This is a genomic window from Novosphingobium sp. 17-62-19 (assembly GCF_002256775.1).
Lineage (GTDB): Bacteria > Pseudomonadota > Alphaproteobacteria > Sphingomonadales > Sphingomonadaceae > Novosphingobium.
Map to the genome: position 1 here is coordinate 1 of NZ_NCII01000021.1, position 46,069 is coordinate 46,069.

At 61.8% G+C, this 46,069-nt stretch carries 56 protein-coding genes and 1 pseudogene; 41 read left to right on the forward strand and 16 right to left on the reverse strand.

What is annotated here, in order from left to right:
- A partial coding sequence (locus tag B7X90_RS05760) for a DUF2332 domain-containing protein (RefSeq protein WP_366409667.1) occupies positions 1 to 1,147 on the forward strand: 1,147 nt, incomplete at its 5' end.
- Positions 1,148 to 1,178: 31 nt separating this feature from the next.
- Complete coding sequence (locus B7X90_RS05765) at positions 1,179 to 1,913, forward strand: extensin family protein (RefSeq protein ID WP_292622535.1); 735 nt, start codon at positions 1,179 to 1,181, stop codon at positions 1,911 to 1,913.
- A gap of 3 nt (positions 1,914 to 1,916) precedes the next feature.
- On the opposite strand, the gene B7X90_RS05770 is transcribed toward B7X90_RS05765, so the two are convergent.
- Positions 1,917 to 2,804 (reverse strand): alpha/beta hydrolase, encoded by an 888-nt coding sequence (locus tag B7X90_RS05770; protein WP_292622536.1) that lies wholly within the window; start codon positions 2,802 to 2,804, stop codon positions 1,917 to 1,919.
- A 76-nt stretch (positions 2,805 to 2,880) separates the two neighbouring features.
- Between B7X90_RS05770 and B7X90_RS05775 the strand changes: the two genes are divergently transcribed.
- The 3 genes from B7X90_RS05775 to B7X90_RS05785 all read left to right on the forward strand — a co-directional run bounded on the left by B7X90_RS05775 (position 2,881) and on the right by B7X90_RS05785 (position 4,187).
- On the forward strand, positions 2,881 to 3,222 hold the full coding sequence (locus B7X90_RS05775; protein ID WP_292622537.1) for a DUF1778 domain-containing protein: 342 nt from the start codon (positions 2,881 to 2,883) through the stop codon (positions 3,220 to 3,222).
- Between the two features lie 11 nt (positions 3,223 to 3,233).
- Positions 3,234 to 3,734, forward strand: coding sequence for a GNAT family N-acetyltransferase (locus B7X90_RS05780; protein ID WP_292622540.1), 501 nt, complete (start codon positions 3,234 to 3,236; stop codon positions 3,732 to 3,734).
- 147 nt (positions 3,735 to 3,881) lie between these two features.
- Entirely contained in the window at positions 3,882 to 4,187 is a 306-nt protein-coding gene (locus B7X90_RS05785; protein ID WP_292622541.1) for a hypothetical protein, read from the forward strand.
- On the opposite strand, the gene B7X90_RS05790 is transcribed toward B7X90_RS05785, so the two are convergent.
- The 4 genes from B7X90_RS05790 to B7X90_RS05805 all read right to left on the reverse strand — a co-directional run bounded on the left by B7X90_RS05790 (position 4,184) and on the right by B7X90_RS05805 (position 6,659).
- Positions 4,184 to 4,777, reverse strand: coding sequence for a hypothetical protein (locus tag B7X90_RS05790; RefSeq protein WP_292622543.1), 594 nt, complete (start codon positions 4,775 to 4,777; stop codon positions 4,184 to 4,186). The genes B7X90_RS05785 and B7X90_RS05790 overlap by 4 nt on opposite strands.
- A gap of 92 nt (positions 4,778 to 4,869) precedes the next feature.
- Complete coding sequence (locus B7X90_RS05795; RefSeq protein WP_292622544.1) at positions 4,870 to 5,760, reverse strand: pirin family protein; 891 nt, start codon at positions 5,758 to 5,760, stop codon at positions 4,870 to 4,872.
- A complete protein-coding gene (locus B7X90_RS05800; RefSeq protein ID WP_366409668.1) occupies positions 5,760 to 6,257 on the reverse strand; it encodes an NUDIX domain-containing protein in 498 nt (165 codons plus the stop codon). Before B7X90_RS05800 ends, B7X90_RS05795 begins: the two co-directional genes overlap by 1 nt.
- 129 nt (positions 6,258 to 6,386) lie before the next feature.
- Positions 6,387 to 6,659, reverse strand: a complete 273-nt coding sequence (locus B7X90_RS05805) for a BolA family protein (protein WP_292622546.1) — start codon at positions 6,657 to 6,659, stop codon at positions 6,387 to 6,389.
- Between the two features lie 40 nt (positions 6,660 to 6,699).
- Here B7X90_RS05805 and B7X90_RS05810 point away from each other — a divergent pair, with 40 nt between their 5' ends.
- On the forward strand, positions 6,700 to 7,290 hold the full coding sequence (locus tag B7X90_RS05810) for a J domain-containing protein (protein ID WP_292622547.1): 591 nt from the start codon (positions 6,700 to 6,702) through the stop codon (positions 7,288 to 7,290).
- A gap of 167 nt (positions 7,291 to 7,457) precedes the next feature.
- Positions 7,458 to 8,423, forward strand: a complete 966-nt coding sequence (locus tag B7X90_RS05815) for an adenylate/guanylate cyclase domain-containing protein (protein ID WP_292622549.1) — start codon at positions 7,458 to 7,460, stop codon at positions 8,421 to 8,423.
- A gap of 92 nt (positions 8,424 to 8,515) precedes the next feature.
- Here B7X90_RS05815 and B7X90_RS05820 read toward each other — a convergent pair whose 3' ends face one another.
- A complete protein-coding gene (locus tag B7X90_RS05820; RefSeq protein ID WP_292622551.1) occupies positions 8,516 to 10,120 on the reverse strand; it encodes a phosphoenolpyruvate carboxykinase in 1,605 nt (534 codons plus the stop codon).
- A 242-nt stretch (positions 10,121 to 10,362) separates the two neighbouring features.
- Between B7X90_RS05820 and B7X90_RS05825 the strand changes: the two genes are divergently transcribed.
- The 8 genes from B7X90_RS05825 (at position 10,363) to B7X90_RS05860 (ending at position 16,264) form a co-directional block, all read left to right on the forward strand.
- Complete coding sequence (locus tag B7X90_RS05825) at positions 10,363 to 11,121, forward strand: response regulator transcription factor (protein WP_292622552.1); 759 nt, start codon at positions 10,363 to 10,365, stop codon at positions 11,119 to 11,121.
- 10 nt (positions 11,122 to 11,131) lie between these two features.
- The gene (locus tag B7X90_RS05830; RefSeq protein ID WP_292622631.1) at positions 11,132 to 12,685 is read left to right on the forward strand and encodes an ATP-binding protein; all 1,554 of its coding nucleotides are present in this window, start codon (positions 11,132 to 11,134) and stop codon (positions 12,683 to 12,685) included.
- Positions 12,682 to 13,107, forward strand: a complete 426-nt coding sequence (locus B7X90_RS05835) for an HPr kinase/phosphatase C-terminal domain-containing protein (RefSeq protein WP_292622554.1) — start codon at positions 12,682 to 12,684, stop codon at positions 13,105 to 13,107. The genes B7X90_RS05830 and B7X90_RS05835 overlap by 4 nt, the downstream gene beginning before the upstream one ends.
- A gap of 63 nt (positions 13,108 to 13,170) precedes the next feature.
- Positions 13,171 to 14,088 (forward strand): RNase adapter RapZ, encoded by a 918-nt coding sequence (gene rapZ / locus B7X90_RS05840; RefSeq protein ID WP_292622556.1) that lies wholly within the window; start codon positions 13,171 to 13,173, stop codon positions 14,086 to 14,088.
- 166 nt (positions 14,089 to 14,254) lie between these two features.
- Complete coding sequence (locus tag B7X90_RS05845) at positions 14,255 to 14,659, forward strand: PTS sugar transporter subunit IIA (RefSeq protein ID WP_292622560.1); 405 nt, start codon at positions 14,255 to 14,257, stop codon at positions 14,657 to 14,659.
- Position 14,660: 1 nt separating this feature from the next.
- A complete protein-coding gene (locus B7X90_RS05850) occupies positions 14,661 to 14,957 on the forward strand; it encodes an HPr family phosphocarrier protein (protein WP_292622562.1) in 297 nt (98 codons plus the stop codon).
- A gap of 40 nt (positions 14,958 to 14,997) precedes the next feature.
- Positions 14,998 to 15,801: an RNA methyltransferase gene (locus B7X90_RS05855; RefSeq protein WP_292622565.1), complete on the forward strand. Its 804-nt coding sequence runs from the start codon at positions 14,998 to 15,000 to the stop codon at positions 15,799 to 15,801.
- 58 nt (positions 15,802 to 15,859) lie between these two features.
- Positions 15,860 to 16,264, forward strand: coding sequence for an META domain-containing protein (locus B7X90_RS05860; protein ID WP_292622633.1), 405 nt, complete (start codon positions 15,860 to 15,862; stop codon positions 16,262 to 16,264).
- Here B7X90_RS05860 and B7X90_RS05865 read toward each other — a convergent pair whose 3' ends face one another.
- The 4 genes from B7X90_RS05865 to recR all read right to left on the reverse strand — a co-directional run bounded on the left by B7X90_RS05865 (position 16,265) and on the right by recR (position 19,871).
- Complete coding sequence (locus B7X90_RS05865; protein WP_292622567.1) at positions 16,265 to 17,035, reverse strand: hypothetical protein; 771 nt, start codon at positions 17,033 to 17,035, stop codon at positions 16,265 to 16,267. It abuts the gene before it with no gap.
- Positions 17,032 to 18,552 carry a DNA recombination protein RmuC gene (gene rmuC / locus B7X90_RS05870; protein WP_292622569.1) on the reverse strand — a complete coding sequence of 507 codons (1,521 nt, stop codon included), beginning with the start codon at positions 18,550 to 18,552 and terminating at the stop codon, positions 17,032 to 17,034. Before rmuC ends, B7X90_RS05865 begins: the two co-directional genes overlap by 4 nt.
- Positions 18,553 to 18,629: 77 nt before the next feature.
- Positions 18,630 to 19,196, reverse strand: a complete 567-nt coding sequence (locus B7X90_RS05875) for a peptide deformylase (protein ID WP_292622571.1) — start codon at positions 19,194 to 19,196, stop codon at positions 18,630 to 18,632.
- A gap of 78 nt (positions 19,197 to 19,274) precedes the next feature.
- The gene (gene recR, locus B7X90_RS05880; protein ID WP_292622572.1) at positions 19,275 to 19,871 is read right to left on the reverse strand and encodes a recombination mediator RecR; all 597 of its coding nucleotides are present in this window, start codon (positions 19,869 to 19,871) and stop codon (positions 19,275 to 19,277) included.
- Positions 19,872 to 19,922: 51 nt separating this feature from the next.
- Here recR and fmt point away from each other — a divergent pair, with 51 nt between their 5' ends.
- From fmt to B7X90_RS05895, 3 genes are read left to right on the forward strand one after another with little or no spacing between them, the layout of a single operon-like run.
- On the forward strand, positions 19,923 to 20,828 hold the full coding sequence (gene fmt, locus B7X90_RS05885; protein WP_292622573.1) for a methionyl-tRNA formyltransferase: 906 nt from the start codon (positions 19,923 to 19,925) through the stop codon (positions 20,826 to 20,828).
- Positions 20,825 to 21,577 carry a tRNA pseudouridine(38-40) synthase TruA gene (gene truA, locus B7X90_RS05890; RefSeq protein ID WP_292622635.1) on the forward strand — a complete coding sequence of 251 codons (753 nt, stop codon included), beginning with the start codon at positions 20,825 to 20,827 and terminating at the stop codon, positions 21,575 to 21,577. The genes fmt and truA overlap by 4 nt, the downstream gene beginning before the upstream one ends.
- Positions 21,578 to 21,580: 3 nt before the next feature.
- Positions 21,581 to 22,696 carry a zinc-binding dehydrogenase gene (locus B7X90_RS05895; protein WP_292622575.1) on the forward strand — a complete coding sequence of 372 codons (1,116 nt, stop codon included), beginning with the start codon at positions 21,581 to 21,583 and terminating at the stop codon, positions 22,694 to 22,696.
- Between the two features lie 59 nt (positions 22,697 to 22,755).
- Here the strand turns inward: B7X90_RS05895 and cobS are convergent, their stop codons facing one another.
- Positions 22,756 to 23,736 (reverse strand): cobaltochelatase subunit CobS, encoded by a 981-nt coding sequence (gene cobS / locus B7X90_RS05900; protein WP_292622576.1) that lies wholly within the window; start codon positions 23,734 to 23,736, stop codon positions 22,756 to 22,758.
- Between the two features lie 79 nt (positions 23,737 to 23,815).
- Between cobS and B7X90_RS05905 the strand changes: the two genes are divergently transcribed.
- The 7 genes from B7X90_RS05905 to B7X90_RS05935 all read left to right on the forward strand — a co-directional run bounded on the left by B7X90_RS05905 (position 23,816) and on the right by B7X90_RS05935 (position 27,147).
- Positions 23,816 to 24,463 carry a glutathione S-transferase family protein gene (locus B7X90_RS05905; RefSeq protein WP_292622578.1) on the forward strand — a complete coding sequence of 216 codons (648 nt, stop codon included), beginning with the start codon at positions 23,816 to 23,818 and terminating at the stop codon, positions 24,461 to 24,463.
- Between the two features lie 123 nt (positions 24,464 to 24,586).
- The gene (locus B7X90_RS05910) at positions 24,587 to 25,192 is read left to right on the forward strand and encodes a TetR/AcrR family transcriptional regulator (RefSeq protein WP_292622581.1); all 606 of its coding nucleotides are present in this window, start codon (positions 24,587 to 24,589) and stop codon (positions 25,190 to 25,192) included.
- 5 nt (positions 25,193 to 25,197) lie between these two features.
- Positions 25,198 to 25,563 carry a DUF1428 domain-containing protein gene (locus tag B7X90_RS05915; RefSeq protein WP_292622583.1) on the forward strand — a complete coding sequence of 122 codons (366 nt, stop codon included), beginning with the start codon at positions 25,198 to 25,200 and terminating at the stop codon, positions 25,561 to 25,563.
- A complete protein-coding gene (locus B7X90_RS05920) occupies positions 25,560 to 26,045 on the forward strand; it encodes a VOC family protein (RefSeq protein WP_292622584.1) in 486 nt (161 codons plus the stop codon). Before B7X90_RS05915 ends, B7X90_RS05920 begins: the two co-directional genes overlap by 4 nt.
- A gap of 1 nt (position 26,046) precedes the next feature.
- Entirely contained in the window at positions 26,047 to 26,484 is a 438-nt protein-coding gene (locus B7X90_RS05925; RefSeq protein WP_292622585.1) for an SRPBCC family protein, read from the forward strand.
- A gap of 84 nt (positions 26,485 to 26,568) precedes the next feature.
- Complete coding sequence (locus tag B7X90_RS05930) at positions 26,569 to 26,928, forward strand: hypothetical protein (RefSeq protein WP_292622587.1); 360 nt, start codon at positions 26,569 to 26,571, stop codon at positions 26,926 to 26,928.
- Positions 26,929 to 26,937: 9 nt separating this feature from the next.
- Positions 26,938 to 27,147 carry a hypothetical protein gene (locus B7X90_RS05935; protein ID WP_292622589.1) on the forward strand — a complete coding sequence of 70 codons (210 nt, stop codon included), beginning with the start codon at positions 26,938 to 26,940 and terminating at the stop codon, positions 27,145 to 27,147.
- On the opposite strand, the gene B7X90_RS05940 is transcribed toward B7X90_RS05935, so the two are convergent.
- The 3 genes from B7X90_RS05940 to B7X90_RS05950 are packed head-to-tail and all read right to left on the reverse strand — an operon-like array spanning position 27,148 to position 28,751.
- The gene (locus tag B7X90_RS05940; RefSeq protein ID WP_292622591.1) at positions 27,148 to 27,888 is read right to left on the reverse strand and encodes an SDR family oxidoreductase; all 741 of its coding nucleotides are present in this window, start codon (positions 27,886 to 27,888) and stop codon (positions 27,148 to 27,150) included.
- 7 nt (positions 27,889 to 27,895) lie between these two features.
- The gene (locus B7X90_RS05945) at positions 27,896 to 28,348 is read right to left on the reverse strand and encodes a nuclear transport factor 2 family protein (protein ID WP_292622593.1); all 453 of its coding nucleotides are present in this window, start codon (positions 28,346 to 28,348) and stop codon (positions 27,896 to 27,898) included.
- A 13-nt stretch (positions 28,349 to 28,361) separates the two neighbouring features.
- Positions 28,362 to 28,751: a nuclear transport factor 2 family protein gene (locus B7X90_RS05950; protein ID WP_292622595.1), complete on the reverse strand. Its 390-nt coding sequence runs from the start codon at positions 28,749 to 28,751 to the stop codon at positions 28,362 to 28,364.
- A gap of 91 nt (positions 28,752 to 28,842) precedes the next feature.
- On the opposite strand from B7X90_RS05950, the gene B7X90_RS05955 reads away from it, so the two are divergent.
- From B7X90_RS05955 to B7X90_RS06025, 15 genes are all read left to right on the forward strand, one after another.
- Positions 28,843 to 29,700 (forward strand): hypothetical protein, encoded by an 858-nt coding sequence (locus B7X90_RS05955; RefSeq protein WP_292622597.1) that lies wholly within the window; start codon positions 28,843 to 28,845, stop codon positions 29,698 to 29,700.
- Positions 29,700 to 31,889, forward strand: a complete 2,190-nt coding sequence (locus B7X90_RS05960; protein ID WP_292622598.1) for a PQQ-dependent dehydrogenase, methanol/ethanol family — start codon at positions 29,700 to 29,702, stop codon at positions 31,887 to 31,889. The genes B7X90_RS05955 and B7X90_RS05960 overlap by 1 nt, the downstream gene beginning before the upstream one ends.
- A gap of 147 nt (positions 31,890 to 32,036) precedes the next feature.
- A complete protein-coding gene (locus tag B7X90_RS05965) occupies positions 32,037 to 32,534 on the forward strand; it encodes a DUF3237 domain-containing protein (protein WP_292622599.1) in 498 nt (165 codons plus the stop codon).
- A gap of 184 nt (positions 32,535 to 32,718) precedes the next feature.
- Entirely contained in the window at positions 32,719 to 34,305 is a 1,587-nt protein-coding gene (locus B7X90_RS05970; protein WP_292622601.1) for an FAD-dependent oxidoreductase, read from the forward strand.
- 1 nt (position 34,306) lies between these two features.
- Positions 34,307 to 34,708 (forward strand): cytochrome c, encoded by a 402-nt coding sequence (locus tag B7X90_RS05975; protein WP_292622604.1) that lies wholly within the window; start codon positions 34,307 to 34,309, stop codon positions 34,706 to 34,708.
- Positions 34,708 to 35,076, forward strand: a complete 369-nt coding sequence (locus tag B7X90_RS05980) for a hypothetical protein (RefSeq protein WP_292622605.1) — start codon at positions 34,708 to 34,710, stop codon at positions 35,074 to 35,076. Before B7X90_RS05975 ends, B7X90_RS05980 begins: the two co-directional genes overlap by 1 nt.
- 312 nt (positions 35,077 to 35,388) lie before the next feature.
- Complete coding sequence (locus tag B7X90_RS05985; RefSeq protein ID WP_292622608.1) at positions 35,389 to 36,954, forward strand: AMP-binding protein; 1,566 nt, start codon at positions 35,389 to 35,391, stop codon at positions 36,952 to 36,954.
- A gap of 67 nt (positions 36,955 to 37,021) precedes the next feature.
- Entirely contained in the window at positions 37,022 to 39,151 is a 2,130-nt protein-coding gene (locus B7X90_RS05990) for a PQQ-dependent dehydrogenase, methanol/ethanol family (RefSeq protein WP_292622610.1), read from the forward strand.
- Between the two features lie 45 nt (positions 39,152 to 39,196).
- On the forward strand, positions 39,197 to 40,621 hold the full coding sequence (locus B7X90_RS05995; protein ID WP_292622612.1) for an aldehyde dehydrogenase family protein: 1,425 nt from the start codon (positions 39,197 to 39,199) through the stop codon (positions 40,619 to 40,621).
- A gap of 72 nt (positions 40,622 to 40,693) precedes the next feature.
- Positions 40,694 to 41,566 carry an amidohydrolase family protein gene (locus B7X90_RS06000; RefSeq protein ID WP_292622614.1) on the forward strand — a complete coding sequence of 291 codons (873 nt, stop codon included), beginning with the start codon at positions 40,694 to 40,696 and terminating at the stop codon, positions 41,564 to 41,566.
- Between the two features lie 11 nt (positions 41,567 to 41,577).
- Positions 41,578 to 42,039 carry a sulfur transferase domain-containing protein gene (locus tag B7X90_RS06005; protein WP_292622616.1) on the forward strand — a complete coding sequence of 154 codons (462 nt, stop codon included), beginning with the start codon at positions 41,578 to 41,580 and terminating at the stop codon, positions 42,037 to 42,039.
- Positions 42,036 to 42,785, forward strand: coding sequence for an SDR family NAD(P)-dependent oxidoreductase (locus tag B7X90_RS06010; RefSeq protein ID WP_292622617.1), 750 nt, complete (start codon positions 42,036 to 42,038; stop codon positions 42,783 to 42,785). Before B7X90_RS06005 ends, B7X90_RS06010 begins: the two co-directional genes overlap by 4 nt.
- 4 nt (positions 42,786 to 42,789) lie before the next feature.
- Entirely contained in the window at positions 42,790 to 42,924 is a 135-nt protein-coding gene (locus B7X90_RS06015; protein ID WP_292622619.1) for a hypothetical protein, read from the forward strand.
- The gene (locus tag B7X90_RS06020) at positions 42,911 to 43,522 is read left to right on the forward strand and encodes a glutathione S-transferase family protein (RefSeq protein ID WP_292622621.1); all 612 of its coding nucleotides are present in this window, start codon (positions 42,911 to 42,913) and stop codon (positions 43,520 to 43,522) included. Before B7X90_RS06015 ends, B7X90_RS06020 begins: the two co-directional genes overlap by 14 nt.
- Positions 43,522 to 44,259, forward strand: a complete 738-nt coding sequence (locus B7X90_RS06025; RefSeq protein WP_292622623.1) for an alpha/beta fold hydrolase — start codon at positions 43,522 to 43,524, stop codon at positions 44,257 to 44,259. Before B7X90_RS06020 ends, B7X90_RS06025 begins: the two co-directional genes overlap by 1 nt.
- Here the strand turns inward: B7X90_RS06025 and B7X90_RS06030 are convergent.
- Positions 44,256 to 44,657 (reverse strand): VOC family protein, encoded by a 402-nt coding sequence (locus tag B7X90_RS06030; protein WP_292622625.1) that lies wholly within the window; start codon positions 44,655 to 44,657, stop codon positions 44,256 to 44,258. The two genes, B7X90_RS06025 and B7X90_RS06030, sit on opposite strands and share 4 nt — an antisense overlap.
- Before the next feature lie 79 nt (positions 44,658 to 44,736).
- Entirely contained in the window at positions 44,737 to 45,591 is an 855-nt protein-coding gene (gene purU, locus B7X90_RS06035; RefSeq protein WP_292622627.1) for a formyltetrahydrofolate deformylase, read from the reverse strand.
- 136 nt (positions 45,592 to 45,727) lie between these two features.
- Here purU and B7X90_RS06040 point away from each other — a divergent pair.
- Positions 45,728 to 46,069, forward strand: a pseudogene (locus B7X90_RS06040) (aminomethyl transferase family protein); the annotation flags it as partial.

A 46,069-nucleotide genomic window follows, 5' to 3' on the forward strand; every position in this document is an offset into this window, starting at 1 on the left:
GCAGGGCGAAGACGAGCGGTGCGGCGGTGGTCATAACCCGCCGCCCTTATGGCACAGCAGCGCAAAGGGCAACCGAATGAACCCGATCATGGAGATCGAAGAGGTCGCAAAAGCCATAGAATGGCAGGCAGATCATGCCACGAACAACGGCGCACCCTGCACGGGGCGGGTGGTGCGGGGGCAATTGCGGCTGCTGGACGGGGCGACTGAGGTTAGCAGGCGAATCGCTGCGTGGCCGGGCAAGCCGCTGGAGGACGCGTTGCCGCTGCGGCTGGCGGGCGGATTTCACCATCTGGTGCTGACGGGCGCGGATGTGCGGCTGGGGGCGGTCTATCGCGGGGAGGTGACCGATCAGGCCGAGGTTGATGCCTTGGTGCTGGCGGTGACACAGACCCATGACGCGGCGCTGTTGCCTTGGCTTGACGGGCCGCCGCAGACCAATGAGGCGGGGCGGTCTGCCTCGATCATGGCGGCATTGTTGTGGCTGGCGCAGCGGGTGGGGCCTCGATTCGAGCTGAACGAACTGGGTTCGAGCGCGGGTGTGAACACGATGATGGAGCGGTTCTGGTTCGACCTTGGTGGGACCAGAGTGGGGCCGGAGGGATCGCCCATGCGGATCGTGCCGGAATGGCGCGGGCCACCTCCGCCGGAGGGGGCGGTGGAGATTGTTGGCATCCGGGGGTGTGATCGTGCGCCGGTGAATCTGGCCGACCCTGAACAGGCGTTGCGGCTGAAATCCTATGTCTGGGCTGAGGTCACCGAGCGGATCGGGCGGATCGATGCGGCGATTGCGCTGGCTGGGCAGAAGACACCCGACGTGGTGCGGATGGACGCGGCGGACTTTGTGGACGCGCGGCTGGCGGCACCGCAGGACGACGACTCGACGCGCGTGGTGTTCCATTCCATCGTCTGGCAATATCTGCCGCCTGAAACGCGCGCGCGGATCGAGGCGGCTATGGCGCAGGCGGGGGCGAAGGCCGATGCGCGGCGGCGGCTGGCTTGGGTGATGCTGGAGACCAATCGCGAGACGTTCCGGCATGAATTGACGGTGCGGTACTGGCCGGGCAAAGGGCACGCAGGCGGGGAGGAGCCGGTGATGCTGGGCGCTGCCCACGCGCATGGGGCTTGGGTGGAGTGGTTCGGCTGAAACGAATTGCGGGCTGCCGGATTACCCCTTGATGCGTCGATCGATCATCCGCTCCATCGTGGGCTTGCTATGTGCGGCTTCGGTGGGGGCGGCGGGGTATGTGTGGCTGAAGGACCACCCGGAGCATGATCCGTGGGCGCCGCTGGTGCTCGGCGATCCTCCGGGTTGGGCGAGCGGGATGAAGTTGCAAGCGCTGCGCGGAGATCGGGCGGAATGCCGCGCTTTTCTGGATCGCAGCCTGATTGTGGCACAGGCCTTGCCGCCTGCGGGTGAAGGCCAGTGTTTGCGTGATGACCGGCAAGTGCTGGCGAGCGCTGCGCAGGCCGATGTGGCGCTGGCACCGCATGGCGCGCAGGCGACCTGTGCGGTGGATGCGGGGTTGGCGCTGTGGCTGCGGCATGGGGTGCAGCCGGCGGCACGGCGGATTCTTGGGAGTCAGGTGGCGCGGATCGAGCATTTTGGCACGAACAATTGTCGGCGGATCGGGGGCGGCTCAGCGGGCACCTGGAGCGAACATGCTACGGGCAATGCCATCGATATAGCTGCGTTCGTGCTGGAAGACGGGCGGCGGATTGGCGTGCTGAAGGATTGGGGCGAAGGGGGCGGCGCCGATGGTGGTGACCGGTCTGCGTTCCTGCGCGCCACGCGCGATGCGGCGTGCGATAGCTTCTCCACAGTGCTTTCACCCGAATACAACGCCGCCCATGCCGATCACCTGCATCTGGATCAGGCGCAGCGGGCCGGGGGATGGGCGGCGTGTCGGTGAGGGTCAGGCCAGAAAGCGGTCCAGGGCGGCGTTGACCTTGTCCGGGGCCTCCCACGGGACGAAGTGGCCGCAATCGTGGACCGGCTCTATGGTCAGGTTGGTCACCAGCTTGTCCATGCCATCGAGGTTGCAGGGGGGCAGGGCCATGTCGTCCATCGCCCAGATCACCAGCGTGGGGATTTGCAGCGGCGGGACGGGGGCGTCCTGATAGCCTGCGGGCAGTTCGAACGGCGCGTCCATCGGCGGCACGGTCATCGGGCTGGCGCGATACCAGTTGAGCATGGCGATGGCGGCATCGGGGTTCGACCAGTCCTGCATCAGCGCGTCACGCTCTGCATCCTCCAGCGTGGGCGAGCGTTCCCAGTTGAGCGCCTTCATCAGCAGCGCGCCAAGACCGTGTTCGCGCACCAACGCATCATTGGCGGTATCGCGGAAGGCGCGCATGTATTGGCTGGCGGCGCGTTGCTGCGGATCGGTCCAGAGCAGGCGGGGGAAAATGACGGGGTGCGGGGCATTGGCGATGACCGCGCGGGTGACGCGGGTGCCTTGGCCCAGCAGCGCAACGCCCCATGCCAGCGCGCCGCCCCAGTCATGGCCAAGGATCGTGAACTGCCCCACGCCCAGCGCATCGGCGAGCTGGAAGATGTCGCCGATCAGCTTGTCGGGCGTGTAGTTCTCCACGCCTTCGGGCTTGGACGAGCCGCGATAGCCGCGCTGGTCGGGCGCGATGCAGCGGAAGCGGGTGGAAAGATGCGCGATCTGGTGCCGCCAGGTGCGGTGGCTTTCGGGAAAGCCGTGGAGGAAAATGAGGACGGGGGCGTCTTTTGGCCCGGTGTCCAGCACATCGAGTTCGATGCCGCTGGCGAGTTTTACGCGTTGCAGGTCGGTCATTGGGTCGCTCTCCCTTTATTACCTCTTAATTGCGCCATTAAGGTGTGGGAAGAGGAAATGGTTCTGTATTGACATTGTGGATACGCCATCGCACATTCACCGCATGGGCCATGTCAGCAATATCACGCCGGGTGATCCTGTCCGCGCTTCGGGTGAGGCCAAGGGCAGCATCAATCTGCGCATCGATTCAGGCGTGCGGCAGTTGATTGACGAAGCGGCGGCGGTGCTGGGCAAGACCCGCACCGAGTTTATGGTGGAGTCTGCGCGGCGCGAGGCGATTGACGTGCTGCTGGACCAGCGGCTGTTTGCGCTGGACCCTGAACGGTTCGATGCCTTCATGAACGCGCTCGACAATCCGCCCGCGCCGGGGCTAAAACTGCGCGCACTGATGCAGCGGGTGCCTGCGTGGGAGAAATAGAGGCGGAAGGAGTGAACCTTTCTCCGCCCGTTCCCCTCAATGCCATCCACGATCTTTCCGCCTTCGATTGCGGCGAACCGGCCCTGAACGACTGGCTGCGCCATCGCGCGCTGAAGAACGAAAGCCGGTTTTCGCGGACCTATGTGGTGTGCCGGGGCGATCGCGTGGTCGCCTACTACTGCGTCGCAGCGGGCGCGGTGGAGCGCATGGCCGCGCCGGGCAAACTGCGCTGTAATGCGCCCAACAGCATTCCGGTTTCGGTGATCGGACGGCTGGCGGTGGACCGCACTTGTGCGGGGCAGGGCCTTGGCGCGGACATTCTGGCCGATGCTCTGCGGCGGATAGCTTTGGCTGCGCAAAGTATCGGCATTGCGGCGGTGCTGGTGCAGGCGAAGGACGAGGCAGCGAAGCGGTTCTATCTGCGTTGCGCGGAGTTTGTGGAGTTTCCGGGGGAGAGCAGGACTTTGTTCTTGCCGATTGGGGTGTTGCTACAAACGGAAATTACCGCATAATCACATTGAATTGAGGCGACCTAAAAAAGATGATGCGCAGGTCTTGAAGTTTAATGATGTCTTTACCATGTGTCCAATGCTGTCGGGCAATGTCCTTTAGCTAACCCAAAATAAACGCGAAACTTAATTATCAAAGAGGTGATTTTTATGCCTGTAAACGAAGAAGAAATGGCAAAGCTGGCTATGACGATTGCTGTGAATCAGCCTAACGGTGTTGTAACTTACGATGACTTGCGTCGTGAAGTTCCCAAGATGGTAGTCCTCGATGCTGCAGATTTGGCACTTTCACAAGTACGAAATGGTGAGCCCATGTGGCATCAGATTTTTCGTAACATAAAATGTCATTCTGAAGTACAGGGCAATGCGATTTACGATGGGCGGTTAACGCATGTACGTGATACGGGATATGCAATAACCGCCCATGGCCGTGCATGGATTGCTGCGAACCCTTAACTATACTTAGCTCTGTAACCGGGAGTGAGCCACTTGAGTTCAGTGCTCCCGGTTGCATCTTTGTCCCAGACAAACCAAGCGTAAGCGGTTGTGCCAGTTCCCTTTTGAACTGCTCCATCTGGGTAAAAAGTTATTCTTTCGCTAAAGACCCAAACGCGCGAAGGCGGCGCGTTTGTGAAAATAGTACGCTGACGATTGGCACCTTCAAGAAAGGCGAGCCTAAGTAGCAAGGCAAACTTATGTTCTGCGCACTTTAGGCCTGCCCGCACGAACCCTTCAGCAGCATTGTACGGCGGATTGGTCACGACGTTAGCGACCCTGCGTTCGGCAGTCAGAAAGTCAATACCAGGGTCGCCATATCCTCGATCGTAAAGGTCTGAGCTGATTACGTTCTGGCCCGTTCTCTCAAGCACAGTCGACATCGCGCCATTACCACAAGCACTTTCCCAAAGATCACCAGTGAAACGTTCGTTTTCTACCAGCGCATGGGTCGCCCAAGCGGGTGTTGGGAAAAAATCCGGCCCATCAAGATCTGCGAATCGTTTCGTCGTCGGCTTGAAGCCGCCATTCAGGTTATACGTTTTGTCCATGAAAAACATATAACAGAATCAGTGGGTTACGCAACTTTCGTAAGCTATTCAAAAGACTCGATAATCGCAAAAAGATGCAGCAATAGCTCCCCTCAAGGATAACTCACCGTAGTCGCGACCTTCGGCAGCGGGATGAATTCCACCTCATCGCCCGGCACTTTCGGAAATCGCCCCTCCTGCCAGTCTGCCTTTGCCTGATTGATCCTATCGCGGCTGGAACTGACGAAGTTCCACCAGACGTGGCGTTTGGTGGTGAAGGCTTCGCCGCCCATCAGCATCACGCGGCCGCCGGATTCGGATTGCAGTTTCAGCACGGCTCCGGGGGCCAGGACGACGAGGTCGTAGAGGGCCAAAGGTAAGCCGTCGATGCTGGCTTGGCCGCCTACGAGCATGACGGCGCGTTCGTCGGCTTCGGCGTCGATCGGCAGGGTGCCGCCGGGGGCGAGCAGGATTTCGGCGTAGATGGTGGCGGCGTGCTGGGTTGTGGGAGCGGTCTTGCCCCAGAGGGTGCCCATGATGACGGTGGCGGTGGCGCAGACGTCTTCGATCACGGGCAGTCTGGTGACCTGCTCGAAGGCGGGGGGCACTTCCTCGCAGCCGTCGGGCAAGGCGAGCCAGGTTTGCATTCCATAGAGGTGGGGGCCGCCGGGGCGTTCGGTTTCGGGCGAGCGTTCGGAATGGACGATGCCGCTGCCTGCGGTCATCAGGTTGACCTGTCCGGGGCGGATCGTGGCGAAGGAGCCGAGGCTGTCGCGGTGGTCGATCGCGCCTTCAAACAGCCATGTGACCGTGGCGAGGTTGATGTGCGGGTGCGGGCGCACGTCCATTGCGGTGCCCGGCGGCAAGTGTGCGGGGCCGAACTGGTCGACGAAGATGAACGGGCCGACCATCGTGCGCTGGCGCGAGGGGATGGCGCGGCGGACTTCGAACGCACCGAGATCATGCGCGACGGGGGTGATTGTCTGGATGATCGGATCAGTCATCAGGTCGCCTCAAGATCGAGCAGGTCGAGGATGTTCACGGGGAACAGCGGTTCGGGCCAGTTTGCCAGTTCTGCGCGGGTAAACCAGCGAAATTCGTTGATCATTTCACGCTCTGTTTCGGTATGGCCGCTCGTGTCTGGCGTGAAGGTTTGGGTCGACACGCGGAAGAAGCGTTCGTCGGCGGTCACGGGTTCGCCCGCCAGCGTTGTGAAATCGTCGGCGCAGCGGGCGACTTCGGGGCCGCAGGTTTCGACGCTCAGACCGGTTTCCTCGAAGAGTTCGCGGACGGCGGCGGCGGGGAAATCCTCGCCGGGATCACATTCGCCGCCGACGCCGCACCAGAATGGGCGGCGGTCTGGCGGGGCGAAGCGGATCAGCAGCAGCCGGTCATGCTCGTCCATCAGCAGGATGCGCGCGGCGCGGCGGATGCGGCGGGCTGGTGTTGGCTCAATGGTCATGGTGCAGACGTAGTGCCATTCCAACAGCGTTTCCGTCACCCTGAACTTGTTTCAGGGTCCATTTATCATCACCAGCGGCGGGATGTTCGGCACGATGGATCCTGAACCAAGTTCAGGATGACAGTTTTTGGGGGTCGTCGGGTGGGCGTGTGGTGCAGGGGAAGCCCTTCATTCACCGGGCGCGGTGGCCTTGATCGCCAGAGCGTGGACGCGCTGGCCGGGGAGGTCGCCCAGCGCCTTGTTCACCATGCGCTGGCGGTTGACGCGTGACTGGCCGGTGAAGGCGGGGCTTTCGATCTCTACCGTGAAGTGCGATTCGCCCGTGCCATCATCGCCCATGTGGCCTGAATGGCTGGCACTGTCGTTGATCACGGCGAGGCGGGTGGGGGTGAGGGCTTGCGTCAGAAGCCGTTCGATTTCCTGTGCGATTGGTCCGGTCATGGGTTTTCTTCTAGCGGTTTGATCGCCATGTGGAAGCCGCATGAAGACCGATAAATTCCACGGCAGGATTCACGGCACTGGGCAGCTTTGCAATGCGCCCGGATGCGACGAGGCGGGCGAGTTCCGCGCGCCGGGCGTGCGCAGGCCGGGGTTCGATGGGCCGGGGGATTATCGCTGGTTCTGCCTTGAACACGTGCGGCAGTTCAATTCGGGCTATGATTTCTTTGCCGGGATGACGCCTGAGGAGATCCTGAAGGCGCAATCGCCGCTTTCGGGGTGGGAACGCGAGACGCGGGCGTTCCGGCCCGATGCGGGAATCGATTCGCCACCGCGCTGGGCGGACTTTGCCGATCCGCTTGAGGCGATTTCACAGCGGGCGCGGGCACGGCGGGATGATCACCTGCGTGCGGCAGAGGCGGCGCGGCGAGGGATAAGTCCTGACGAACGCAAGGCTTTTGATACGCTGGCGCTGAACTACGATGCAGACCGGCGTATGTTGCGCAGCCGCTATTCCGAACTGGTGCGCAAGTATCACCCCGATCGCAACGGCGGGGATCGCGGCCATGAGGGGCGATTGCAGGACGTGGTGGAGGCCTACAACCTGCTGAAAGCGAGCAGGCTTTTCGCCTGAAAGTGGCAGAAAACGGGACTTGTCCGCACATCGGCCGGTATGCGGACTTGCAGAATGGCCCCCATCCTGCCATCCCGGATTGACACAAAAATGGTAAAGGCGTGCCATAGGGCACATTCCAAGCCTTGCGGGATCGTTACGAACTATGTCGATCTGCGGAGGGGGCTGTGGCGACCGACGATTGCGATACGTACCTGCGTATGGATGCCGGGGGCTCCATACGCGAGATCCCGGTAGCCCGTCTGGGCATCTGCGGCTTTGGCCGTGCGCCTTCCAACACCGTGGTGTTGGAGGATAATCTCGCATCGCGTGAACACGCCATGATCCGCCGCAATGCCAGCGGCCACTGCACCCTGAACGACCTTGGCAGCACCAACGGCACCTGGTTGAACGGACGCCCGGTGCAGGCTCCGACCCAGCTCAAATCCGGCGACCGCATCCAGATCGGCCGCCAGACCATCGAATTCGTGCAAGAGGCACCGCCGGTGGAACTGCCCGATCCGATGGCGGGCCGCACGCAGTTCTTCATGGACCAACAACTGGTCAGCGCCATGGTGATCGACATTCGCGGCTTTACCCAGCTTTCCGCTGCCATGGGGGAGCGGGCGATTGCTGCGATGATGGCCGAGATCAACCGCGAGGCGGGGCAATTGCTTGATGCGGCGGGCGCGTGGTCGGTAAAGTTCATCGGCGATGCGATCATGGCGATCTGGCTGCACCCGGCCAACGCGCTGTCGCGGCGCGATGTGGTGACCGTGCTGGACGTCATCAGCGGCTATCAGGAGATTTTCCGGCTGGCCGAAAAGCGCCACAAGCCGCCCGCTTTGCTGCGCTTTGGCTGCGGATATAACGCAGGCACGGCCTCGGTCGGCAATATCGGCAGTGGCGCGGCGGCAGACTTCACTGCGATGGGCGAGGCTGTGAACACCGCGTTCCGGCTGGAGACGGCGACCAAGGAATGCGGCTGCGACATTCTTGTTTCGGGTGCCGTGTTCGGCGCGCTGGGTGATGTGCGGTTTCAGCCGCGCACGATGCTGGACGTGGAGTTAAAGGGGTATGAGCGCCCGGTTGCTGCGCTGCCGATGAACTTTGGCGGGGTGGGCGAATTCCTTCAGGCGTTTCTGGCGGCCTGAGCTGGCCCAAGCCCTGACCTGAAACGCAACCCGTTCTCAAACGAAACGAGGCCCCGCGAAGGGCCTCGAAACGTTTGGCGATCTGTGGGCGATCAGGCGGTTACAGGAGCCGCATCGCGCACTGACTGATCGACGTGTTCGGCAAACTGGTGGAAGTTGTCGACGAACTTGCGCACCAGTTCCTGTGCGGTCTTGTCGTATTCTTCCCCATCGGCCCAGGCACCACGTGGATCGAGCAGCTTGGTATCGACGCCCGCCACTTCAACCGGAACTTCGAAACCGAAGTTGGGGTCTTTCTTGAAGGTGGCGTTGTTCAGGCTGCCGTCGAGTGCGGCGTTGAGCAGGGCGCGAGTGGCCTTGATCGGCATACGCTTGATGCCTTCCTGCGTGGCCTTGCCGCCCGACCAGCCGGTATTGACCAGCCAGCACTTCACCCCGCCCTTGGCAATGCGCTCCTTGAGCAGGTTGCCGTAGACCGAAGGATGGCGCGGCATGAACGGTGCGCCAAAGCAGGTGGAGAAGGTGGCTTCCGGTTCGGTCACGCCGATTTCGGTGCCGGCAACGCGCGCGGTGTAGCCCGACAGGAAGTGGTACATGGCCTGATCGGGTGTGAGGCGCGCGATCGGAGGCAGCACACCGTAGGCGTCGGCCGTGAGGAAGATGAGGTTCGCCGGGACCGGGCCAAGGTTCTTTTCCGAACAGTTCGGAATGAAATCAATCGGGTAGGAGCCACGGCTGTTTTCGGCCAGCGAGTTGTCATCCAGATCGATCGTGCGGGTGACCGGATCGATCACGACGTTTTCCAGCACAGTGCCGAAACGCTTGGTCGTGGCGAAGATTTCCGGTTCGGCTTCAGCCGAGAGGCGGATCATCTTGGCGTAGCAGCCACCTTCGAAATTGAACACGGCGGTATCGGACCAGCCGTGTTCGTCATCACCGATGAGCGTGCGCGAAGCGTCGGCCGAAAGCGTGGTCTTGCCGGTGCCCGAAAGGCCGAAGAACACGGCGGTCTTGCCATCGGGGCCGACATTGGCCGAGCAGTGCATGGGCATGACGCCCTTTACCGGCAGCAGGTAATTGAGGATGCCGAAGACCGACTTCTTCATTTCGCCTGCATAGGCGGTGCCACCGATGAGGATCAGCTTTTCGGTGAAGTTGACCGCAACGACAGTTTCGCTGCGGCAACCGTGACGCTCAGGATCGGCGCGGAAGCTGGGCAGATCGATGATGGTGTATTCGGGAACGAATGCGGCCAGTTCATCAGCGGTCGGGCGGACCAGCAGGGTGCGGATGAACAGGTTGTGCCACGCAAATTCGTTGATCACGCGCACGTTGACGCGGTGTTCAGGCTGCGAACCGCCGAACAGATCGGCCACATAGAGGCGATCCTTGGCGCCGAGCGCGGCGATGAAATCTGCCTTGAGCGCGGCGAAGTGCTCCGGCGTCATCGCGACGTTGGTCTTGCCCCACCACACGGTGTTTTCGGTTTCAGCATCGCGGACGATGAACTTGTCCTTTGCGCTGCGGCCGGTGTGCTTGCCGGTTTCGACGACCAGCGGGCCATCGACGCACAGCAGGCCTTCTGCGTTGCGCACTGCATGTTCGACCAAGGGCGCAGTGCCGAGGTTTGCGAACAGCTCTGCCGGTTCAGGATAGCCCTGGCTGGCAAGGGACACGTTCAGGCTGGTATCGGACACTTCTGGCCTCCCGTTGGCGGCGTCGAGGCGGCGACATGCCGCCTGGCGCACGGTTTGCGAATACGAATGCGCTGATTCTTCGAATGCGCATAGTGATCTGCCTTTGCTGCGTCAAATGACACTCGGCAACGAAGTTTTTTTGCGCAACAAGTTGCATATTGTGCAACTGAAGATTGCTGCATTGCAGCGGATTTTGCGTGAAAGTTGCATGGTTTGCGGCCTGCCGGTAGACGATGTTGGCAATGGCCAGCCAGCAACCAGCCCGTGCCGACTCACTCGACGTGCCACGCACCATTGCGCTGGTCGATGATGACCGCAACATCCTGACGACCGTGTCGATTGCCTTGCAGACCGAAGGCTTTGCAACGCGGTTGTACAATGATGGCGATACCGCACTGAAGGCGCTGCTGGACAATCCGCCAGACCTAGCCGTTTGCGATATCAAGATGCCCCGTATGGATGGCCTGGAACTGCTGCGCCGCCTGCGTGAAAAGAGCGATTTGCCGGTGATCTTCCTGACCAGCAAGGATGATGAGTCTGACGAAGCGCTCGGCCTTTCAATGGGTGCGGATGACTATATCGCCAAACCGTTCAGCCAGCGGCTGCTCGTGGCGCGGATCAAGGCGATCCTGCGTCGCAGCGATATTGTGCGGCGCGAAGCGGAGGCGGAAGAGACACTGAATGCAGAGCCGTTGCCCGATCCAATCCGGCGGGGCCGGCTGGTGATGGACCCGGCGCGTCATGGCGTGACATGGGACGGGGCGGCGGTTTCATTGACCGTCACCGAGTTCCTGATTCTGGAGGCACTGGCCATGCGCCCCGGCGTGGTCAAGACGCGCAATGCGTTGATGGACGCCGCCTATCACGACGACGTGTTCGTCGACGATCGAACTATCGACAGCCATATCAAGCGTCTGCGTCGCAAGTTCCGGGCCGTGGATGGTTGCTTTGGTGCAATCGAAACGCTCTATGGAGCAGGCTACAGCTTTGCCGACGAGTGATTTTAACGCGATGCGCGGTCGGCGGTTGCGCAGTTTGTGGCGCATTCGCGGCGTCTCGCTGACCACGCGCATCCTGTTCGTCAATGTCATCGCGCTGGCATTGTTGGCAGGCGGGTTCTTCTATCTCGACAGCTATCGCAAGCAGCTGATCGAAGAGCGCTACAAACTGGCGCGGGCTGAAGTAGAGATTGCAGCCGACGGCCTTGTCGGTGCAGATATGGCCGCACGCAAGGCGCTTTTGGCTCGGATCGGCACCGAGCAGGTGCTCCGGCTACGGCTTTATGATGGCGAAAGCCAGTTGCTGGCCGACAGTTTTTTGGAAGCGCCACCATCGTTCAAGCTGATCGATCCCGAAAGCGAGCCTTGGTATCAGCAGGCGGCGCGATTGCTGGACCGTGGAGTGGATTTCATCGTCAACGCGCCCACCATCAAGCGATACAGCGATACGGCTGAACGCCCTGCGGGAAGCTGGCCCGAGATACAGGCTGCGCGCGTATCGGGGCGCACCGAGGTTTATCTGCGCTATGCTCCCGACCGCACGCCGGTGATCACGGCGGCAACACCGGTGGGCGATACAGACGAAGTTTTGCTGTCCCTCCGCAATGCGCTCGACGTGACGCAAGCGGTGCGCGATGCGCGCCAGACGCTGGTGATCATCATCGGGCTGGCCTTGCTGCTTTCGGTGCAGCTCTCGCTCTATCTGGCGCGGACCATTGTGCAGCCGTTGCGTGCGTTGGTCCGGGCAGCTGTCCGGGTTCGGCTGGGGCGTGAGCGCGAGGTGGTGGTGCCGCGTTTGCCTGACCGTGGTGACGAGATCGGCCTGCTCGCCCGCGCTGTGTCCGACATGACCACTGCACTGCGCCAACGCATCGATGCGGTGGAAACCTTTGCCGCTGATGTGGCACACGAATTGAAAAACCCGCTCGCTTCGCTTTCCAGCGCGCTGGAGACGATGGAGCGGGTAGATGATCCTGCGCTGCGCCGTCAGCTTGCCGGTATCGCTGCCCATGATGTGCAGCGCATTGACCGGCTGATTACCGAAATCGCCGACGCCAGCCGGATCGACGCCGAACTGAGCCGGGCGACTTTCGAGCCGGTTGATCTTGCCGCGCTGGCTTCGCAAGTGGTGGGCGCGCGCGATGTGCGGACGGGTGCCTCTATTCCGATCCGCTTGCGACGCGAGGGTGGCGATACCGTGGTGCCCGGCGATGCCGCCCGGCTGGAGCGAGTGCTGGAGAACCTGCTGGACAATGCGGTTTCGTTTTCACCACTGGACGGCGTGGTTGAGGTGGTGGTGTGGGGTGATGGCGATGCCGCGCATGTCGCCGTAGCGGACAATGGTCCGGGCATTCCCAAGGGCGAGCGGCAAAAGGTGTTCGAGAGATTCCATTCGGTGCGCCCGACCGAGGAGGCTTTCGGTGCGCACAGCGGTCTTGGCCTGGCTATCGCGCGCACCATTGCCGAGGCGCATGACGGGACGCTGGCCATTGGCGACCGGCCAGACGGCAAGCCCGGCGCATGGCTGGTATTGAGCGTGCCGCTTGACGCGGAGGGGAATGAATGAGCCGCGCGCTGCAATATGGCTGCGTGGCCATTGGCGGCCGCGGCGTGCTGATCGAAGGTCCGCCGGGGGCCGGAAAATCGAGCCTTGCGCTCGCGCTGATAGATCGCGGAGCCATGCTGGTGGGCGATGATGGTGTGATGCTGGATGTGCACGAAGGCAGGTTGATCGCTGCGCCGCATCAACAGATCGCTGGCAAGCTGGAAGTGCGCAATGTGGGGCTGATCGACTGTGCGGTTTCTCCGCCTGTGCCCGTAGCGCTGGTGTTGCGGTTGGATGATAAGGCGCCACGTTTTGTTGAGGAGGCCGACCGCGTGGACGTTGACGGCGTGAACTTGCCAATGATCCGGCTTTGGCCAGACAGCCCGGTGCTGGCCCTGCGCGCCGAGATTGCGCTGAAAGTTCACGGGTTACCGATTTCCTGATGGGGGACAGGCCGTTATTGCGGACTTTCCAAGTGCGACGCTAGAGCGCATGGCTAGGACACGATGACGGACGACTCTTCACCGCAGCGCATTTTGCTCGTCACCGGCCTGCTGGGTGCGGGGAAGACGACCGCGCTGCGCACGTTGGAGGATGTTGGCTGGGAAGCGATCGACAATTTTCCGATCCGCCTGCTTGATCGCCTGCTTGAGACCGAGCCGGGTTCTGCCCGGATGGAATCAAGCGGGCCAATGACCATCGGTTTCGACACGCGCACGCGTGGTTTTGATCCGACGCGGACAATCGATCTGGTCAAGAAGCTGTCGCAGCGCAAGGATTTGCAGGTCACCACGCTGTTCCTCGATTGCGCCGGGGCTGAGCTTGAGCGCCGGTACAACGAGACTCGCCGCCGCCATCCGATGAGCGAGGACAAGCCAGCTGCCACCGGGATCATGGCAGAGCGTGAACTGCTGGAGCCGCTGCGCCGCTGGGCGGATGTGGTGATTACCACCACCAGCTTTACCAGCAACGATCTGCAGGCAGCGATTCGCGCGCAATTCGGGTCTGAAACACCATCGCAACCGACGCTGACGATCAGCAGTTTCGGTTTTTCACGTGGCACCCCGCCGCTGGCCGATCTGGTTTTCGACATGCGCTTTCTGGCCAATCCGCACTGGGTCGATGCGCTGCGTCCACAGACTGGTCAGGACGTGGCAGTGGGGGCCTATATCCGCGAAGACCCTGCATTTGCTGACGCTTTTGCCCGGATTCGCGATCTGCTGCTGCTGCTGCTGCCGCGCTATCAGGAGCAGGGCAAAGCCTATGTTCACGTGGCCTTCGGGTGCACAGGGGGCAAGCATCGTTCGGTGTTCATGGCAGAGCAAATTGCTTCCGCCTTGCGCACGGCGGGATTTTCACCCACATTGCTGCATCGCAACCTCGCGTCGCGGGCGGCAGATCTGCTTGAAGGCCAAAAACTTTGATGCAGTCGGTCCGTAGAGCGCGAGGAAAAAGACGTATGGGTGGGGCAGCACTGGAAGCCATGTATTTCGATTCCCAGTCGTCTTGCGTGCCATGCATTTTTGCCAAGCCTGCGTTCATCACGCACATGGCAGGATGCCCGGCTGCACTTCGGAGCCTGCCCCGTTCATGATCGGTCTTATTCTCGTTACCCACGGCGCCCTTGCCGACGAATTCATCCACGCGATGGAGCATGTCGTCGGCCGACAAAGCGATGTCATTGGCGTGTGCATCGGCCCCAACGATGACATGGAAAAACGTCGCAAGGAAATTGCGGACGCCATCAAGCGAGTCGACAGCGGCGAGGGTGTGATCATCCTGACAGACCTGTTCGGCGGTACCCCATCAAACCTTGCGATCTCGCTGATGGAGGCGGGCCGGGTCGAGGTGATTGCCGGTATCAACCTGCCCATGCTGATCCGCCTTGCCAAGGCACGAGGCTGCATGGGCGTTAAGGAAGCGACAGCGGCGGCACGCGATGCCGGACGCAACTACATAACGATCGCTTCCGAGTTTCTCGGACAGGATGCATGAGATGTCGGATCAGGGCTATGTCACCCGCGAAACGGTGACGATCGTCAACCAGCGCGGACTTCACGCCCGCGCGAGTGCCAAATTCGTGAACGCGGTGGCGAAGTTGCCCGCCGGGTTTGATGTGATCGTGGCCAAGGACGGTACCGATGCAGCGGGCGGATCGATCCTCGGCCTGATGATGCTGGGCGCGGCCAAAGGCGATACGGTGGATGTATCCGTTGCCGGGCCTGAGGGTGAGGCCGATGCCATCCTGATGAAGCTGACCGGGCTGATCAAGGACGGCTTCGGGGAAGATTGAGCCTCTTGCCGCAATGCCGGGACTGCCGCATGGGAACGGCATGACGCGCAAGATCATCACCGGCTATTCCAACCCCACGGTAAAGTTCGTCCGCAGCTTGCGGGAAAAGAAGCATCGGCGGCGCGAACGCAAGTTCCTGGCCGAGGGTTTGCGCCTGCTGACCGACGCACGCGAGAGCGGGCGTCTGCCGGAAATCCTGCTGATGGCGCAGGGGCGCGAGGGGCATCCGTTGCTTGATGACCTTGAAGCGGCAGTGGACGCGGCAGGTGGCGAAGTCATCGAACTGCCGCTGGATATTCTTTCCAAGGTTACCGGCAAGGAAAACCCGCAGGCTGTCGCCGGGGTCTTTGCCGAATGGGACACCTCGATCCAGCTGATCAATCGCAACGCCGCGCCGATCTGGTTGGTGGCGCACGCCATGCGTGATCCAGGCAATCTGGGCACGATGTTGCGCACGGCCGATGCGGTGGGGGCAGGCGGGCTGATCCTGATCGACGATTGCGTCGATCCGTTCTCGGTAGAGGCGGTGCGCGCGAGCATGGGCGCGATTTTTACCGAGCGGCTGGCGCAGGCGCGGTGGGATGAATTCTTCGCGTGGCTGCACGAAGGTGAAGGGCAGCTTGTGGCGGCATCATTGCGTGAGGCCGTGCCCTATCGTGGCGCACCTTATGCTGCGCCGTGCTTCGTCATGGTCGGCAACGAATCGCGCGGGTTGCCTGAAGACTATGAGATGGCCTGTGATCTGCGCGTGACCATGCCGATGAAGGGGCGGGCGGACAGTTTGAACGCTGCCGTGGCAGGGGCCGTTCTGGCCTATGAAGTCTTGGCAACGCTGGAAGCCTGAATAGCAACGTACTGTCCGGTTAATCCTTCGGTCAGTCGCATGGGGTTATAGAGTGGCCATGCGCTCGGCCCTTGCCTCGATTGTCCTGTCAGCCGCCTTGTTGGGCAGCTGCGCCACTGCACCGACTGCCTCGGAAGGATTGGCGGGCACGCGCTGGACCATCGTGCGCATTGATGGCGCGCCACCGGTTGCCCCGGATAAGGCGACGATGCGTTTTGATGACGTACGCTTGGGTGCAAATGTCGGCTGCAATGGTATTGGTGGTGACTATCGCGTGGAAGCCGGGCGTTTGCTTGCAGGCCCGCTGATGGCAACGCGGATGTACTGTGAAGGGCCGGTCTGGCAGCAGGAAGAAGCGGTTAACGCTTTGCTCTCAGCTGCGCCGGAAATGCAGCGCACGGGTTCCACCATGCGACTGGTTTCGGGCGGACACGCGCTCGATCTTCAGCTTGAGGTCGACTGATCAATCCCCAGCTATGAATGCGGTAATGCGCCACGTTCCGTCCTGCGGTTCGGCAATCAGGCGGTAGTCGAGCAGGCTGCGCAACTTTTCGGTTTCTACCCAGCCTTGCTGTCCGTTGCGGAGCGCTACCCGCGTGGAAGGGGCCTTTGGATCGAAGCCCATCGGGTCGATCCCGACAATGAACCAGCCTACGGGGCTGATGGCCTTGCCATCGAGTTTGTCGCGCAAGGGCGTCTGATCGCCCATTACGAGCATCGCATTGTAGCTGTCGATGTCCTCAGGCACATGCCAGAATACCCATGGCATCGCGGCGAGGCCGCCCTCCATTGCGCAACCCAGCGGCAGGATCGCGTCAAGTTCCTGCCATAAACCAGTCTTTGGATCGGCAAGGCGCTTCTTCAGTTCCGCTGTGCCGCTGCCGCCGCCATAGTCGAGCGCAATGTCCGGCGCGGCAAGCGTTGCCAGTCCATCGGCATCGCGCGTCTGGATGGCGGTGACGAGCGCCTTGCGGAACGCTGGCCACCCGGGCTGGACTGAACAGTCGTCCTGCGGGGCGTAGCGCACTCCAGCAAACACTTCCGGCACTTCCGCAATCACTGAAGCAGAGGCACTGGGTTCAGGCTGAGGCGGAGGGGCAAGGCAGGGCGCTGGTTCTACCGGTGCGACAGCGGCCGCCGAAGCAGAAGGTTCAGGCTGCGGTTCGCTGTCGCACCCCGCCAGCGCCATCGCGGCGGCAAAGGAAACGATGCAAGACCGATGCCCCCTGTTCATTCCGCCGCCACGTCTCCTTCATCGTTGGCAACTGCTGCCAGCGCCGCTGGTTCCGCATCGGCATAGCGCGGTGCGGCTTCGACCAGCGGCACTTCTTCCAATTCACGCTTGCCGATCTCGATATGCTTGTCTTTCAGGCGACGCCCGGCTGACAGCACGTTGCGTTCAAAGCTGCCGACAAACTTGTTGTAATTGCTGACCGCGCTGTCGAGCCCGTTGCCGACCCGCTTGAGGTGTTCGGCTGCGACGGCAAGCCGGTCATAGAGTTCGCCGCCCATTTTGCCGATTTCGCGGGCCTCACGGGCCAAGCCATCCTGCCGCCAGACCTGCGCCACAGTGCGCGCGATGGCGACAAGGTTGGTGGGGCTGGCGAGCAGCACGCGGCGCTCGAACGCAAAGTCCCACAAGCCGGGGTCACGCTCCAGCGCGGCAGCAATGAAGTGTTCGCCGGGAACGAACATCAGCACATAGTCCGGCGCTTCCTCGAACTGCGATTGGTAGGATTTGGCCCCAAGCGTCTGGATGTGGTTGCGCATCGACTGGACGTGGGCGTTCAGCGCGATCTTGCGGGTGTCGTCATCCTCGGCCTCGAACGCATCCTGATAGGCGTTGAGCGAGACCTTGGCGTCGATCACCAGCAGCTTATTGCCCGGCACGCGCACGATGGCATCGGGACGCAAGCGACCTTCGTCGGTATCGACCGAATGTTCGGTGACGAAATCGGTGTGTTCGGCAAGGCCGCACTGTTCCAGCACATTGCGCAGTTGCAATTCTCCCCAGCGACCGCGCGTTTTGGGCCCGTTGCGCAGGGAGTTGCCAAGCTGCGCCGCAGCGGCGCGCACGGCTTCCTGCCCATCGCGCATCGACTGGATCAGGCCGGTCAGATTGCCGAACGCATCGACGCGCTCCTTCTCCAGCTTGCCAACCTGCTCTTCATAGCTGCGCAGCCGCTGATCGACCGGGGCGAGCAACGATTTCAGCCGCTCGGCGCTGGTCTTTTCGCTTTCTTCAAACCGCGATTGTGCGCGCGCAAGGAACGTCTCCTGCGCCTTTTCCAGCACCTTGTTGCCGGCGTTCTCGAATTCCTTGCGCAGCGCTTCCTGCGCCGCAATCAGCAGACGCTTCTGTTCGGCAAAGTTTTCGGCATCGGCTTTCATGCGCTCAACCGCTGTGCGGAAGCTGTCGCGCTCGTCGCGAATGCGGATGAGTTCGGCGCGCACCACTTCAGCATCGGCAGCGCTCTGGCGGGCAGCGGCAAGGGCAGGCGCAAGTTCATCGCGGTGGCGGCGCACGTCCTGCAATTCGGCAAGGCCTGCTTCGAGCGCCTTTGCCCGTTCGCTCATGGCCGCAAGGTCAACCGTCATCGCCTTGACCGTGCCTTCGTGCGCCTTGGCTTCGGCATCGCGGCTATCGGCCCGTGCGCGCCATTCGGCCACGGGGCGCGAGCCAAAGAACCAGCCGACGGCAAGGCCAGCCAGAAGGACAAGGATCACGACGAGAATCAGAACGGGGTCCACGCTTGCTCCAATACAGAACGAAGCATGAACTTAACTTAGGTGGTGCCCCAAGGCAACCAGCCTTGGGGCAACTATCCTCAGGCGTATTTGCGCAGCTTTTCCAGCTTTTTGAGCGCGATGCCGCGCTTTAGGCGCGAGAGGTGGTCGATGAACAGGATGCCTTCGAGGTGGTCCATTTCGTGCTGGAGGCACGTGGCCATCAGATCGTCCATCTCTTCTTCGTGGATGCTGCCATCCAGATCCTGCCAGCGCGCGCGGATGCGGGCGGGGCGTTCGACCTCGGCATAGATCTCGGGCACCGAGAGGCAGCCTTCCTGATAGAGGCGCAGATCGTCTGAAGGATCAAGAATTTCGGGATTGATGAACACGCGGGGTTCACGCTTGGTGGGCGTGTGGTGATGGTGGTGGCCATCGTGATCGCAAGCCACTGGCTCTGCGTCCGGGTCTTCGGGCTGAAGATCGATCACCAGCACGCGCAACGGCACGCCCACCTGAATGGCGGCCAGGCCAATGCCGGGGGCGTCGTACATCGTCTCGAACATGTCGGACACGAGCGTGCGCAGTTCGTCATCGAACTTTTCGACGGGGACGGAGACCTGCTTCAGGCGCTGGTCGGGGACTTCGATGATTTCGCGGATAGCCATTGGGGGCAGATAGTGAATGTGGGGGGGAGTCGCAAGGCTGTCACGCAAAGGCAGCGCTCACCCGCGCAGCCGCAGTTTTCACCCCACCGGCCTTCTCGCCCGGAGCGCCTGCGCCAGCGTGCCTTCGTCCAGATAGTCCAACTCGCCGCCCACCGGCAGGCCATGCGCCAGTTGCGTCACCCGCACCGTCGCGCCTTCCAGTCGCTCGGCAATGTAATGCGCGGTGGTCTGGCCCTCCAGCGTGGCGTTCATGGCAAGGACGACCTCATCGACCCCGCCCTGCGCCACACGATCCAGCAACTGCCCGATGGTCAGGTCTTCGGGCCGCACGCCTTCCAGCGCCGAAAGTCGGCCGCCCAGCACGTGGTACTTGCCCGTGAACAGCCGCGCGCGATCAAGCGCCCAGAGGTCCGCCACTTCCTCGACCACGCAGATCGAACGCTGATCGCGCCGGGGATCGGTGCAGATGCCGCAGGGGTTGGTGGTATCCACATTCCCGCACGTGTCGCATTCGACGAGCAGGTCCTGCACTTGGGTGAGCGCGGCCAGCAGTTGTGGCAGCGCCGTCTCACGCCGTTTGATCAGCCACAGCACCGCGCGCCGGGCCGAGCGGGGGCCAAGCCCCGGTAGACGCGCCAATGCGCCGGAAAGCGCCTCGATCTCTTGCGATGCCATGGCAGCACAGATAGGGCCGGGTGCGACAAACGGAAGGCCTTCTTGTAGCTTATGCGCATCATCTTCATGGGAACGCCCCAATTTGCGGTGCCGACATTGGAAGCGCTGGTGGCTGCAGGGCACGATGTGGTGGCCGCCTACAGCCAGCCGCCGCGTGCCGCAGGGCGGGGCAAGAAGCTGCAACCATCGTCCGTGCATCTGGCGGCAGAGGCGCATGGGATCGAAGTGCGCACGCCGGTCTCGCTGAAAGATGCTGACGAGCAAGCGGCCTTTGCGGCGTTGGAGGCCGACGTTGCCGTGGTGGCCGCCTATGGTTTGATCCTGCCGCAGGCGGTGCTGGATGCGCCAAAGCTGGGTTGCCTCAACGTCCACGGCTCGCTTCTGCCGCGCTGGCGTGGCGCCGCGCCGGTGCAACGCGCGATCCTAGCGGGCGATGCGCTGACGGGCGTCACGATCATGCAGATGGAGCGCGGACTGGATACGGGGCCGATGCTCGCCACCGTGGAAACGCCGGTCGATGGCAAGACGGCGGGCGATCTTACGACCGAACTGGCGGAGAAGGGCGCGGCGCTCATGGTTTCGGTGCTGGCGGACCTTGGCACGTATCCGCCGGTCGTTCAGCCAGACGACGGCGTGACCTACGCCCACAAGATCGACAAGGCCGAAAGCCGCCTCGATTTTGCGCGCGATGCCGTGGACGTGGAACGACAGGTCCGCGCCTTTGCGCCATCGCCGGGGGCGTTCTTCGAGCTTGAGGGCGAGCGGTATCGCGTGCTCGCCGCAGAGGTGATTGGCGCAAGCGGCACTGCGGGTGAGACGCTTGACGATGCGCTGACCATTGCCTGCGGGCAAGGCGCGATCCGGCCTACACTTGTCCAGCGTGCAGGGCGTCCTGCGATGGATGCGGCGGCGCTGCTGCGCGGGCGGGCGATTGCGGCGGGGATCAGGCTCAGCTGATGCGCTTTGCCCTCACGCTCGAATGGAATGGCGCGGCCTACATGGGCTACCAGCGCCAATCCCATGGCCCCAGTGTCCAGCAGGCGGTGGAAGATGCAGTCCATTCGGTCACCGGAGAGACAGTGGCAGTCCATGCGGCGGGGCGCACGGACACCGGCGTCCACGCGCTCGGTATGCGCGCGCACTTCGATCTGGCGCGCAGCTTCGATCCCTTCCGCATGTTCGAAGCCCTGAACGCGCATCTGCGGAAGGCGAAACATGCCGTGGCGGTGCTCGATTGTATCGAAGTGGCGCAGGACTGGCACGCGCGCTTTTCGTGCCTTGGCCGCGCCTATGAATACCGCATCATCAACCGCCGTGCGCCGCTGACGCTGGACCTTGGCCAAGCGTGGCGGATTGCCAAACCACTGGACGAGCACGCGATGCACGAGGCGGCGCAGCTTCTGGTTGGCCTCCACGACTTCACCACGTTCCGTTCGGTCCACTGCCAATCGGCTAGCCCGGTCAAGACGCTCGACCGGCTTGACGTGCGCCGCGAGGGCGATCGTGTGATCGTGGAAGCCGCCGCGCGCAGCTTCCTGCATCATCAGGTGCGCTCGATGGTCGGCTGTCTGGCGCTGGTCGGGCAGGGGCAATGGCGCGTGGCGCAGGTGGGGGATGCACTTGCCGCAAAAGACCGTAGCAAATTAGGACTTAACGCGCCGTCGGAAGGTCTATACTTCGTCCGGGCAAACTATCCCGGAGAGTAGAAGATGACCGACCTGAACGGCCAGCGCATTGTTTCCAAACTTGATTCCGACGGCACGCTGACCGTTGCGCTTGAGGACTTCACCCTGCCACAGCCTGAAGGGCGTCAGGTCGTTATCCGTGTGGAAGCAGCGCCAATCAACCCCTCGGACCTAGGCCTGCTGTTCGGCCCGGCAGATGTGGCAAACGCTGAATTCTCAAGCGGCAAGATCGTCGCGCGGATGCCCGATCCTGCGGTGCGCGCGATGTCCGCGCGCCACGGCGCTGCCATGCCGGTGGGCAACGAGGGGGCGGGCACCGTCATTGCGGCGGGTAATGCGGCCGAAGCGCAGGCGTTGCTTGGCAAGCGTGTCACCTGCTTCCCCGGCGGCATGTATTCCACGCTGGCCGTGGCGGACGCCGCGACATGCCTCGAACTTGCCGAGGGCATCACTGCTGAGCAGGGCGCGTCTGCTTTCGTCAACCCGCTGACCGCGCTCAGCTTTACCGAAACGATGCGCCACCTTGGCCACAAGGCCCTGGTCCACACCGCTGCCGCATCCAACCTTGGGCAGATGCTGGTGAAGATCTGCCAGGCCGATGGCATCCCGCTGGTCAACGTGGTGCGCAACGATGCGCAAGTGGCGATCCTGAAGGGGCTGGGCGCAGAGCATGTGGTGGACAGTTCGAAGGACACGTTCCTCGAAGACCTTGCTGCTGCGGTTGGAGCCACCAAGGCGACAATGGCATTCGATGCAATCGGCGGTGGAAAGCTGGTCAGCCAGATCATGACCGTGATGGAGCAAGTGGCCAATTCGGGCGCGGCCTACAGCCGCTATGGCTCGAACAGCCCGAAGCACGCTTTCATCTACGGGGCGCTCGACATGTCACCCACGGTGCTGACACGCAATTTCGGCTTCAGCTGGGACGTATCAGGCTGGTTGCTGACGCCGTGGATGGCCAAGCTCGGGGCCGAAGTGGTGGACAAGATGCGCCGCCGCGTGATGGCCGAGCTGACCACGACTTTTGCCAGCAACTACAAGGCGCACGTCACGCTGGAACAGGCACTTACCCGCGATGCGGCGCTGGAATACAACGCACGCCGCACGGGCGAAAAGTACCTGATTACGCCGAACGGTTGATCCAACGAAAAAGGCCCTCGCAATCGCGGGGGCCTTTTCAATTTCAGCGCTGGAAACAATCAGCCCCGGTGCGCAACGCTCTCCGGCAAATCCTTGCCAAACACCCGCTGGTAGTATTCCGCCACCAGCACGCGCTCGGTTTCGTCGCACTTGTTGAGGAACGAGAGGCGGAACGAGAAGCCGACATCGTTGAATATCTTGCTGTTCTGCGCCCACGAAATCACCGTGCGCGGGCTCATCACGGTCGAGATGTCGCCATTGATGAAGCCCTGCCGTGTCAGGTTCGCAACGCGCACCATGTCGGTCACGATTTGCGTGTCCAGTTCGGGCATTTTCTTGCTGACGATTTCGACCTCGGTCTCCTGCGCCAGATAGTTCAGCGCGACGACGAGGTTCCAGCGGTCCATCTGGCCCTGGTTAATCGCCTGCGTGCCGTGATACAGCCCGCTGGTATCGCCCAGACCCACCGTGTTGGCCGTGGCGAACAAGCGGAAATAGGGGTTGGGGCGAATCACGCGGTTCTGGTCGAGCAGCGTCAGCTTGCCCTCGGTTTCCAGCACGCGCTGGATCACGAACATCACATCCGGGCGGCCGGCGTCGTATTCGTCAAACACCAGCGCTGTCGGCGTCTGCAAGGCCCATGGCAGCAGACCTTCGCGGAATTCGGTGACTTGCAGGCCATCGCGCAGCACGATCGCATCGCGGCCGACAAGATCGATACGGCTGATGTGCGCATCAAGGTTGATGCGGATGCACGGCCAGTTGAGGCGCGCGGCCACCTGTTCGATATGAGTCGATTTGCCGGTGCCGTGATAGCCCTGCACCATCACGCGGCGGTTGTAGGCAAAGCCTGCAAGGATCGCCAGCGTGGTGTCCGGGTCGAACACATAGGTCGTGTCCACATCGGGCACACGCTCGTCAGCCCGCGAAAACGCGGGGACCTTCATGTCGATATCGATGCCGAAAGTCTCACGGACATCGATTTGCGTATCGGGTGCGGCGAGCAGCGTCGTCGCGTGGCTGTTCGGAAGTTCGCTCATCACCGCTTCGCCTATACGCGCGGGCGCTGCGCTGCAATAAGGTTTCAAAGGACCTGTCCGATAGAATGGGAGAATTTCGATGAAGCTCTATGGTGCGCTGCTATCCCCTTTTGTGCGCAAGGTGGCGGTTATCGCTACGGAAAAGGGCGTTTCCTGGGACTTGGCGCGGGGTGGGCCGGGGAGCAATGATCCTGATTTTCTCGCGTGCAGCCCTTTGGGGAAGATTCCGGCGATTGATGATGATGGCTTCACGCTGGCCGATTCGACGGCCATCGCTTTCTACCTCGATGGCCAGTACTCTGGACTGCAACTGATCCCGGACGATCCCAGGCTGCGTGCCAAGGCCGTGTTCTGGGACGAGTTTGCCGATACCGTGCTGGCAGCCTCGGGCCTCAAGATACTGTTCAACCGGCTTGTCGGGCCAAAGCTGCTCAAGGTTGGCGGGGACGAGGCCTTGGCCCTGCAGGGTGAGGCTGAACTGCCGCGCTGGGTGGACTGGCTTGAAACGCAGGCACCCGCCGATGGCTGGCTACTGGGCGATACGTTTTCCATCGCAGACATAGCCGTAGCCTCGATCTTCCGCACTCTCGCCTATGTCGGGCACGGTGTGGACGCTGCCGCGCGGCCGAATACGGCAGCATGGTATGCCCGCGTCACAGCCCGGCCTGCGTGGGCAGAAGTTGCAGCCAAGGAGGAGCCGATCGCGCAGCGTATCATGGCAATGTGATACGCTTGCGGGAGAGCGCCGTGACGCTCTCCCGCATCGCTTCAACGTTTTGACCTTGCGACATACCAACTAGTCGGTATGTCTTTGGGTATGATCCCGAATCGCCCCTTTCGCCCCCCGGCCGTGACCGCGCGGGACAAGCTGCTTGAGGCGGCGGTGAAGTTGATTCGGACCAGCGGCTATGCCGCCACCTCGGTCGATCAGCTGTGCGCCGAAGCCGGTGTGACCAAGGGTGCATTCTTCCACCACTTCACTTCAAAGGAAGCGCTGGGGGTTGCTGCGGCAGACTATTGGTCGGCCAGCACCAGCGCGTTTTTCGCAAGCGCCCCATTCCATGATCTGCCTGACCCGGTGGACCGGGCGCTGGGCTACCTCGATCTACGCATCGCCCTGATCGGCGGACCACCCGAGGCATTTAGCTGCGTTGCGGGAACCTTGGTGCAAGAGGCATTCCGCTCCAGCGCTGCAATCCGCGTTGCCGCCGAAGCCAGCATCATGGGCAATGCCAACGCGCTCGAGGCTGATCTCGATGCAGCCATTGTTCAGTGCGGCGTATCAGGCACGACCGGGGCCAGCCTTGCGCGGCATGTTCAGGCCGTCATTCAGGGCGCTTTCGTGGTGGCCAAGACCCAGCCCGAAGAATGTGCCGCCAGCCTTGCGCGCGAACAGCTTGCGCACTTGCGGCGCTATTTCGCGATGTTGTTCGGAAGGGAAAACCAAGAGGAGTAAGTGCCATGTCCTATATCGACGGGTTCGTTCTGGCGGTGCCCACCGCCAACCGCGAAAAGTACGAAGAGGTTGCCCGCCAGTTCGATGCGATCATGATCGAACACGGTGCCCTGCGCGTGGTCGAAGCCTGGGGTGACGATGTCAAACACGGCAAGCGCACCGACTATTACCGCGCTACCGAGGCGACCGCAGACGAGGCCATCGTGTTCAGTTGGGCCGAATGGCCTGACAAGGCTACGCGCGATACCGCCCATGCCGCGATGGAAAAGCTGATGTCCGAAATGGCCGAACCCATGGACATGCCATTTGACGGCGCACGCATGATCGTGGGCGGGTTCAGCACGTTCCTTTCGTTGGGTGCTGACCGGTGACGGCCCCCCCGCTCACGCTCTGTCTCTGGTACAATGCCGATGCCGAAGCGGCAGCGCGTTTCTATGCTGCGACCTTTCCCGACAGCAGCCTTGATGCGATCCACCGCGCGCCCGGCGATTTTCCGGGCGGCGCTGCGGGGACGGTGCTTACGGTCGAATTCACCGTGCTGGGCGCTCCTTGCATCGGCCTCAACGGCGGGCCGCAATTCCCGCACACCGAGGCGTTCTCGTTTCAGGTCGCGACCGATACGCAAGAGGAAACCGACCGCTACTGGAACGCCATCGTCGGCAACGGCGGGGCGGAAAGCGCTTGCGGCTGGTGCAAGGACAAATGGGGCCTGAACTGGCAGATCACGCCGCGCGTCCTGAGCGCAGGGATGTCCGACCCTGATCCTGATGTTCGCGCGCGCGTATTCGCGGCGATGATGACAATGCGCAAGATTGATCATGCTGCCATTGAAGCCGCAGCGAAAGGGAACTGACATGAACGAACTTTCGATCACCCGCTACATTGCCGCATCGCCTGAAAAGGTCTGGGACGTTCTGGCCAATCGGCAGGAGGAATGGTGGTGCCCCAAGCCGTGGTGGATCACCATGATCGCGCAGGAACGCCGTGCAGGCGGGCGCAGCGCGATGGTGATGCACGGGCCTGATGGCGAGGAAATGCCGCAAGAAGGCATTTTTCTTGCGTGGGAAGAAGGCCGCCGCTTCGTGACGACCGATGCGGTAACCGCAGATTTTCAGCCTTCCGATCCGTTCATGATCGGCATCTGGGAAATCGCGCCCGAAGGCGATGGCACCCGCTACACCGCCAGCGCCCGGCACTGGACCGAGGAAGCGATGAACAACCATGCGGAAATGGGCTTCGAGGCCGGCTGGAACGCTTGTGCCGATCAGCTTCAGGCCCTGTGCGAGCAGTAACGGCAACCAGTTTGGCCCTATCCCGCGCTGGAAAGTTCCCGGAAGGCGTTTATGGTTCCCGCTTCCGCTGTGGAGGGAACTGCAATGAGCCTGTTTGATTCGATCCTTGGTCAAGTGACGCAAAACGTCAACATCAAGAACCTTGCCGCCAAAGTCGGTCTCGATCCCGCCATGGCTGAAAACGCCATTGCCGCGCTCGCTGCCGGTCACCAGTCGAAGAACGACACGATCGAAACCGCTGCTGCCAGCTCCGGGCTGGACGCGTCGAAGCTGCAGGAAATCGTCGGCCACATCGGAGGCGAAGGCTCGCTCGCCAGCTTTGCCTCGATGCTCGGCCAAAGCCCCGATGCACTCGGCAAGGTCGCTGGCTTCCTTGACAAGGACGGCGATGGCAATCCGTTGAATGACCTTGCCGGTATGGCCAAGGGCATTTTCGGCAGCTAACGCAACCTGATGCTCGATACTGCGCTTTCCCTGCTGATGCTCGCTGCCGTCGCCCTTGTGGGCGGCGCGGTGTTTCTGTTGCGGCGGGGAGAGCGCAAGCGTCCCATCCTCATGCTCACGCTGGCGAGCGTGATGGTGATGAACCTGATCATCTGGACCTTGCCCGACAAGAGCGGCAGCACGCTGGCCGAAGCTGCCAAGCAGGGCGGGCCGCAATAGTCAGCCCAGCTCGATGCACCCGCCATCGACGCATAGGTCTACCCCGTTGATAAAGCTCGCTTCCTCGCTGGCGAGGAACAGCACGGCGCGCGCCACTTCCTCGCTCGTGCCCATGCGGCCGATGGGCACGACGGACGAGAGCATGTCGCGCATCCCCTGAATTTCCTCCGCGCTTGCATCGCGCTTGAAGATCTCGGTGTCAGTCGGGCCGGGGCTGACCATGTTCACGCGGATGCGGCGGGCCAGCAGTTCCTTGCCCACAATCCGCGCCATCGCCCGCAAACCGGCCTTGGCGGCTGCATAGGCGACGTTTCCGGGGACCGCCGCCATCGATCCGATCGAGCCGGTGATGACGATGGAGCCGCCATCGCGTATCAGCGGCAGGGCCTTTTGAATCGCAAAGAATGCGCCGCGCAAGTTGACGGTGTGGATCTGATCCCAGAACTCCGGCGTGACATCGGGCACCATCGCAAAACCGCCCACTCCGGCGTTCACGAACAGCACGTCGATGCCGCCCAAGGCCTCCTTGGTGTCGTTCAGGGCGCTTTTGGTGTCGTTCAAGATCGCCATATCGGAACGGATGCACAGGGCGTCCAGCTCTTCCGCAATCTCCCGCAGCGCATCGGTATTGCGCCCGGTGATGGCGAGCTTCGCGCCCTCAGCCGCGAACATGCGCGCGGCGGCGAGGCCGATCCCGGCGGTGCCGCCAAGGATCAGCACGCACTTGTTATCGAACCGCAACACCGCCTCAGAACATCGTGTTGGTGTTGGCGGCGGTTTCGGGAACCGGGGAGAGGACGTCCCAATGCTCCATCACCTTGCAGCCTTCGACACGGAAGATATCCACCACCGCGAACCCGCGCTTGGCCGCTGCATCGCCCATTTCGTTCCAACCGTGGCTGTGCACCGCCACGATATTGCCATCGGCGATCACGCGATGAATCTTGGTCTTCTGCGTAGGATTGTTGGCCACGAACGGTTCGAGAAAGGCAATCGCCGCGTCGCGCCCGGTGGCGGCGAAGGGATTGTGCTGGATATAGCCCGGATCGACCCACTTTTCGAAGGAGGAGCGCACCTTCTTCTGCATGTAGAATTCGTCCATGAACTGGCTGACAACCTCCTTGGGCGTCAGCTTGCATTCCTCGGCCTGCGCGGCGCTCGCGGTTAGCGCGAAGGCAATTGCGGTGGTGAAAAGGCGCATCGTTTTTCTCCCTTCAAAACATGCTGTTGGGGTTTACCGGATTTGCCGGCACGTCCTGGATCACGTCCCAGTGTTCCACGATCAGGCCATCGGCCACGCGAAAGATATCGACCACGGCCAGCCCCGCATCGCCCGGCCAGCGCACCACGTGGGTGTGCGTGATGACATGATCACCGTCGACAAAACTGCGATGAATGGTCTGCGTGGCATCGGGCGATTCAGCGCGCACGCGATCCAGAAAGCCCTTCAATGCGGCCACCGAAGGTTCGGCCAGCGAGGAATGCTGGACGTAACCGGGCGCGATGTAGCGGTCCACCGCGCTGCTATCCATCGCGATCAGGACCTTGTGATACATCTCCAGCACCAGATCGTGATTGGCCTGTTCCTGCACGGTGCGCGGCATGCGTTCTCTCCCCTTTATTTATAACATTTGGTAGAGTATGCCTTGCGATGAGAAGGCCGTCAAAGCCTCAATGACACGTTTGGGAGAAGTGATGACCCGCGCCGAGCTTTACGCCGTTCTGGACCGCTTTCTGGCCGCGCTGAATGCCCGCGATCCCCATTCGCTCGACTGGGCGAGCCAAGCGAATCACAGCGAGAACAACGTCATGCTGGAAATCGGCGATGGCGTGTGGGGCACGATTGACCGGCTGGGCGATTACCAGTTGCGCTTTGCTGACGTGAAAACACGGCAGGTGGGGTACTTCGGCACCGTGATCGAACCAATCGAAGAATCCGCTTTCACGCTGCGCCTCGGCCTCAATGATGCAAGGCAGATTGCTGAGTGTGAAATGCTGATCGTTCGCCAGTCTGACAGCGGCATCAAGTTCGAAAACTGCCGCTATTGGGACAAGCCGATCCTGCACCGCGAGGCAGAAGCGCCGGTTGCCCGCGAAGAAATGGTGCGCCTGTCCAACGGCTATTTCGATACGCTCCAGCGCAACGATGGCACGATCCACACCAGGTTCCATCCCGATTGCAACCGCGTGGAAAACGGCGTCCAGACCACGCGCAACCCGGACTTTGCCAAGATCGTGCCGGTATCGGCGCTGGGCTGCGAAGAGCAGTTCCGCATGGGCAACTACCGCTACGACGACGATCTGCGCGCCCGCCGTTTTCCGCTGGTGGATGAAGAACGCGGGCTGGTGCTGGCCTTCGGTTTCATCGACCATTCGGGCCGCTTGCGCGAATTTCAGCTTACCGATGGGCGCACGGTGAAAAGCCCGGTACTGCGGCCGCACAGCTTCTACATCTCCGAACTGTTCAAGATCGATCACGGCATGATCGAACAGATCGAGGCGAACTTCATCACTGTGCCCTATCGGATGCCAAGTCCTTGGGACTCCCTGTGATGCGCTCTGCCAAAAAGGCGGTGTTGGGATTGGGAGCGTTGGCGCTGGCGGCCTGCGCTATCGCTGCCTCGCCGCCGCAAGTGGGCGCCGGAAGCGAATGGACCAGCCCCGGTGGCGACATGGGCAAGACCCACCATTCGCGCCTGACCGCGATCAATGCCGAAAACGTCAGCCAGCTTGGCCTCGCATGGGAAGCCGAACTCGGCACCCTGCGCGGGCAGGAAGCGACGCCAGTGGTGGTGGATGGCGTGCTTTACACTTCGGGCACCACGGGCCGTGCCTATGCCTTCGATGCGGCGACGGGCAAGGAACTCTGGCGGTTCGAGCCGGAAGTGGACATGCAGGTCAACCGCACGGTCTGCTGCGACATGGTAAACCGAGGCCTCGCTGTCGCGCGGGGCAAGGTCTTCGTCGCCGCGCTTGATGGCTGGATGTACGCGCTGGATGCCAGGACCGGCGCGGTGGTGTGGAAGACCGATTTCATCGAGGACCGTAAGCGCGGCGACAATTCCACTGGCGCCCCCGAAATTGCGGGCGATGTGGTGGTCGTGGGCATGAGCGGCGCGGAATACGATGTGCGCGGCTATGTCACCGCGCTCGATCTGGAAACCGGAAAGCTGCGCTGGCGCTGGCACGTGGTACCGCACGATCCCAAGCTGGGACCGCAGGAAACGCCGGAACTGGAAGTCGCGTTGAAAACGTGGGATCCGAACAGCCGCTGGGATATCGGCGGCGGCGGCAGTCCTTGGGATGCGATTGCTTTCGATCCTGAAACCGGGCTGGTGATCGTCGGCACCGGCAACGGCGGGCCATATGCCACGTCGAAGCGTTCACCGGCCGGTGGTGACAACCTCTATCTCGCCAGCCTTGTCGCGCTCGATCCCAAGACCGGGCGGATGAAATGGCACTATCAGGAAACCCCCGGCGACAACTGGGATTTTACCGCCACGCAGCCGATGATTTTCACGCGGATGAAGCTGGACGGTGAAGACCGCCCGGTGGTGCTGCACGCGCCCAAGAACGGATTCCTCTATATTCTGGACAGGCGCGACGGAAAGCTGCTGCGCGCCAATCCCATCGTGCGGACCAACTGGACGAAGGGCATCGATCCCAAGACTGGTCGCCCGATCCTTGATCCAGAAGCGGCGGATTATACCACCGGCCCCAAGATCGTTTTCCCCGCCACCACTGGCGCGCGCAACTGGCACCCGGCCAGCTATGATCCAGCAACCGGGCTGTACATCGGTGCGGTGCTCGACATGGGGAACATGATCTTCATGACCGAGGGGCAGAAGCCCTACAAGGCGCGCGGGCTGAACAACGATGCCGCGCTGATCTTCACGCCTGATGTGAAGGAAGCACTGGCGGGTTTTCCGCCTGCCTTCGGTGATGCAGTGCGCAAGACGCCAGCCTATGCCGAGGCGCTGAAGAACCCGGCCAGCGCGCAGATCCGCGCCATCGACCCGCTTACCGGAAAGACGGTGTGGGCCGCTGATACGGCAGGCTGGCAGGACCGGGGCGGGGTGCTGACCACCGCCAGCGGGTTGACGATCCACGGCGGGGTGACCGGCAAGCTGTTTGTTCGCGAAACGAAGACCGGCAAGTTGCTGAAGGAAATCGACACTGGCACCGCGATCATGGCCGCGCCAATGACCTATGAGGTTGGCGGCGTTCAGTACATCGCAGTCATGGCCGGGTGGGGCGGGGGCGGCTATCCGTTCGTGCCGCGCTATTCGGCGGCGTATAACCGCACCAACACCAATCGGCTGCTGGTGTTCAAGATCGGCGGCGGCAAGGTGCCTATGCCCGATCTGCGGCCCGCGCTGGAAGTCGCGCCAGCACCGCCTGCGCAGGCCACCAGCGTGACGGCGGCTACCATCGCGCGCGGGCAGGGGCTGTTCTTCGGCAACTGCGCGATCTGCCACGCCAATCAGCCGCGCTCGATCACGCCGGATTTGCGCCGTATGCAGCCAGGTACGCACGAAGTCTTCCGCGAGATCGTGATGGAGGGGCTGCTTGTTCCCAATGGGATGCCGCGCTGGAACGATATACTGAAGCCCGAGGATACCGAAGCCATCCATGCCTACCTGATCGACCTGCAAGGCCAGACCCGTAAAGATGAGTTGGAAAAACAGAAAGCCGGAAAGCCGCTCGACGGGCCGAGCCTGACGATCCTGTCGAACTATTGATGCAAGACGCCAAACCCCAAACACCATCGTCACCCCGGGCTTGACCCGGGGTCCCGCTTTCTTCTGCTGACGTCACAAAAAAGAAGCGGGATCCCGGATCAAGTCCGGGATGACGGTTGAGGGGAAAGGCTTGAAAGGAATTGCTGAATGGACTTCTCCACGCTCGACAATCCCCGCCTCGAATTCGCCTTCGCCTGCCGCTTGCGCTTCACCCGCGTGCAGATGGTGCCTGACCTGCCTTCGGGTGGGATGCGCAGCGCGGTCTATGTGGACGAGGGCGACTTCGAAGGCCCGCGCCTGAAGGGGAAGGCCGTGCCCAATTCGGGCGGCGACTACGCCTTCTTCCGGCCCGACGACACGGCGGTGTTCGATGCGCGCTATGTGCTCGAAGTCGACGACGGCACGCTGATCTACATGCAGAACAAGGGCTTCCTGTGGGGGCGCGAGCCGGGCACGATGGACCGCTTGCGCGCCTGGGCTTTTGCCGGGGGTGAGCCGGTCCCCCACGCTGAATACTACCTGCGCGCGCAACCGACGTTCGAAACGAGCAAGGGCAAGCACGACTGGCTGACTCGCCACGTGTTCATAGGTGTGGGGGAGCGCAAGCCGGATGGCAATTACGTGAAGTATTACGCGCTGACGTGAGCCGGAAAAGCCCCCTCCTCTTCAGAGGAGGGGGTTGGGGGTGGTGGCGTCCAAGCGCTGTGCGATGCCGGAAACACCACCCCCCGGCCCCCTCCTCTGAAGAGGAGGGGGAGGCTTGACGAAAACCTCTTCACACCGCATAACAATAACAATTGTTAGAAAAATACATGGGAGAATCCGTCCGGTGAAGCTTCACCTTCCCCCCCGCGTCAGCCCGAAGCAGTTCCAGTCCGCGATGACCGCCTTTGCCGGTGTCGTCGGCAAGGACTGGCTGATGGACACCGATGCCGACCGCGATGCCTACGCCGATACATACGCCCCCGGCAGCACCGAGGAGTGGCCCGCATCGGCCGCCGTCGCGCCTGCCAGCGTGGATGAAGTGCGCGCTATCGTGCGGCTGGCGAACGAGCACAAGGTGCCGTTGTGGCCCGTCGCGCGTGGCAAGAACCTGGGGTACGGCACCGCCGCACCGCGCATGGAAGGCACCGTGGTGATGGACCTCGGGCGCATGAACAAGGTGCTCGAACTCGATTCCACGCTGGCCTATTGCGTGGTCGAACCGGGCGTGGGGTTCTTCGATCTTTACGACCAGATCCAGCGCGAGAAGGCACCGCTTTGGCTGTCGGTCCCCGGCAATGCCTGGGGTTCGGTGCTGGGCAATGCGCTCGAACACGGCATCGGTTACACCTCCTATGGCCTCCACGCGCGCAACCTTTGCGGGATCGAGGCCGTGCTGCCCGACGGGGATCTGGTCCGCACCGGCATGGGCGCGATGGCCAACAACCCCGCGTGGCATCTCTTCCCGATGAGCTATGGTCCAACGTGGGATCTGGCGTTCTCGCAATCCAACCTCGGCATCGTGACCAAGGCGGGCGTGTGGCTGCAGCCCGCGCCGGAAACCTCGCTCGAGATCGTGTGGGATATTCCCAAAGTGGAGGACATCGGCTGGGTGATCGACACGATCACGCCGCTCAAGATTTCCGGCCTGATCGACCAGAACGTGTTCATCCCATCGTGGCTCGGCAAGATGGTGCTGAAAGGTCAGCGCAAGGATTTCTGGGACAAGCCATCGGCCATTCCCGATTGGCGCGTGGACGAACTGCTCAAGGAGCACAAGCTGGGCTACTGGCAGGTCGCGCTGCGGCTCTATGGCGAGGAACCGGTGGTCAAGGCGCGGGCCGAAGTGGTCAAGGCGGCGATGAAGCGGCATCTGGATGCAGCACCGCAAGAGAATTGGTGGCGGCAGGGCGATCCCATCGGACAGTATGAAACTACGATGGGCGTTCCGTCCGCCGTGCCATTGCAGATGTCGGACTGGATCGGCGGGCGCGGGGCGCACATGGGCTTTTCGCCGGTGGTTCCCGCCACGGGCAAGCACGTGCTGGATCAGATGGCGCGCAGCCGCAAGATCATCGCCGATTTCGACGTCGATTTCTATGCCAGCTTCACCATCGGCGGGCGCTTTGCCAACAACGTCAACATGCTGATGTATGATCGCGACAATGCAGAAGAAGTCGCCAAGATGCGCAAGCTGTTCGACGCGCTGATCGTGGAGACGGCCAAGGCAGGCTATGCCGAATACCGCACGCATCTGGGCTGGATGGACCCGGTGATGGAAACCTTCGATTTCAACAACCACGCGCTGCGCCGCTTTGACGAGAAGGTGAAGTCTGCGCTCGACCCCAACGGGATCATCGCACCGGGCAAGCAGGGCGTCTGGCCCGCCGCCTATGCCGACAAGCGCGGCTCTGCGTACAAGGGAGGGCAGTGAGATGAAGCGGATCGTGATTGCCGCCGCTCTCGTGGCGATGGGGGCAGCGGCCTATGCGCAGGCACCGGCAGGCCCTCCGCCAATGCCGCCCTACATGCTCCGCCCGCTCGCGCCCGAAGGTGACCGTTTGAAATCCGGCCGCGATGGCAAGACCTTGTTCGAAGCGCAGTGCGGCTATTGCCACCTCGCTGGAGGCATGGGTACCAACCTGCTGACCAAGCAGCAGATGATGGCGGGCAATCCGCCAGAAAAGGGCCTGCTCTCCAACCGTGACGATCTGACGCGCGACTATGTGAAGTCGGTTGTCCGCATGGGCAAGGGCGCGATGCCGCAGCAGACCAAGGTGGACCTGACCGACGCGGAGCTGGATGCCGTGGCGGTCTACCTCGGGAAGGCCGACTGATGCGCCTTTCCCGTCGCTCGATGCTCAAGGGCAGCGCATTGGCTGGCTCTGCCATCGCCGTGCCTGCCTTTGGCAACAGCCTTGGTAATGCGCCGTTGGTGGTGTTCGACAGCCGCATTCCGGAATCGTTGGCGTTTGCCGCTACAACCGGTGGTGAGGCGCGGCTCGATCTGGCGCAAGGCCTTGAAAAGACATGGCGTGCGCTCGATTTTCCGCAAAGCGTGACGGGCCTCACACGCTGGAGCGACTGGACTGCGCTACGAGGACATCTTGAGGAGCAGGGCTTGCGACTCGAGGAAGAAATGCGTGTTGCATCGCCGCTCTCAGGCCGCACGCATCTCTTCCGCTGGACAATGACCGCGCGCTGATCCCTCGCGACCCTTTTACCGTGCGCCAACGTTGCACCGCGTGAAATGCGCTGTCTCCATAGGATGCACGTCGCCCCGCAACCGCCATAGCAGAAGCGCGAAATTTAACGGCATGTGGACTTGACCCACGCTCTCGCTCATTTAGTAAGTGTTGCTAACAAAATTCCGACTGAAGCGGAATCGGGAGAGAGGCAGCGCGAGGCGATGGACGAGAGACCCTCTACCACTGCAAGCCACAATGGGCCGTGTCGCCAGTCCAGACCCGCTCCGCGCATGAACGCCGGGGCCAAATTCAACCGTTGGGGATAATCCGTGCGCGCTATCGATTACTTTGACCGTGGCCATGATCGCAACCCGCAGCGGCTTGCGATTGTCGACACCGACAACGGCCTTAAACTGACGTTTGCCGAGACGAGGGCGCTTTCCGTGCGCATCGCCGCCGCACTGCAAAAGGGCGGGTTTGAAAATCAGGACTTGCTGGGCCTCTATGGCCCAAACGATGGCATGTTGCTGGTTGCGTTGCTGGCGATGTGGCGCGCGAACGGAAAGTGGATTCCGGTCAACACGCGCAATGCGATCGATGCCAACGCCGCCTATATCAACTACGTTCGCCTCAAATGGATGGTCTATCATTCGTCCAAGGCCGACGAAGTGGATCAGCTCAAGGCGCTTTGCCCCACGCTTCAGCACTTCGTCTGCCTCGACAAGCGCATGGGTGATGATCCCAGCCTTGAAGAATTCATGGTAGGCGTTTCCGAAGCAGACTTCATCGAGCCGGAAATCGATGCTTTCGGCAACCTGATGGACATGGTCGGCATCTTCCCCACCGGCGGCACCACCGGCCCCTCAAAGGGCGCGAATGTAACCAACCTTGGCTGGGGCACGATGATCGAAACCGCCGCCGATGGTATGGGCGGGCGCACCGATGATCCGGTGGCGCTGGTGTCCGCGCCGATCACCCATGCGGCCGGGCCGATTGCGCTTTCGACGTTGAGCCTTGGCGCGACGCAAGTGATCCTGCCCGGCTTTGATGCCGAGGGCGTGCTCCGCACTATTGCGGAGTACAAGGTCACGCACATGTACCTGCCGCCAACCGCGCTGTACCAGTTGCTCGCTTCGCCGGAACTGGGTAGCCACGACTACTCCAGCTTGCGCATCTTCATCCTCGTCGGTTCACCCTGCAGCCCGGAAAAACTGCGGCAGGCGGTCGAGGTCTTTGGCCCTGCGATGTGCCAGGCCTATGGCCAGGTCGAATGTCCGATGATCGTATCGTGGTTCCCGCCGGAAGATGTGGCAAAGTTTGCCGCATCTTCGCCCGAAAGGCTTGCCGCCTGCGGCAAGCCCACACGGTCGATCAAGGTTGCGCTGCTGGACGACGATGGCAACGAAGTGCCGCTGGGCGAAGCAGGCGAGATCTGCGTGCGTGGCGCGCTGGTGACGCATTCCTACTTTGAAAAACCGGAAGAAACCGCCGAAATCCGCAAGTTTGGCTGGCACCACACCGGTGACGTCGGCAAGTTCGATACCGATGGTTACCTCTATATCGTTGATCGCAAGAAGGACATGGTCGTCTCTGGCGGGTTCAATGTGTTCACTGCCGAAGTCGAAGCTGCCGTGACCGAAATCGCGGCGGTTCGCGAAGCTTGCGTCTTTGGCATTCCGCACGAAAAATGGGGCGAACAGGTCCACGCTGTTGTCGTGGCCGAAGGCATTACCGAGGCAGAGGTCATCGCCTATACCAAGGAACGCCTCGGCGGCGTGAAAGCGCCAAAATCTGTCACGTTTGTGGACTCGATTCCGCGCACCGCTGCGGGCAAGATGGACAAGAAGGCGTTGCGGGCTCCGTACTGGGGCAACAGCGATCGCATGGTGAACTGATCCGGCAAAAAGCCGGGCGCATGGAAGAATGATCCGGCACAGCCGGACTGGGTGGAGAGGGTTGAAGATGCGTTTGAACCGCAAGTTGCACGTGATGCTCGCCGGAACGCTGGCGCTTGCTCTACCGCTGGCTGCCTGCACGATGGTGGGGGCGGACGAGCTTGGGACGGACAATGCCGGTCAGGTGGTGGACGCACAAAGCATCATCGCTGCTGATGGGGCCAACTGGCTGTCCTATGGCCGGACTTATGACGAACAGCGCCATAGCCCGCTCAACCAGATTACGGCCGAAAACGTCGGCCAGCTTGGCCTTGCGTGGTCAGCCGATATGGACACGGCGCGAGGGCAAGAAGCCACACCGCTGGTGATCGACGGCAAGATCTACCTCACCACCGCATGGTCCAAGGCCAAGGCCTATGACGCGCTGACAGGCAAGGTGCTGTGGGAATTCGATCCCAAGGTGCCGGGCGAAACAGCGGTCAAGGCCTGCTGCGATGTGGTCAACCGCGGTATGGCGGCATGGGGTGACAAGCTCTATTTCGGCACGCTCGATGGACGCCTGATTGCGCTTGATCGCAACACAGGCAAGCAGGTGTGGTCCACCGTCACGGTCGACCAGTCCAAGCCCTACACCATCACCGGCGCACCGCGCGCGATGGGCGGTTTGATCGTGATCGGCAATGGCGGCGCGGAAATGGGCGTGCGTGGCTATGTCACCGCCTATGATGCGGAAACCGGCAAGCAGGTCTGGCGGTTCTACACCGTGCCTGACATGCCGGGGAAGAACGACGAGGAATACCTCAAGAAAGCAGAAGCCACCTGGAAGGGTGAATGGTGGAAGCTGGGCGGTGGCGGCACCGTGTGGGATGCCATGGCCTATGATCCCGAGCTGGACCTGCTCTATATCGGCGTGGGCAACGGCAGCCCGTGGAATCAGGCCTATCGTTCGCCCGGCGGTGGCGACAACCTCTATCTCTCCTCCATCGTGGCGATCAAGGCCAAGACGGGCGAATACGTCTGGCACTATCAGGAAACGCCGGGCGAAACGTGGGACTTCACGGCCACGCAGCATATCATGCTCGCCGATCTGGAAATCGATGGAAAGCCGCGCAAGGTGCTGATGCAGGCACCCAAGAACGGCTTCTTCTATGTGCTTGATCGCACCAACGGGAAATTCATTTCGGGCAATGCCTATGCTCCCGTGAACTGGGCAAAGGGGCTTGATCCCGTCACTGGCCGTCCAATCGAAAACCCCGAAGCGCGCTATGACATCACCGGCAAGCCGTTTGTCAGCACCCCGGGTGCAGCAGGCGCGCATTCTTGGCACCCGATGGCCTATGACCCAACCGAAGGGCTGGTATATATTCCAGCGCAATTCGCGGCCTATCCGTACTTCCCGGAAAAGGATTGGAAGCCTCAGTCCGTGGGTTTCAACACCGGGATCGACAGTGCTGCCGGTGCCATGCCTGCGATCAAGGAAGCGCGCGATGCGGCCAAAGCTGCCACTACCGGTGCGGTAGTGGCGTGGGATCCGGTCGCAAAGAAGGAGCGCTGGCGCATTCCGTTTGCTGGCCCGTGGAACGGTGGCCTGCTTTCGACTGCTGGTGGCTTGCTGTTTCAGGGTAACGCCACTGGCACATTCGCGGCCTATTCCTCCAAGGATGGCAAGCAGCTCTGGTCATTCCCGGCGCAGACAGGCGTCGTCGCCGCGCCCATCACGTTCAAGGCCGGCAATGACCAATACGTCGCGGTTCTCGCAGGCTGGGGCGGCGTGTGGCCATTGGCCACCGGCGTTTTGGCAGACAAGTCCGGCCCCGTGCGCAACATCAGCCGCCTGCTGGTGTTCAAACTCGGCGGCAAGAGCAAGTTGCCCGATGCCCCACCGTTTGAAGAACGTCCGCTCAATCCGCCCGCGATTGTCGGTACGCCCGCCACGATCGCGCAGGGCGGCAACCTTTACGGCAAATACTGCACGGTCTGCCATGGCGATGCTGCGATTGGCGGCCTGCTGCCCGATTTGCGCCACAGCGCGATGAACACCGATCCTGCCGCGTGGCAGACTGTCGTGCATGATGGGGCGCTGGTGGACAACGGCATGATCGGCTGGGGCAAGTACATGACGAAGGAGCAGATCGAATCGATCCGCCACTATGTCATCAAGCGTGCGAACGAGGACAAGGCGCTGGAAACGCGCTGACGGATTGCTATATGATAGAGCAATCATAACCGAACGGAGAGACTCATGACGCATCTTTATCCGAATCTGATCAATGGTGAGCTTGTCACCACCGAAGCCTCGCTCGATGTCGTCAACCCGGCCAACGAACAGGTTATCGGCCGCGTTCCTGCCTGTGGCGCTGCCGAACTCGACCGCGCCGTTGCCGCTGCCCGCGCAGCATTCAAGACATGGTCGAAGACTCCGGTCGATGATCGCCGTACCGTGATCCGCAACATGGCTGCCGCCATCGACGCGAATTTTGACGAGCTTTTCCGCTTGCTCACCAGCGAGCAGGGCAAACCGCACCACCAAGCGCAGCACGAAATCGGCGCCTGTTCCGGGATCATGAACGCGCAATCAACGCTCACCCTTGAAGAGACGATCAACGAAGACAGCGACACGCGCTTCAGCCGCACACGCCGCGTGCCGGTTGGCGTCGTGGCGGGAATTGTGCCGTGGAACTTCCCCATCCTGATGGCCGTGCAGAAGATCGCGCCTGCAATCCTTTCAGGCTGCACCATCGTGCTCAAGCCGTCGCCTTTCACGCCGCTGACCACGCTCAAGTTTGCCGAACTGATCAAGGACATCGTGCCCGCAGGCGTGGTCAACATCATCACCGGTGAAGATTCGCTCGGCCCGCTGATGACCTCGCACCCCGATATCGACAAGATCACCTTCACCGGATCGACTGCCACCGGCAAGCGCATCATGGAAGGCGCATCGAAGGATCTGAAGCGCATCACGCTGGAACTTGGCGGCAATGATGCCTCGATCGTGCTGCCCGATGCCGATGTGGCCAAAGTTGCCGAACAGCTGTTCTGGTCAAGCTTCACCAACGCAGGCCAGATCTGCGTCGCTGCCAAGCGCGTCTACATCCATGAGGATATCTATGACGAGATGAGCGCTGCGATTGCCGAATATGCCAAGACCGTCACAGTCGGCGATGGCGCCAACCAGGGCACCGGCGTCGGCCCGATCCAGAACAAGAAGCAGTTCGAGCGCGTGTGCGAACTGATCGAGGATGCCAAGGCCAATGGCTACAAGTTCCTCGTCGGCGGCGATGTCGATCCTTCGGGGTCGGGCTACTATGTGCCGATCACCATCCTCGACAATCCGCCAGAAGACGCGCGCATTGTGGCCGAGGAACAGTTCGGCCCGGTCATGCCGCTGATGAAGTTCTCGTCCGATGATGAAGTGATCGCACGCGCCAACAACTCGGACTATGGCCTTGCCGGTGCCGTGTGGACCAAGGATACCGACCGCGGTGTGGCGATTGCCGAGCAACTGGAAACCGGCACGGTGTGGATCAACGAATTCCTCCACCTCTCGCCGTTTGCACCCTTCGGCGGCCACAAGCAGTCCGGCTTTGGCGCTGAATACGGCATCGAAGGCCTGAAGGAGTTCACCTACAGCCAGGTGATCACCGTCAAGAAAGACGCGCTGGTCTGATCTTTAAACAGCCCTGCCGACGACTGGTCGGCGGGGTTGTTCCTGAAAATTGCGATTGCGAAGGACTGCCCAGTGCCCATCGACCTTTCGAAGATCAAGGCTATCGACGTCCACGTCCACGCCGAGATTTCCTGCCACGATCCCGAAGACCCGGTGATGGGCAAGTACTTCGACGCAGCCTCGGCCTATTTCAAGGCCCCGCGTGAGCGGCCCAAGATGCCCGAAATCATCGAGATCTACCGCGAACAGCAGATCGCCTTCTGCATGTTCACCGTCGATTGCGAGAGCGGCATCGGTGCAAAGCGCGTGTCGAACTACGAAGTGGCCGAGATCGCCAACAAGAACGACGACATCTGCATCCCCTTCGCCTCGATCGACCCGCACAAGGGCAAGATGGGCGCGCGCGAGGCGCGTGATCTGATCGAGAACCACGGCGTGAAGGGCTTCAAGTTCCATCACATCATGCAGAATATCGAACCTGCATCGCAGCTCGGCTATCCGATCTATGAAGTGATCAACGAATACAAGCTGCCCGCCATTTTCCACACTGGCCACTCCGGCATGGGCACCGGGATGCGCGGCGGCGGCGGGGTTCGCCTCAAGTACGGCCAACCCATGCTGGTCGATGATGTTGCAGTCGATTTCCCCGACATGAAGATCATCCTTGCCCACCCGTCATGGCCGTGGGTGGATGAAAGCCTGTCGATGGCGCTGCACAAGGACAACGTCTTCATCGACCTGTCGGGCTGGAGCCCAAAGTACTTCGCGCCGCAGATCATCCAGTATGCCAACACGCAGTTGCGCAAGAAGATGCTGTTCGGTTCGGACTTTCCGCTGATCCACCCGCAGAAGTGGATCGATGCGGCACTGCAGGTCGGCTTCAAGGACGAAGTACTGCCCGGCATCATGAAGGACAACGCCGTCCGCGTGCTCGGCCTCGCCTGACCGGTTGAGCGGTGGCTGACCCCGACGACATCCGCGCCTGGCAACGGCTCGATGCGGAAACGACCACATCGGGCCGCATCGAGGAAAGGGACATCGTGCGCCTCGCCGATCTTGGCGTGCGCCACGTTGTAAACCTCGCGCTCGAAACCCATCCCGAGGCACTGGCCGGGGAGGGTGAAAAGCTTGCCGCGCAGGGCATCGCCTATACGCACATCCCCGTGCCATTCGATGCGCCGGGCGACGATCACTTCGCCGATTTCGTTACCGCGCTGGAACAAGGACCAACCCCGGTCCACGTTCACTGCATCATGAACTGGCGCGTCTCGGCCTTCTTCTACCGCTACAATCGCGATCATCGCGACCTGCCTGAACCGGAAGCCCGCGCGATCATGGAGCGGCAATGGTCGCCCGATGGCCATGACAGCAAGGAAGCGCAGATCTGGGCGGCGTTCATCGCACGGAGCGGCACATGACCGATCTTTCCGGCAAACACGTTGTCATCACCGGCGCTTCCACTGGCATAGGCCGCGCAACGGCCACCGCTTGCGTCAATGCGGGAGCCAAACTCACCCTGATAGCCCGCCGCGCCGACCTGCTTGAACAAGCTTCGCGCGATCTTGGCGGCAACACCGCCTTCGCCGCAGCTGACGTGGCCGATAAAGCCGCGCTAACAGCCGCACTCGATCATGCCATCGCCACACATGGCGCAATCGACGGGCTGTTTCTCAACGCCGGCATCGGCGGCATGTTCTCCGCGATCGAACACTACACCGACGAGGCTTTCGACGCGGTCATGGCGGTTAATGTAAAGGCCGTGTTCTGGGCCATCCAGCATGTCCTGCCCGCCATGAAGGAGCGCGGTAAAGGAGCGATCCTCGTCACCGGCAGCCTTGCCAGCGAACGCGGCTTGCCGATGAACGCCGCCTACGTCGCCAGCAAGCACGCGGTCCTCGGCCTTTCGCGCGCCGTCGCCAATGAAGCGGCGGAATTCGGCGTGCGTTGCAACTGTATCCTGCCCGGCCTGATCGAAACGCCGATGCTCGATGGCCTGCCTCCCGAAGCCGCGCAGCAAATGGCCAAGGCCGTGCCCCAGGGCCGCACCGGTTCATCCGACGAAGTGGCGCAAGTTGCGGCGTTCCTCTTGTCCGATGCCGCCAGTCACGTAACCGCCCAAAGTTGGGCCGTCGACGGCGGGATGCTCGGCACCATGCGAGTCTGACCCGATGACCCTGAAGTACTACCACGCCGAACCGCTGGCGAATTCGCTCAAATCGATGGTCCCGCTCAAGGAAAAGGGCCTCGCGTACGAGAGCATCTACGTCGATCTGCACAAGTTCGAACAGGGTGCTCGACCATGACGGCACGATCATCACCCACACCACGGTAATCAACGAATACCTCGAAGATGCCTTCCCCGATGCCCAGCCCGCCGACGCCCCTTTGCGCCCGCGCGATCCTGTGGGTGCGGCACGGATGCGCTACTGGAACAAGTTCATCGACGAACACGTGATGAATTATGTCTCCATGCACGGCTGGCACCGCATGGTCGGCGTCATCGCCCGCAACATCGAGAGCGGCGATTTCGAAAAGTTGCTCGAAACAATCCCGCTGCCCGACCAGCGCAAGAAATGGGCCACTGCGCGCTCCGGTTTCTCCGAGGCTGATCTCGTCAACGCCACCGCCAAGATCGAATACGCGCTTGACAAGATCGAGAAGCAGCTTGGCGAAACAAAGTGGCTGGCAGGGGGCACTTACACCCTTGCCGACATCAACTTCTATGCGCATTGCGGCGCGATGGTCGAACGCATGTTCCCGGAGATGGAGGTGGCCAAGCGGGCACCACGGCTCTGTGAATGGCGTGATCGTGTGGCTGCGCGCCCGGCAGTGGCCGAAGCGCTGAAAAGTGAGGACAGGACCGCACCGGGTCTGCGTGTCTGGTCAGGGGAAGTGCGTTAGTGGCTGGTTTCGTTCTGATTCATGGGTCCTGGCATGGCGGTTGGTGCTTCGATCCGGTGGCTGACATCCTGCGTGCGCGGGGGCACACTGTCATCGCGCCTACTCTTCCGGGCATGGGCGGCACGGCTGACGAAATGGCTGCCGTCACGCTGGCTGGCTGGGGCGATTTTGCTGCGCAGCATTGCCGCGATCTGAAAGAGCAAGGCGTTGGTCCGGTGGTCCTCGCAGGCCACTCGCGCGGTGGGCTCGTCGTCTCCACCGCGGCCGAGCGCGATCCGTCGGCGATGGACGCGCTGGTTTATATCTGCGCGATGATGCTCCCCTCCGGCATGAGCCGGGCCGAATTCAAGGAACTCGAAGGTCCCAACCCGGCGTTTGATGGCATCATCCGCAAGGTCCACGGCGGCATTGCGACCGAGATTGACAGCGAAAATGCTGCGGAAGTCTTCGCACAAATCTCGCCGCCAGATCTGGTCGAAGCGGCCATGGCAAGGCTCATGGCCGAACCTCACGCCCCGCGCTCCGAGAAGATCAGCGTAACGCCCGAACGCTGGGGCAGCCTGCCGCGCACCTATGTCGAATGCACGCTCGACCGCACCATCCCGATCAACAGCCAGCGCACGATGCTGGCGCATTCACCGGGTGCCAAGGTGGTGACGCTTGAGGCCGATCACAGCCCGTATTTGTCCAAGCCGTTGGAGCTGGCCGATGCGCTTGAAGGTGCAATTCCGGCCTAGTCGCTGAAAAAATTCAACTCCAGCAGGACGTTGTTCGGATCAGCCGTAAAGATCTGCCGCAGCCAGATGGCTGCGACAAAGTTGGTCTGGCAATCCAGCCCCATCGAACTGATGCGGCTCAACGTCTCGTCATAGCCTGAACAGTTCAGCGCCACATGATGAATCGCCCCGGTCAGCGATCCCGGCTGCACATCACGGTCATAGGCGCGCGGGCAATCGACCGCATTGATATGAACAATTGCCTTGCCGCCCGCATCGTACATCCATTGTGCGTTCTGCGGGGTGAGGGGAGGCGGACCATCGCGCCGCTCCAGCCCGAGCAGCGTGCGGTAGAACTCCGCCGTCTCGTCCAACCGGTCGGTGATGATGTTGACGTGATCCAGCGCGTTGACGTGCATGTTTGTTCTCTCCCGCAAACAAGAACGGCGGCGAAAGCATGGTGCTCCCGCCGCCGCAGAAATTCAACGAATCATACCATCAGCTCTTGAACACCACCGTCTTGGTGCCGTTCAGCAGCGCGCGGTCTTCCAGATGCAGACGCACCGCTTCGGCCAGCACGCGGCGCTCCACATCGCGCCCCTTGCGCACCAGATCCTCGGGACTGTCGGCATGAGTCACGCTTTCCACGTCCTGATGGATGATCGGGCCTTCATCAAGGTCGGTCGTCACATAGTGCCCGGTTGCGCCGATCATCTTCACGCCGCGCGCGTGTGCCTGATGATAGGGCTTTGCACCCTTGAAGCTGGGCAGGAAGGAATGGTGGATGTTGATGCAGCGGCCATTGAGGAACGAAGCCAGATCGTCAGACAGGATCTGCATGTAGCGCGCCAGCACCACCAGTTCCGCGCCCGTTTCGGTGACGATGCGCTTCACTTCGGCTTCCTGTTGCGGCTTGGTGTCCTTGGTGATCGGCAAGTGGTGATAGGGGATGTCGCCGATCAGCGAAATGTTCAGCGCTTCCTTGGGATGGTTGCCCAGAATTGCCACCACGTCCATCGGCAGTTCGCCCAACCGGGTGCGATAGAGAAGGTCACCCAAACAGTGGTCGAACTTGCTGACCATCAGGATGACTTTGCGCTTCACCGTGGTGTCACGCAGGTTCCAGTCCATCGCATATTGCTGCGCCACGGGCGCAAATGCTGCGCGGAAATGCTCGACCGAACCCTCGCCCGGATCGAACACCACGCGCATGAAAAAGTTGCCGCTCAGCGGATCGTCAAACTGCTGCGCTTCGCGAATGTTGCCCCCGGCTTCGAACAGGTTGCCGGTAACGCGGGCAACGATGCCCGGCTTGTCCTCGCAAGACAGCGTCAAAATCAGCGATGCGCTCATCAAAATCTCTCCCGTCGATCCTTCGCTTGGGCTGCGCTCATAGGGCGCAACATTTCCCATTGCGAATCTCTGCGCAGATTGTATGTGTTGCATACAAGTTTTTCAACCTGCCATTTCACAAGTCGGGAGAGTTATCATGGCAAAGAACCTTGAAGAGGTAATCAACGCGAACGGCAACGTGGTCGAAATGCTGCGCAATTCGCAGCTTGGCGCCTACGTGTACCCGGTCGTCGCACCGGAATTTTCGAACTGGCGTTCCGAACAGTGGGCATGGCAGCACAGCGCCGTCCTGTTCGACCAGTCGCACCACATGGTGAACCTGTACATTCGCGGCAAGGATGCACACAAGCTGCTGTCCGACACCATGATCAACAGCTCGAAGGGCTGGTCGGTCAACAAGGCCAAGCAGTACGTTCCCACCACGCCTTATGGCCACGTGATCGGCGATGGCATCATCTTCTGGGAAGAAGAGCAGAGC

Bases quoted from the DNA above. Each gene is read 5' to 3' on its own strand.
- B7X90_RS05765 (WP_292622535.1), top strand. From the start codon at position 1,179: ATGCGTCGATCGATCATCCGCTCCATCGTGGGCTTGCTATGTGCGGCT.
- B7X90_RS05770 (WP_292622536.1), bottom strand. From the start codon at position 2,804: ATGACCGACCTGCAACGCGTAAAACTCGCCAGCGGCATCGAACTCGAT.
- B7X90_RS05785 (WP_292622541.1), top strand. From the start codon at position 3,882: ATGCCTGTAAACGAAGAAGAAATGGCAAAGCTGGCTATGACGATTGCT.
- B7X90_RS05790 (WP_292622543.1), bottom strand. From the start codon at position 4,777: ATGGACAAAACGTATAACCTGAATGGCGGCTTCAAGCCGACGACGAAA.
- B7X90_RS05795 (WP_292622544.1), bottom strand. From the start codon at position 5,760: ATGACTGATCCGATCATCCAGACAATCACCCCCGTCGCGCATGATCTC.
- B7X90_RS05805 (WP_292622546.1), bottom strand. From the start codon at position 6,659: ATGACCGGACCAATCGCACAGGAAATCGAACGGCTTCTGACGCAAGCC.
- B7X90_RS05810 (WP_292622547.1), top strand. From the start codon at position 6,700: ATGAAGACCGATAAATTCCACGGCAGGATTCACGGCACTGGGCAGCTT.
- B7X90_RS05825 (WP_292622552.1), top strand. From the start codon at position 10,363: ATGGCCAGCCAGCAACCAGCCCGTGCCGACTCACTCGACGTGCCACGC.
- B7X90_RS05830 (WP_292622631.1), top strand. From the start codon at position 11,132: ATGCGCGGTCGGCGGTTGCGCAGTTTGTGGCGCATTCGCGGCGTCTCG.
- B7X90_RS05835 (WP_292622554.1), top strand. From the start codon at position 12,682: ATGAGCCGCGCGCTGCAATATGGCTGCGTGGCCATTGGCGGCCGCGGC.
- rapZ (WP_292622556.1), top strand. From the start codon at position 13,171: ATGACGGACGACTCTTCACCGCAGCGCATTTTGCTCGTCACCGGCCTG.
- B7X90_RS05845 (WP_292622560.1), top strand. From the start codon at position 14,255: ATGATCGGTCTTATTCTCGTTACCCACGGCGCCCTTGCCGACGAATTC.
- B7X90_RS05850 (WP_292622562.1), top strand. From the start codon at position 14,661: ATGTCGGATCAGGGCTATGTCACCCGCGAAACGGTGACGATCGTCAAC.
- B7X90_RS05855 (WP_292622565.1), top strand. From the start codon at position 14,998: ATGACGCGCAAGATCATCACCGGCTATTCCAACCCCACGGTAAAGTTC.
- B7X90_RS05860 (WP_292622633.1), top strand. From the start codon at position 15,860: ATGCGCTCGGCCCTTGCCTCGATTGTCCTGTCAGCCGCCTTGTTGGGC.
- B7X90_RS05865 (WP_292622567.1), bottom strand. From the start codon at position 17,035: ATGAACAGGGGGCATCGGTCTTGCATCGTTTCCTTTGCCGCCGCGATG.
- B7X90_RS05875 (WP_292622571.1), bottom strand. From the start codon at position 19,196: ATGGCTATCCGCGAAATCATCGAAGTCCCCGACCAGCGCCTGAAGCAG.
- recR (WP_292622572.1), bottom strand. From the start codon at position 19,871: ATGGCATCGCAAGAGATCGAGGCGCTTTCCGGCGCATTGGCGCGTCTA.
- fmt (WP_292622573.1), top strand. From the start codon at position 19,923: ATGCGCATCATCTTCATGGGAACGCCCCAATTTGCGGTGCCGACATTG.
- B7X90_RS05895 (WP_292622575.1), top strand. From the start codon at position 21,581: ATGACCGACCTGAACGGCCAGCGCATTGTTTCCAAACTTGATTCCGAC.
- cobS (WP_292622576.1), bottom strand. From the start codon at position 23,736: ATGAGCGAACTTCCGAACAGCCACGCGACGACGCTGCTCGCCGCACCC.
- B7X90_RS05905 (WP_292622578.1), top strand. From the start codon at position 23,816: ATGAAGCTCTATGGTGCGCTGCTATCCCCTTTTGTGCGCAAGGTGGCG.
- B7X90_RS05915 (WP_292622583.1), top strand. From the start codon at position 25,198: ATGTCCTATATCGACGGGTTCGTTCTGGCGGTGCCCACCGCCAACCGC.
- B7X90_RS05925 (WP_292622585.1), top strand. From the start codon at position 26,047: ATGAACGAACTTTCGATCACCCGCTACATTGCCGCATCGCCTGAAAAG.
- B7X90_RS05930 (WP_292622587.1), top strand. From the start codon at position 26,569: ATGAGCCTGTTTGATTCGATCCTTGGTCAAGTGACGCAAAACGTCAAC.
- B7X90_RS05935 (WP_292622589.1), top strand. From the start codon at position 26,938: ATGCTCGATACTGCGCTTTCCCTGCTGATGCTCGCTGCCGTCGCCCTT.
- B7X90_RS05945 (WP_292622593.1), bottom strand. From the start codon at position 28,348: ATGCGCCTTTTCACCACCGCAATTGCCTTCGCGCTAACCGCGAGCGCC.
- B7X90_RS05950 (WP_292622595.1), bottom strand. From the start codon at position 28,751: ATGCCGCGCACCGTGCAGGAACAGGCCAATCACGATCTGGTGCTGGAG.
- B7X90_RS05955 (WP_292622597.1), top strand. From the start codon at position 28,843: ATGACCCGCGCCGAGCTTTACGCCGTTCTGGACCGCTTTCTGGCCGCG.
- B7X90_RS05960 (WP_292622598.1), top strand. From the start codon at position 29,700: ATGCGCTCTGCCAAAAAGGCGGTGTTGGGATTGGGAGCGTTGGCGCTG.
- B7X90_RS05965 (WP_292622599.1), top strand. From the start codon at position 32,037: ATGGACTTCTCCACGCTCGACAATCCCCGCCTCGAATTCGCCTTCGCC.
- B7X90_RS05975 (WP_292622604.1), top strand. From the start codon at position 34,307: ATGAAGCGGATCGTGATTGCCGCCGCTCTCGTGGCGATGGGGGCAGCG.
- B7X90_RS05980 (WP_292622605.1), top strand. From the start codon at position 34,708: ATGCGCCTTTCCCGTCGCTCGATGCTCAAGGGCAGCGCATTGGCTGGC.
- B7X90_RS05990 (WP_292622610.1), top strand. From the start codon at position 37,022: ATGCGTTTGAACCGCAAGTTGCACGTGATGCTCGCCGGAACGCTGGCG.
- B7X90_RS05995 (WP_292622612.1), top strand. From the start codon at position 39,197: ATGACGCATCTTTATCCGAATCTGATCAATGGTGAGCTTGTCACCACC.
- B7X90_RS06010 (WP_292622617.1), top strand. From the start codon at position 42,036: ATGACCGATCTTTCCGGCAAACACGTTGTCATCACCGGCGCTTCCACT.
- B7X90_RS06015 (WP_292622619.1), top strand. From the start codon at position 42,790: ATGACCCTGAAGTACTACCACGCCGAACCGCTGGCGAATTCGCTCAAA.
- B7X90_RS06030 (WP_292622625.1), bottom strand. From the start codon at position 44,657: ATGCACGTCAACGCGCTGGATCACGTCAACATCATCACCGACCGGTTG.
- purU (WP_292622627.1), bottom strand. From the start codon at position 45,591: ATGAGCGCATCGCTGATTTTGACGCTGTCTTGCGAGGACAAGCCGGGC.